This window comes from Aeromonas sp. ASNIH8, assembly GCF_002919855.1.
GTDB classification, from domain to species: domain Bacteria; phylum Pseudomonadota; class Gammaproteobacteria; order Enterobacterales; family Aeromonadaceae; genus Aeromonas; species Aeromonas caviae.
Window position 1 is genome coordinate 1 of the sequence record NZ_PQLN01000015.1, and the last position, 55,778, is coordinate 55,778.

Below are 55,778 nucleotides of genomic sequence, written 5' to 3' on the forward strand. Positions count from 1 at the left end.
GGGGGGTGTGGTCGGCGCAGTTTCTGTGTGGACCTTGGGGGGGTGGATGTGTGTATGTCCTTGTACTGGTGTGAAGCAATGATGGGTGGCGCGTGGGTGACGACCCCGCGCAGGTCAAGCAGTTGCGGCTCACGGAGCGCGTGTTACTTGGAGGCCGTGATCACCATCAGGTGGGGGGCATCGGGCAGGGGGGCCAGGGCATCCTGCAGGGTGATGGCGTGGGGATCCAGCCCGTTTTCCGCCAGATTGGCCAGGGTGGCCCGCTCGCTGATGTGGGAGTCGGTCACGCAGACGGGGGCGTGGGCATGCAGATAGCCTGCCAGGGCGCCGAAGCCGTCGTTCATGATGATGACGGGGCCGTCAGGTGCCTGCTGCGATTCGGCAAGGTGGCTTATCAGGTACTCGTCCGCCGCATCCCAGGCCTGCAGGGGATCCTGGCTCTGCCGCGGGTAACGATACAGGGTCAGGCGGCAGTGGGCCGTGTCGAGCAGGGTTTGCATAGGCAAGAGTCCAACGTGTGATTGATGAATGGCGACCGTCTGCCCCGTGTTGCCCGGCAGCGGTGAAAGTGGCGCTATTCTAGCGGCGGCGGAGAAATTCACCAGTCCGGTGCGGCGAGAGCGAGCGGATCCTTCGTACCTGATGCATCGGGCGCACAACCCTGGCTACAATGGCCGGATATTCAACGAGGAGTCCTTACCGTGAGCATGCAACAACAGATAGAGGCCAAGCTGGCCGCCGCGCTCTCCCCGAGCCACCTGGAAGTGATCAATGAAAGCTACATGCACAGGGTGGCACCGGGCTCCGAAAGCCACTTCAAGGTAGTCGTGGTGAGCCAGGCGTTTGAGGGACAGCGTTTGCTGGGGCGCCATCGTCAGGTGAACGGGGTGCTGGCCGACGAGTTGGCGGGAGCCATTCATGCATTGGCGTTGCATACCTATACCGAATCCGAGTGGCAGGCCAGGGAGCAGGCGCCAAAGACGCCGGGTTGCGTCAGCAAATCCCCCTTTGCATGAGCCGTTGGACCTTCTGATGGCGCCTTCCTCGGGCCATTAACAGCGCTATCACGAATGGTGTGCCGCCAGGGATGAGGGGGAGGATCATTATTTTTTCTAATCCTTTTCCTTGCGCCTGAAAAATACCCCTATATGGTTAGTTTTGCGAAAAGTCCTTTAAAACCACGGTTTGCAAGGACGTGCGCGAAATATTCAGTGAAGGTTAATTTTGTGATAGGGCGGGGATTTTCCCCATTTGGCGTGGCGGCTAACTCGCCTAAGGTGGTAAACTCAGGCGCTTTTGAATGATCCTGTATGTTGCTGATTTGTTTATTTCTTCGACAGCTTTCCGCGATGTTGACGGGCTCATTCAACAACTCGTCGTGATGTATTTCTCGGCGCTAACCAACCTGTCTTCCCTTAACGGTAGTGCAAGTGAGTATGATTACAATTAAAAGAGGACTGGACATCCCCGTGCTGGGTGCTCCGGAGCAAGTAATCTACGATGGCCCGGCCATCACCCGTGTTGCTACACTCGGCGAAGAGTTCGTGGGGATGCGTCCTACTATGTTTGTCAAAGTAGGTGATCGCGTCATTAAAGGTCAGGAGCTCTTCGAAGATAAGAAGAATCCCGGCGTTAAATTCACGGCCCCTGCCACCGGTGTGGTTTCTGAGATCAACCGTGGTGCCAAGCGTGTTCTCCAGTCCGTCGTCATCGACATTGATGGGTCCGACGAGCAGGTGACCTTTGCGCATTTTGCCTCCGCCGAGCTGGCACAGCTCGAGCGCAGCAAGGTGCAGGAGATCCTGGTCGCATCAGGCCAATGGACCGCGCTGCGTACCCGCCCGTTCAGCAAGGTGCCGGCCGTGGGCTCCACCCCGCGCGCCATCTTCGTCACCGCCATGGACACCAACCCGCTGGCCGCCAGTGCGGAGCTGATCATCAAGGAACAGGCCCAGGCCTTCCTCGACGGTCTGGCCGTGCTGACCCGCCTGACCGATGGTACCGTCCACGTCTGCAAGGGCGAAGCCAGCCTGCCGCACTCCTCCCTGGCCCAGGTCAAGGAAGCCGTGTTCGTCGGTCCGCATCCCGCCGGTCTGCCGGGCACCCACATCCACTTCCTGGATCCGGTCGGTGCCAACAAGGTGCAGTGGCACATCAACTATCAGGACGTGATCGCTTACGGCAAGCTGTTCACCACCGGCCAGATCTTTACCGACAAGGTGATCTCCCTGGCTGGCCCGAACGTCATCAAGCCGCGTCTGCTGCGTACCCGTCTGGGTGCCAGCCTCAGCCAGCTGACCAACAACGAGCTGCGTGCGGACGAAAACCGCATCATCTCCGGTTCCCTGCTGAGCGGTGCCAAGGCCGAAGGGGTCCATGACTACCTGGGTCGCTTCCACAACCAGGTGAGCGTGCTGGGCGAAGGCCGTGAGAAAGAGTTCATGGGCTGGGTCAAACCCAGTGCCAACAAGTTCTCCATCACCCGTACCACCCTCTCTCACCTGATGAAGGGCAAACTCATCAACTTCACTACCACCACCAACGGTAGTGATCGTTCCATGGTGCCTATCGGCAACTATGAGCGTGTGATGCCGCTCGACATCCTGCCGACCCTGCTGCTGCGGGATCTGATCTCCGGTGATACCGACAGCGCGCAGGCGCTCGGCTGCCTGGAGCTGGATGAGGAAGATTTGGCGCTCTGTACCTTCGTCTGCCCCGGCAAGACAGAGTACGGCCCCGTCTTGCGTGAGTGCCTGACCAAGATCGAACTGGAAGGTTAAGCGATGAGTTTCAAGCAACTTCTTGAAAATATGGAACATCACTTCGAGCCGGGTGGCAAGTACGCAAAGTACTATGCCTTGTTCGAAGCGGCGTACACCCTGTTTTATACCCCGGGTTCCGTGACCCGCAATGCCGCCCACGTCCGTGATGCGATCGATCTGAAGCGCATGATGATCATGGTGTGGCTGGCCGTGTTCCCGGCCATGTTCTGGGGCATGTACAACGTCGGCAACCAGTCCATCGCCGCCATCGCCCACATGGGCAGCGCGGCCGGTGCCGATTCCTGGCAATACGCCCTGGCCACCCTGTTCGGTGCCTCGCTGGATCCGGCCGTCGCCGGCATCGGCAGCAAGATGCTGATCGGTGCGGCGCACTTCTTCCCGATCTACATCACCGTCTTCATCGTCGGTGGTTTTTGGGAAGTGCTGTTCGCCATGGTGCGCAAGCACGAGATCAACGAAGGCTTCTTCGTGACCTCCATCCTGTTCGCCCTGATCGTGCCGCCCGAGCTGCCCCTGTGGCAAGCTGCCCTGGGTATCACCTTCGGTGTGGTGCTGGCCAAGGAAGTGTTCGGTGGTACCGGCAAAAACTTCCTGAACCCGGCGCTGGCGGGTCGTGCCTTCCTGTTCTTCGCCTACCCGGGTCAAATCTCCGGTGATGCGGTCTGGGTTGCTGTTGACGGCTTCTCCGGCGCAACCGCACTGAGCCAGTGGGCCCAGGGCGGCCAGATGGCGCTGATCAACGGTGCCACCGGTGAAGCCATCAGCTGGATGGATGCCTTCCTTGGCAACCTGCCCGGTTCCATCGGTGAAGTTTCCACCCTGATGATCCTCATCGGCGCAGCCATGATCGTCTACATGCGCATCGCCTCCTGGCGCATCATCGCCGGCGTCATGGTCGGCATGGTTGCGACCTCCCTGCTGTTCAACGTCATCGGTTCCGATACCAATCCCATGTTCAGCATGCCGTGGCACTGGCACCTGGTGCTGGGTGGCTTCGCGTTCGGCATGGCCTTCATGGCGACCGACCCCGTTTCCGCTGCCTTCACCAACAAGGGCAAGTGGTGGTATGGCGCCCTGATCGGCGTGATGGTGGTGCTGATCCGGGTGGTGAACCCCGCCTTCCCGGAAGGCATGATGCTGGCCATTCTGTTCGCCAACCTGTTTGCCCCCTTGTTTGACCATTTCGTGGCACAGGCGAACATCAAGCGGAGGATCGCACGTGGCGTTTAATAAAGACTCTACTACCGGCACCCTCGCCGTAGTGACCGGTCTGTGTCTGGTCTGCTCCATCGTGGTCTCCGTGGCTGCCGTGGGTCTGCGTCCGGCCCAGCTGGAAAACAAGGCACTGGACAAGCAAAGCAACATCCTGTCCGTCGCCGGCGTCGACATCAGCGCCGTGGCCAAGCGTGACCTGGCCCAGCTCTATGGCGACAAGATTGAAGCGCGTCTGGTGGATCTGACCAGCGGTGAGTTCGTTGACGGCGATGCCGACAACTTCGACACCAAGGTTGCCGCCAAGGACCCGGCCAAGAGCATCCGTCTGGCCCCGGCCGACGACAAGGCCGGCCTGCGTCAGATCTCCAAGCTGGTTCCCGTGTTCTTCGCCAAAGATGCCGAAGGCAAGGTCGACAACATCATCCTGCCGATCTACGGCCAGGGTCTGTGGTCCACCATGTACGCCTTCGTAGCGGTCGCGGCCGATGGCCAGACCATCAAGGGCATCACCTACTATGACCACGGTGAAACCCCGGGTCTGGGTGGCGAGATCGAGAACCCGGCCTGGCGCGAGCTGTTCGTCGGCAAGAAGCTGTTCGACCAGAACGGTCAGCCTGCGCTGCGGGTGATCAAGGGCCATGCTCCGGCTGGTTCCGAGCATGAAATCGACGGCCTGTCTGGTGCAACCCTGACCGGTAATGGTGTACAGCACACCTTCGACTTCTGGATGGGCCCCAAGGGCTTCGGTCCCTTCCTGGCCAAGGTACGTGCAGGAGAAATCAACAATGGCTGACAAGAGCGAAATGAAAAAGTTGCTGTTGACGCCTGTGCTCGGCAACAACCCCATCGCACTGCAGGTGCTGGGTGTCTGTTCCGCGCTGGCCGTTACCAGCCAGATGAAGACGGCGTTCGTGATGACGCTGGCCGTTACCGCGGTCACCGCCTTCTCCAACCTGTTCATCTCCCTGATCCGCAACCAGATCCCGAACAGCGTGCGGATCATCGCCCAGATGGCGGTGATTGCCTCGCTGGTTATCGTGGTTGACCAGGTGCTCAAGGCGTATGCCTATGACATCTCCAAGCAACTGTCGGTGTTCGTCGGCCTCATCATCACCAACTGTATCGTGATGGGTCGTGCCGAAGCCTACGCCATGAAGAGTGCCCCGCTGCCCTCCTTCCTGGACGGTATCGGCAACGGTCTGGGTTATGGCGCCGTGCTGCTGACCGTGGCCACCGTGCGCGAGATCCTGGGTTCCGGCACCTGGTTCGGCATCGAGCTGCTGCCGCTGGTGAACAATGGTGGCTGGTATGTGCCCAACGGCCTGCTGCTGCTGCCGCCGAGTGCGTTCTTCATCATTGGCCTGATCATCTGGGGCGTGCGCACCAAGGATCCCAAGCAGGTGGAGGCGAAGGATTAAGGTATGGAACACTATATCAGTCTGTTGATTCGCTCGATCTTCATCGAGAACCTGGCGCTCTCCTTCTTCCTGGGGATGTGTACCTTCCTGGCGGTGTCCAAGAAGGTCAAGACCGCCATGGGTCTGGGGATTGCCGTTATCGTGGTTCAGACCGTGGCCGTCCCGGCCAACAACCTGATCTACAACTACGTGCTCAAAGACGGTGCCCTGGTATCCGGTCTGGATCTGAGCTTCCTGAGCTTCATCACCTTCATCGGGGTGATCGCGGCCCTGGTACAGATCCTGGAGATGGCGCTGGACAAGTACTTCCCGGCCCTCTACAACGCCCTCGGTATCTTCCTGCCGCTCATCACCGTGAACTGCGCCATCTTCGGCGGCGTCTCCTTCATGGTGCAGCGTGACTACAACTTCGTTGAGTCCGTGGTCTATGGCGTGGGTTCGGGTGCAGGCTGGATGCTGGCCATCGTCGCGATGGCAGGGATCCGCGAGAAGATGAAATATTCCGATGTTCCGGAAGGCCTGCGCGGCCTCGGCATCACCTTCATCACCGCGGGTCTGATGGCGCTGGGCTTCATGTCCTTCTCTGGTATTTCCCTGTAATCGGAAAGGAAATATAGATGGAAATTATTCTGGGTGTGGTCATGTTCACCGTGATCCTGCTGGCCTTGGTGGCAGTCATTCTGTTCGCCAAGTCCAAGCTGGTGACCGCCGGTGACGTGACAATCAGCATCAACGGCGACCCGGCCAAGGCTGTGACCAGCCCGGCGGGTGGCAAGCTGCTTGGCGTGCTCGCCGGCAGTGGTATCTTCGTCTCCTCCGCCTGTGGTGGCGGTGGCTCCTGTGGTCAGTGCAAGGTGCGTGTGAAATCCGGCGGCGGCGACATCCTGCCGACCGAGCTGGATCACATCAGCAAGGGCGAAGCCCGTCATGGCGAGCGTCTGGCCTGCCAGGTCACCGTCCGTTCCGACATGGACATCGAGCTGCCGGAAGAGATCTTCGGCGTGAAGAAGTGGGACTGTACCGTCATCTCCAATGACAACAAGGCCACCTTCATCAAGGAGCTCAAGCTGCAGATCCCCGATGGTGAGAGCGTGCCGTTCCGCGCCGGTGGTTATATCCAGATCGAAGCGCCTGCCCACCACGTGCAGTACAAGAACTTCGATATTCCCGAGGAGTATCGTGGCGACTGGGATCGCTTCAAGATCTTCGAGCTGGAGTCCAAGGTCAACGAGCCGATCATCCGTGCCTACTCCATGGCGAACTATCCGGAAGAGTTCGGCATCATCATGCTGAACGTGCGGATCGCAACTCCGCCGCCCAGCAACTGGACTGCTCCTCCCGGCCAGATGTCTTCCTACATCTTCAGCCTGAAGGCCGGTGACAAGGTGACCATCTCCGGTCCGTTCGGCGAGTTCTTCGCCAAGGACACCGACGCCGAAATGGTGTTCGTCGGTGGTGGTGCGGGTATGGCGCCGATGCGCTCCCACATCTTCGACCAGCTGCGCCGTCTGAAGACCAAGCGCAAGATGAGCTTCTGGTACGGTGCCCGTTCCAAGCGCGAGATGTTCTATGTAGAAGACTTCGACATGCTGCAGGCCGAGAACGACAACTTCCAGTGGCACGTCGCCCTGTCCGATCCGCAACCGGAAGACAACTGGGATGGCTACACCGGCTTCATCCACAACGTGTTGTTCGAGAACTACCTCAAGAACCACGAGGCGCCTGAGGATTGCGAGTTCTACATGTGCGGGCCTCCCGTGATGAACGCCGCCGTCATCAACATGCTGAAAAACCTCGGTGTTGAAGACGAGAACATCCTGCTGGATGACTTCGGTGGTTAATCCATGCACAGCGTTGTAAAGACCTGGCTAGCCTTCGGGCTAGCCTTTTTCTTGACTGGGTGCGGTCAGGAAAAGGTCCAATCGAAGCCGGAGATCCACATCACCGGCAGCACCATGGGTACCTACTACTCCATCAAGGTGGCAGATAGCGCTGTTCAGGATGCCGCCAGGCTGCAAGCCGAGGTCGACGTCTTGCTGGAGCGGGTCAACGATCAGATGTCGACCTATCGCCCGGATTCCGAGCTGTCACGCTTCAACCAGCACAAGAGCAATACCCCTGTGGTGGTTTCCCGCGATACCGCGCGGGTGGTGACCGAGGCCATTCACATTGGCCGCGAGAGCCGTGGGGCGCTGGACGTCACCGTCGGTCCTCTGGTCAATCTGTGGGGCTTTGGGCCGGATGCCAGACCGAGCAAGGTGCCGTCCGACGAGCTGATCGCCCAGACCCGGCAGAAGACGGGCCTTGGCAATCTGCATGTGATAACCTCTGCCGATGCCGATACCCTGCAAAAGGACATCCCGGACCTCTACGTGGATCTCTCCGCCATTGCCAAGGGGTTTGGCGTAGACAAGGTGGCCGAGTACCTGGAGTCCCAGGGGGCACGCAACTATCTGGTGGAGATCGGCGGCGAGCTGCGCATCAACGGCGTCAACGGCAAGGGGCATCCCTGGCGTGTCGCCATCGAGAAGCCGACCGTCAATGCCGGTTCCGTACAGGAGGTGATCCTGCCCGGTGACAACGGGGTGGCCACCTCGGGCGAGTACCGCAACTATTACGAGCTGGACGGCAAGCGCTTCTCCCACACCATGGATCCGCTGACGGGCAAGCCCATCCAGCACCGCCTGGTGTCGGTGACCGTCATCCACCCCTCCTGCATGACTGCAGACGGGTTGGCGACCGTGTTCATGGTCATGGGGCCGGAGAAGAGCCTGGCCTATGCCAAGGAACGGGGGCTGGCCATCTTCACCATCACCAAGACGGATGACGGGTTCGAAGAGGCCTATTCGGATGCCTTCAAACCATATCTGGTCAAGAAGTAAGGGGTAACTTACATGCAGATCTTTCTGATCACCTTCGGGGTGTTTCTGATGGTCGTGGTGGCCATGGCCATCGGCTACATTTTCCAGCGCAAGTCCATCTCCGGCTCCTGTGGCGGCCTGGGTTCCATCGGGATCGAGAAGGAGTGCGACTGCCCCGAGCCTTGTGACAACCGTAAGAAGAAGATGGCCAAGGAAGAGGCCCGTCGCAAGATGCTGGTGGACAACCGCATCATCTAACGGCGGATATCGCTCTGAAGGCAGCCTTGCAACGAAACGAGCCGACCCCTGGGTCGGCTCGTTCTTTATGTGGCATGGGGTCAGTAGTCATATTGGCTGCATGCCTTTTCCTTGAACTCTTTCTTTCGCTTTGCCAGCTCCTCCCTGGTGCCCAGTTCATCCCCCTGCCTGATGGCGGTTTCCAGTATCTCGATGCGCTTGTACAGCCAGCTGCATTCGGCCGTCGGGTGATCCTTGGCCATGGTCGCTAGCGGCAACAGCAGCAGGCAGAGCCCCGCCCGGATGATGCTCATGCTTCTCCTCCTTGAGTCTCGTGTGGATGTGGCCTTGAGAGTCTATGCCGCCGCGCCCGCGCGCAGACTGGCAGAAATGACAGGCTTGGGGTAGCATGGAACGTTCAACTGGTTATTCATACAGTATTTTTGTCGTTCGACACGCCTCCTCGCCGGATGCCCAGGGTCTATCCCTATGATCTGTTCGGGAGGCTGTCGACACAGCAACAGACACGGCCATGCGCAAGATCATTCACATCGACATGGACTGCTTCTTCGCCGCGGTGGAGATGCGGGACAACCCGGCCCTCAGGGAGGTGCCGCTCGCCATCGGTGGCGCCGCCGACCGACGCGGGGTCATCTCCACCTGCAACTACGTGGCGCGCCGCTTCGGGGTGCGCTCTGCCATGCCGAGCGCCCTGGCCAGAAAGCTCTGTCCGCCATTGGTGCTGATCCCCGGGCGGATGGCCGTCTACAAAGAAACTTCGCGCCAGTTGCGCGCCATCTTCCTGCGCTACACCGAGCAGGTGGAGCCGCTCTCCCTCGATGAAGCCTATCTCGACGTGACCCAGAGTCCCCGCTGCGGTGGCAGCGCCACCCTGATGGCGGCGGAGATCCGTGCCGCCATCAGCGCCGAGCTTGGGCTGACTGCCTCGGCCGGTGTGGCGCCGAACAAGTTTCTGGCCAAGCTCGCCTCGGAGCAGCGCAAGCCTGACGGCCTGTTCGTCATTCGCCCCCAGGAGGTGGACGAGTTCGTGCGCCAGCTCCCTCTTGGCAAGCTGCCCGGCATCGGCCGCAAGACGGCAGAGCGGCTGGAGTCCCTCGGGCTGTATTCGTGCGAAGATGCCCGCCAGCTCGGCAACGAGGAGCTGATTGCCCGTTTCGGCAAGCTCGGGGAGATGCTGGCCGGCCGCATCTGGGGGCATGACGATCAGCCGGTGCAGGCCCGGCGGGTGCGCAAGAGCATCGGTGTGGAGACGACGCTCGCCAGCGACGTGCTGGACGAGGACGCCTGCTGGCAGGTGCTCAGCCGGCTCATTCCCGAGCTGGAGCAGCGTTTTGCCAAGGCCTGCCCTGCGGAGATGCTGATGGGGCAGGGGATCAAGCTGAAGTTTGCCGATTTTCACCAGACCACCGTTTATCGCAAGGGGAGTTATCAGGCGGCACGTTTCCACGATCTGCTGCACGAGGGACTGCAACGGGCTCAAGGAAAGCCCATTCGCCTGCTCGGTCTGGTCGTTGGTTTGCCCGGAGCGGGTGAAATCAATCAATTAAGCCTGGATTTCTGCTGATTTAGTTAAGTTTTTGTATCCAAAACCGATACAGTGTTCACATCTGTAGACGTTAGGAAATAGTGGCATGAGTTCTCTTTCTGTTCAGGGACGGATCACCCTGATCGCCGGTTGCTGTCTGCTGGCCAGTGCCGTCGCGCTGGTGGCTTCTTCTCTTTTCAACGCGGCCCGCATGCAGGAGCAGGTGCTCACCTCCACCACCCTGGAGGGGCAGCACGCGGCAGAAAACTGGATGCAGGCCATGGGGGCGACCCAGGCAGCCCGGGTGACCAGCTACCTCGATGAGGCTTACTTCAGGGCGACCCTGCTTGCCGAGGGTATCTTGTTCCAGCGCAAGAACGCGGCCGACAACTTCGTTCACTCCGAGGCGCTGCGCAATGCCGTCAACCAGCAGTTGCAGGATGCGGCGGAGTCGTCAGCGAACCTGCTCGGTGTCTATGCGGTATTCGAACCCAACCAGCTCGACGGGGAGGATGACAACTATCAGGGGTCGACGGCGCTCGGGGCCAACGACAAGGGGCGTTTCTCCAGCTATTGGGCCAGGGTCGATGGCAAGGTGACCCTGGAGGTGATGGACGAGGCGATACTGGCCAACGACAAGCCCTCCGGACACGGCGGCCTTGAGAACGACTGGTACAGTTGCAGCATCCGCAGCAAGGCGCTCTGTCTGCTCGAACCCTATGTGGACGAGGTGGGGACCCAGCAGGTGTTGATGACCTCGGTAACCGTGCCGCTGCTGGACCAGGGCTCCCTGCTTGGCATGGTGGGGGTCGACATCTCCCTGGGGACCCTGCAGAGCCTGGTGGAAGAGATGGGCCGGACCCTCTACAAGGGGCAGGGCAAGGTGCTTCTGCTCAGCAGTGAAGGGCGGGTGGCCGGCGTGGAAGGGTTCCCCGTCGCCCTTGGCAATCTGCTGGAGCAGCAAGGGCTGGCGCAGGATCTCAAGGGGTGGCTGACCAAGGGAGATGTGGTGACGCGCTGGAGCCCGGATGGCGCACTGTTGCAGACCTTCGTGCCGGTCAGCATGCGCGGTACGGATCGCAAGTGGGGCACCTATATCGAGCTGCCCCGCGCCGTGGTGCTCGCCTCGGCCCTGCAACTGCAAGGGGAGCTTGAGGATCAGGCCCAGCGCATCGTGGCCACCCAGCTCACGATAGGTGGCGGGATTTCGGCGCTCGCCCTGCTCTGCATCTGGCTGATGGCCCAGCGCATCGTGGCGCCCATCCGTGCCGTGGTGGCACGCCTCAAGGACATCGCCAGCGGGGAGGGGGATCTCACCCAGCGCATCGATCTGCGCAGGGATGACGAGATAGGCGAGCTGGCCAAGTGGTTCAACAACTTCCTGGACAAACTGCAATCCACCATCAGCCAGGTGATCGACACTGTTGCGGGCACTCGGGCCAGTGCGGCCCTGGCGGCGCAAGGGGCAGCCCGTACCAGCGCCGGCATGCAGTCCCAGTATCAGGAGGTGGATCTGGTGGCGACCGCGTTTGAAGAGTTGAGCGCTACCGCCCTGCAGGTCGCCGGCAATGCCAATGCGGCGGTGGCGGCGGCCGATGAGGCCGACACGGCGGCTCAGGAGGGCAAGTCCGTGGTGGCGCAGACCCAGGAGGCCATGTCCAGACTGATGACGGTGATAAGCGACGCCAAACCAGTGGTGGAACACCTCTCCGCCAACAGCGACAACATCAACGACATCCTGGTGGTGATCCAGGGGATTGCCGAGCAGACCAACCTGCTTGCCCTGAACGCGGCCATCGAGGCGGCCCGAGCCGGTGAGCAGGGGCGCGGTTTTGCGGTGGTCGCCGACGAGGTGCGCAACCTGGCGGGCCGAACCCAGAACGCCATCGTCGAGATCCAGAACCTCATCGGCCAGTTGCAGTCGGGGACGGAGGCGGTGGTGAAGGCGATCCTGACCGGTCATCACCAGGCGGATCTGACCCTCACCAAGGTGGAGCAGTCGGTCAGCGTGCTGGAGCAGATCATCCAGGCTGTCGGCACCATCCACCAGATGAACGAGCAGATCGCGAGGGCCGCGCAGGAGCAGAGCGGAGTGGCGGACGAGATCAATCGCAACGTCAGCAACATTCGCGATGTGAGCCATACCATTCGGGCGGAAGCGGCGACCTCCGCTGACAACGGGCGCGAGCTGTCGCAACTGGCGGACAAGCAGCAGCAACTGGTGGGCCAGTTCCGGGTGTAGGGGAGGATAAGAAAAAAGGCGCCATCCAACCGGAGGCGCCAAACACATTCAGATGACAGACTGGGTTAAATCGACCTGATTTAGCCCTTCTTCCCGCAGAGGAAGAAACACAACACCACAATCACTGTCGACTCACTCACAAAAACCACATGTAAACCAACATGGAAGAGAAGGTGTGAGCCATATGACAACGAATTGCGTGGCGAATTATGTTTATTCACTGGTCGACCCGCAACCGACAATTTATAATGCGCCCCATTAGAAAAATTCATCGTCGGCCGATTCCATGTCTCGTCGTTTACCTCCGCTCAATGCACTGAAAGCGTTTGAAGCCGCGGCTCGTCACTTGAGCTTTACCCGCGCAGCAGAAGAGCTGTTCGTGACCCAGGCAGCCATCAGCCACCAGATCAAGGCGCTGGAGGAGTATCTCGGCATCAAGCTGTTTCGCCGCAAGAATCGCTCCCTGCTACTGACCGAGGAGGGGCAGAGCTACTTCCTCGACATCAAGGACATCTTCGCCTCCATCTCCGAGGCGACCGACAAGCTGCTGGCCCGCAGCGCCAAGGGGGCGCTCACCGTCTCCCTGCAGCCGAGCTTCGCCATCCAGTGGCTGGTGCCCCGCCTGGTCAAGTTCAGCGAACGCCACCCGGACATCGATGTGCGGATCAAGGCGGTGGACATGGACGAGGGGTCGCTGACCGACGACGTGGACGTGGCCATCTACTACGGCCGCGGCAACTGGCCGGGTCTTCGTTCGGACAAGCTGCACACCGAGTACCTGATCCCGGTCTGCTCGCCCCTGCTGCTGACCGGCCCCAAGCCCCTGCGCACCCCGGACGATCTGACCCGTCACACCCTGCTGCACGACACCTCCCGGCGCGACTGGAAGGCCTGGTTCCGCCAGCTCGACATCGATGCCCCCAATGTGAATCAGGGGCCCATCTTCAGCCACTCCACCATGGTGATCCAGGCGGCGATCCACGGTCAGGGGGTGGCGCTCGGCCACAGCGTGCTGGCCCAGCCGGAGATAGAGGCGGGTCGTCTCATCTGCCCGTTCGAACAGGTGCTGGTGAGCAAGAACGCTTTCTATCTGGTGTGTCAGGAGCAGCAGTCCGATCAGGGCAAGATAGTGGCCTTCCGTGACTGGATGCTGGAACTGGTGGAGCAGGAAGAGGCCCGCAGGAGTGCCCGCCTTGCCGATGCCTGAGGAGTTGACCTGGTGACTGACCTGACAAGAGAGGGGGCGAGTGACGCCCCCGTTCGCATTCTGCTGGCCCACGGCGCGGGGGCGGGCATGGAGCACCGCTTCCTGGCCGAGTTGTCGCGACTGTTGGCGGGGCCGGAGATCGAGGTGGTGCGCTTCAACTTCCCCTATATGACCAAACGGGCTCAGGACGGCAAACGCAGGCCGCCGGACAGACAACCCGTGCTGCTGGCTCACTGGCGCGAGATGGTGCGCCAGTTTGCCCATCCCCGGCTGTTTCTGGCGGGCAAGTCCATGGGGGGAAGGATGGCGGCCGAGCTGTTTTGCGAGGGGGGCGACGAGATGGATGCTGCAGGATTGATCGTTCTCGGGTATCCTTTCCACCCCCCGGCCAAGCCCGACGCATGGCGGGGCGAGGTGCTCAAGCTGATCACGACGCCCACGCTGCTGCTGCAGGGGGAGCGCGATACCTTCGGTTCCCGCGCCGAGCTGGCCGATTTCCCCTTCTCACCCGCCGTATCGGTCCACTGGCTGACCGACGGGGATCATGGTTTCAAACCGAGAAAGGCGAGCGGTATGAGCGAGCAGGAGAACCTGCGCCTGGCTGCGGAGCGGATCAAGGGTTTTATCGCGGCGGTGGGCCGCTCCTGACCATCTCGAGCGGGTCGAGAGAAGAAGCGTGCAAGGAGAGAAGATGCAGATCCAACGACATTGGCTGGTGCTGGCGGGCTTCTTCGGCCTGACGGCCACCATGCTCGGGGCCTACGGCGCTCACGGGCTGGCGGCGACCGGCATTGCTCCTTCGTTGCTGGCGGCGTTCAACACCGCCGTGCAATACCAGTTTTTCCACGCCCTGGCCCTGCTGGTGCTGGGGCTGTGCGGCGTGCGCGGCAAGGTGATCACCTTCGCGGGCGCCGTCTTTGTGCTGGGGATCCTGGGATTCTCCGGCAGTATTTACGCCATGGTGCTGCTTGGCAGCAAGGGGCTGGGGCTCATCACCCCGGCCGGTGGCCTCTGTTTTATGTTGGGATGGGCGGCTCTGATGTGGGCCGGCTGTCGTCTTGGAGGAAAGAATGAATAATCTGCTGCTTTATTGCCGCCCGGGTTTTGAGAAAGAGGCGGCGGCAGAGATCACCGAGCGTGCCGGCAACATGCAGTGCTACGGCTTTGCCCGGGTCAAGGACGACAGCGGCTATGTGATCTTCGAGTTGTATGACGAGGAGCAGGCCGATCTGCTGGCGCGCAAGCTGCCGTTCCGCGAGCTCATCTTCATTCGCCAGATGCTGGTGGTGACCCACGAGCTGAAAGATCTGGAAATAAGCGATCGGGTCTCTCCCATCCTGGAGGCGGCGAGCGGTTACGCCATTTGCGGTGATCTGCGGGTGGAGACGGCCGATACCAACGAGGCGAAGGAGCTCTCCGCCTTCTGCCGCAAGTTCACCGTGCCGCTTCGCCAGGCGCTGCGCAGCAACGAGATCCTGACCAAGAAGGAGACCCCGAACCGTCCCGTGTTCCACGCCTTCTTCCTGGCCAATGACCACCTGATGCTGGGGTACTCCTACTCCTTCAACAACTCTGCCTTCCACATGGGGATCCCGCGCCTGCGATTCCCGGCCGATGCCCCGAGCCGCTCCAGCCTCAAGCTGGAAGAGGCGTTCTACGTCTTCGTGCCGAAGGAAGAGTGGGACTTGCGCCTGTGCTCCGGCCTGAAGGCCGTGGATCTTGGCGCCTGCCCGGGTGGCTGGACCTATCAGCTGGTGCGTCGTGGCATGATGGTGACGGCGGTGGACAACGGCATGATGGCCCAATCCCTGATGGACACAGGCCAGGTGAAGCACATCCGTGACGATGGTTTCGTGTGGCGGCCGAGCAAGAAGAATACCTACTGGCTGGTGTGCGACATGGTGGACAAGCCGGCGCGAGTGACCCACATGGTGGCCGACTGGTTCAGGGAGAACGACTGTCAGGAAGCCATGTTCAACCTCAAGCTGCCGATGAAGAAGCGCTACGCCGAGGCGGTGCACAACATCGAGGTGCTGCGCGGACTGCTGGCCGACATCGACGGCGGTTTCATCATTCAGGCCAAACAGCTCTATCACGATCGCGAAGAGATCACGGTGCACGTCTACAACAAGTTCTGGGTCTCCAAGCTGTCCCCCAAGTCCTGAAGCTGCATCGGGAACAGGGCATGAAAAAACCGGACGGTGACGTCCGGTTTTTTTGTGTCTGGGTCATCAGAAGCGGTAGTCCAGACGCATCATGGACTCGTCGTCGGTGATCTTCAGCTCAATTTGCAGGGGAATGGTCTTGTCACTGGGGTTGAACTGCATCTTGACGCCATCCCCGCGAAGCTTGACCGAGGTGTTGATGCCGCCAGCGTTGAACTTGATCCTGGACTTTTGCTTTTCGAAGGAGAGGCTGACGCTCTTCTCTGCCGTGAGGTTCAGCTTCTGATAGGGGGTGATCTGCCGATTGCCGTTGCTGTCGGTGGTGATATCCACCCCCAGAGAGAGCGGCTTGGGCTGTTTGAGCAGATCGTTGGTATCCAGGGTGGATTGCCAGGTCTGCTTGGCTGGCGCTTCGTGCTGGGGAGGCAGCGTCAACCAGGCATTGTCGACTGGCCTGTCTAATGCCGTGGCACTGCTGCTGACGATCAGCAAGATGAAAGTAGCACGCATGGTGGATCTCCTTATCCCTCATATCAACATAGTATTCATCTGGCGAGGGAGGTAGGGAGGCGTTGGCATAAAACAAAGGGAGCCGAAGCTCCCTTTTAAAATCATATGGTTGGACTCTATTTATAGACGGTCGATGATGGCCTGGGTGAATTCGCTGGTGGACGCAGTGCCCCCCAGGTCACGGGTCACCCGAGCACCGGACTCGATGGTCGCCCGCACGGCCTCGCGAATGCGCTCCGCCTTGTCCTGCATGCCGAGATATTCCAGCATCTGGATGGAGGCGAGGATCACCGAGGTGGGGTTGGCGATGTTCTTGCCGGCGATGTCCGGCGCAGAGCCGTGTACCGCTTCGAAGATGGCGGCCCCTTCACCGATGTTGGCGCCTGGCGCCATGCCCAGCCCCCCCACCAGACCGGCACAGAGATCCGAGAGAATGTCGCCGAACAGGTTGGTGGTGACCATCACATCGAAGCGCTCCGGGTACATCACCAGGTTCATGCAGGCGGCGTCGACGATCATCTCCTCGTTCTGGATGTCCGGGTAGCGGGCCGCGACCTGACGGGCCACTTCCAGGAACAGGCCGGAGGTGGACTTGAGGATGTTGGCCTTGTGGATGATGGTGACCTTCTTGCGTCCTTCCTGGCGCGCCAGCTCGAAGGCGAAGGTGACGATGCGCTCGGCCCCTTCCCGGGTGATGATGCTCATCGCCTCGGCGCTCTGGTTGTCATCGCTGCGCTTCTGGCCGGCACCGGAGTACATGCCTTCGGTGTTCTCGCGCACCGTGATGATGTCGATGTTGTCGTAACGGCTCTTGGTGCCCTTGAAGGAGAGGACGGGGCGCACGTTGGCGTAGAGATTGAACTTCTTGCGCAGGGAGACGTTGATGGAGGTGAAGCCGCCGCCGACCGGAGTGGTGAGCGGGCCTTTCAGGCTGACCTTGTTCTTCTCGATCAGGTCGAGGGTGGCCTGGGGCAGCAGCTCGCCGTGCTTCTCCAGCGCTACCAGACCGGCGTCTGCGTATTCGTAGTCGAAGTCACAACCCGCGTGGGTCAGGATCTGGATGGCGGATTCGATGATGCTGGGGCCGATGCCGTCGCCCGGGATGACGGTAATCTTTCTTTTTGACATGAGGCGTATCCACTTCTAGGGAACAGAGGGGGAGGATTCGTCGGCTTTATACCATTTTTGCACCACATCCTCCATGTTTCTTTACATTTTACCCATTTATGTCAACAGGTACGGCCTGTCTTGGGAAATGGTGTGCTGGGGATCACGCCCCGGCATCAGGGATGGGAGGGTAGCGGATCTCCCGCAGGTTGAACCCGAGCGGGATATCGTGCTGCAGCCGGACCAGGCGTTGGGCCAGCAGGGCCTCTTCCCGGTGCTGGCGCAGCTTGAGCAGGGGTCTGGTGGCCTCCTCCCGCTCACAGGCCTCCAGCATGGCAGCCAGGTCCCCGTATTGCTGCAGCAACTGGGTGGCGGTCTTGGGGCCAATGCCGGGCACCCCCTTGATGTTGGAGCCGCTGATACCGGTCAGGGCCCAGAAGTCCACAAGCTGGGTCGGTGTAACGCCGTACTGCTGCTGGACGAAGGCGGCATCCAGCCAGCGTTTGTTGAAGTAATCCCGCACCCGGATCTGCGGGCAGATGAGCTGGCAGAACCCCTTGTCGGTGGAGATGATGGTGGCGCTGGCGCCGTGCTGGGCAATGCCGCTTGCCAGGGTGGCGATGAGATCGTCCGCCTCGTCGGTCTGGGAGAGCAGGGCATCCACACCGCACTCCCAGAAGGCGTCCTGCAGGTCGGCAAGCCCTTCTCTCAGCTCATCCGGCATGGGGGTGCGGCCCTCCTTGTAGGGGGGATAGAGCGTCTTGCGCCAGCTGTGGACCTCACCGTCAAAGACCGCGATGGCGTGGGTCGGCTTGCTGGCCGCCAGGAGCTTCTTGCAGGTGTTGATGAGGTTGGCACGGGTGGCGAGCAGGGCCTGAGCCGGGGTCAGTCCCTGCTGGCTCTGCACCGCGTGCAGTCGGCGGATGAGGTTGAGGGCATCGATGATGAGCAGGTGTGGCATGGGGCACTCCGGGCGTCGGGGATTGCCATTGTAACAATGGTGGCGTCTCCTGCTAACCCCGTAGAAGACCAGTCAATGAAAGAGGGGCCCATGGGCCCCTCCGGTGCGGTGCATTGTGATGTCCCGACTATTTGACTATCTCGTAGCAGGGAACGTACTGGCTGCCCGGCAGCTTCATGCGCTGCTGCTTGACGAAGCTTTCCAGCAATCTGTCCATCAGGTGCATCAGCTCCTTGTCGCCGTGCAGCTTGAAGGGACCCTTCTTCTCGATGGCCCTGATGCCCCCTTCCTTGACGTTGCCTGCGACGATGCCTGAGAAGGCGCGGCGCAGGTTGGCTGCCAGCAGCTGGGGTGGCTGGTTGCGATGCAGATCCAGGCTGGCCATGCTGGCGTGATCCGGCTCGAACGGCAGCTGGAACTCGGGCTCGATCCGCAGGGACCAGTTGAAGGAGTAGGCATCTCCCACCGACTTGCGGTATTCGCGGATCTTCGGCATCGCCTCCTTCATCACGCGGGCCACCTCGGGCGCATCGCCGATGATGATCCGGTAGAGACTGGTGGCGGCTTCCCCCAGGGTCGCCTTGACGAAGTCGTCGATGGCGCGGAAGTAGTCGGCGCTCTCTTTCGGGCCGGTCAGCACGATGGGGATGGGTTGGCGATCGTTGGCCGGGTGCATCATGATACCGAGCAGGTAGAGCAGCTCCTCGGCAGTGCCGACCCCGCCCGGGAAGATGATGATGCCGTGACCCAGACGCACGAAGGCTTCCAGCCGCTTCTCGATGTCCGGCAGGATCACCAGCTCGTTGACGATGGGGTTCGGCGGTTCGGCGGCGATGATGGAAGGCTCGGTGAGACCGATGTAACGGCCGTTGCGCACCCGCTGCTTGGCGTGGCCGACGGCGGCCCCCTTCATGGGGCCCTCCATGGCACCCGGACCGCAGCCGGTACAGATGTTGAGCTCGCGCAGACCCAGCTCGCTACCCACCGCCCGGGTGTACTGGTATTCCACCTCGTTGATGGAGTGGCCGCCCCAGCAGACCACCAGGTTGGGATCGGCGCCGGGCAGGATCGCCTTGGCGTTGCGCAGGATGGCGAACACCACATTGGAGATATGGGTGGAGCTGGTCAGGTTGACCAGACGATTGGACTCGAGCTGGGTCGACACATAGAGAATGTCCCGCAGCACGGAGAACAGGTGCTCCTGGATGCCGCGGATGATCTCGCCGTCGACGAAGGCGTGCTCGGGGGCGTTGAACAGCTCGAGCTTGACCCCGCGCTCGCGCCGGATCACGTGAATATCGAAGGATTTGAAACGTTCCAGTATCTCTTTGGAACTGTCGGTATGGCTGCCGGAGTTGAGGACCGCCAGCGAGCAGTTGCGAAACAGTTGATAGATATCGCTGGAGGCCGTCTGCTTGAGGCGATCCACCTCGAGCTGGGACAGCAGGTCCATGCTGCCCACGGGATTGATGTGTGTAATCATAATTTCCCCTTTCACTCGCTTGTTATCGTTGTGCTTTCCCTGGGGAGAAAACGGGATGCTTTGGCATCCCTCGGGTTCGATAGTAGAGGCAAGGGGGTGGGCAGGGGAATAGGGGGACTGTGCGTTTGCCGCTTTTTTAGCCGCCCCTCAAAGCGGATTCAGGCGAGATTGACCTGATCCCGGCCGGAGTGCTTGGAACTGTAAAGCGCCTTGTCGGCGCGCTCGAACGCATCCGTGGTATGGTCGCCGGTCCGAAACAGGGTGGCACCGATGGAGATGGTGATCTCGACCCTGGCATCGCGAAAGCGGAACGGGATGCTCTTGATGGTCTGACGCAGGTTCTCCAGCGGCTTCTGGTACTTGTCCGGATTGATGTTCGGCAGCAGGACCACGAACTCCTCACCGCCAAAGCGGGCGATGAAGTCGGTGTCGCGCAAGGCGTTCTGCAGGGCCTTGGCAACCACCTTCAATGCCTTGTCGCCGGCCATGTGGCCGTAATTGTCATTGATGTGCTTGAAGTGGTCGATGTCGATGATGGCCAGGCACAGGGGGGTGCCATAGCGTAGCCAGCGTTTGTATTCGAGCTCGAGCCGCTCGTCCAGGGCCGCCCGGTTGTGTACCTGGGTCAGGCTGTCGAGGAAGAGCTTGTGTTTCTGGATGGTGAGCCGCTTCTTGTACTCGGCGGTCTCGTCCTTCATCAACCTGAGCTTGGCTTCCATGTTGGAGAGGTGGGTGAGCAGGTGGCGCTCGCGGTTGGCCATCTCCTCCCGCTCCTGCTGCAGCCGGCGGATGGTGTCCAGATGCCCAGAAATGGCGCCCCTGAGTATCTGTGGCGAGTCATGGGCTGCCATGGCGCGATCGATGGCGGCGAGTTCCCGCTCCAGCGCCTGTCCGCTGAGATGGGCGGCATTTTGCAGCGCCCGCCCTTCATCCAGGGATTCGGTAAAGCTGTAATGGACCGAGGAGAGACTCTCGTTCAGGGTGCTGAGAAACGCCTGGGAGGCTTTGCGCTCTTCCCGGGTACCCTCGATGATGAGCTCGATGATCTGCAGGCAGACTTCGGCCAGCAGGGCAGGGGTGATGCCCCCGAGCAACTGGCGGCGGATGTCTGCGAGGCTCTCGCCCACGGCGCCGGCAAAGTCGAGCTCGGTGATGAGACGCTGCAACTCGTCTGAAATCTGGGCATGTGCCTTGATGTCAAAGGAGTCGGTAGGGGCCGGGCTGGAGAGCTCGGTGGGGATCTCCGCCGAAGGGGGGATCAGCGGCTTGCGCGGCAGCAGCTGGATCTTGATCGCCTGCTGGTAGAACTCCAGCAGCCGGATCACCTTCTTCTGGTGATCGCCGATGCCGTAACTCTCCGGGCTGGCGAGAAACTCCTTGAGGGCGCGGCGGGTATCTTCCGGAAACCCCTTGATGGTTTTGAGCTGTTTGCTGCCGAGATCGATGGCTGCCCGGGTCAGGCTGATGGACTCTTCCATGGTGTGGCTGTGCTGCTGCAACAGCTTCTCGATGGCGATCAGATCGGCATCGATGGAGGTGAGCGGAGGGTTGCCTTCAAGTTTCTGCTTGAGCTTGGCGAGCCGGTTGTCGAGCTCGCGATCGTGGCCACGACAGGCTTGCATCAACTTGCCGATGAACTGGATACTGCGGGTGCGTTCGGCATCGGAGAAGCTCGCCATGCCGTCAAGCTCCTGCTGTTTCTGCTGGAGGGATTCCCTGAGTCTTGCCAGTTGTCCTGTTACGGCAGCCATATCATTCATTCTTCAGGTCGCCCTGTTGTCATTATCGTTTTTGTTTCGTCCAGCAACAGAAAGCCAATCAAAGACCCCGTTGAGTACCTTTTTGTCACGGATTGTCCGCAACCTTCGTCCGTGAAAGCGCAAGCCAGTTAACCCATTGCTTTTCATGAGAAGAATTTACTTTTACCAGTCCCTTGTCAATTGCCATCAAGCAGCATTGCCACACATCTCCGTTAAAAAATGCGGCCTGCTGGCAATCGATGGCGGCCAGCTCAAGCCAGACGCTCTGCTGGCATTTTTCGCTGAGCTGAATGGCACCCGAGAGGGCCAGGTAGCAGAGATCGAACAGGCCGTGGTGATCGAGGGCCATGGCTGCCTTGGGCAGGAAGGGATGGCTGACGATGCCGAGGCTGATGCGCCTGTCCAGCGGGTGCTCGCAGGGGAAGGCTGCCAGGGTGTCGAGCAGGGTCTGGGCCAGCTGATGCAACTGGGCCACGTGGCGCTGGGGCACCACATAGAGCAAGTGGCCTTCGCGCAGGTCGTAGATGCGGCCATCCTGCGGGGTCAGTTCGTTGACGTAGCGGCCGAAGGCCTGCTCTATCTCGCGGCTGACCTGATAGCCGTGTTGCTCCAGGCTGTTGATCAGGAAGGGAACCCGGAACAGCAGGTAGTGCAGCTTGTCGTCAAATTCGCTGGTGGGGCGTTCGCTCAGGTACCAGCGCTCGGATTTCTGCTGGCGCTTGGCCATCTCCCGCGGCCAGCGGCTCATCAGTCGCTGCCAGTTGGCCAGGCCGCTGCGCGGCTCTACCAGCAGGGCTTCTCCCAGCTGTTTGGCATGAAGGCGCGCGACCCGCAGTTTCAGCCAGAGGGTGAAGAACAGATAGATGAAGAGTGCCAGCAGCAGCCCGGTGCTGACGCTGGTCCAGAGGTATCGCTCCTGCTGGTGCTGGCTGGCGTCGAGTTGCTGTTCCAGCTCCTTGACCTGTTGCACCCGCTCCACCTGGGCGTAGTTGTCGCGCACCGCCTCCTGCTCCAGCGCCAGCTGTTGCTGGCGAACCAGTTCGCTGCGCTGGTGGTAATTCTTGTAGCTCTCCAGGGCCTGCTGGAGGTAACCCTTCTGCTCATAGGCGACGGAGAGCAGGCGGAAGATCTCGAATTGGCGCCGGATGTCCCCAATCCGGTTGGCCAGGGTGAGAGCGTTCTCCAACTGCAGGATGGCGATGCCCGCCTCCTGCTGCTTGAGGTGCAGCTCTCCCAGCAACAGCAGGGTGTCGATGAGCGACTCCTTGTCATCCCCCAGCTCATGGGACTGGCGTGCGGCGTTCAGGTAGTTTCGCGCCAGGTTGAGATTGCCGGTCTGCAGGTAGGTCTTGCCTATCTCGAACTTGAGATGGGCGATGCGGGTACGGTTGCTGCTCTCGTCCAGCAGGTCGAGGGCATTGAAGAAATAGACCAGCGCCATGTTCATCTCGCCCTGATCCCGGTTGAGACGGGCGAGCACGATCAGGGCGTCGCTCAGCATGGAGGAATTGCCGAGGGCATGAAAATAGTTGGCCGCCTCGCTGGCGTATTGCAGCGCTTTTTGTGGCTCCTGCTCTTCCTGATAGAGGCTGACCATCTGGTTCGAGAGCAGGCCGAGGAAGAGGGGATCCTGCAGGGGCTTGGCTTGCTGTTGTGCTTCGATGTACTCCCCCAGTGCAAGCTGGGGCTGACCCAGAGCCTGATAGAGATCCCCGCCCACGGCGCTGGTCCAGGCCCTGGCCAGAGGCTGTTTGGCGTGATCCGCCCATTTGCGGGTCTCGGCCAGCTGCTGTTTGGCGAGATCGAATTGCCGTTCCTCTATGCTGGCGTTGACGCGCAGCAAGCGGCTGTAGACCTGCAACTGGCTCTCCTTGAGGTCGGGATTGGCCAGCAGTTTGTCGAGTTTGTCGAGCAGGGGGGCCGCGGCGCCATGGGTATGCTGTTGCAGGTTGCGGCTTCTAACCAGCAGATAGAGCCCATGGGCCTGCAGCTCGAACTGCTGCTCTTTCTCGGCCATGGCGATGCCCTGCTCAAAGGACTCCTGTGCCTGGGCGAACTGCCCTAGCTGCTGCAGACACTCCCCCTTGAGCAGATAGGCGCCCGTGGTCTGGGTGGCGGTACCGTAGTTCAGCATCGGCTCGCGATAGCCGTATTCCTGACGGTTGCTGATGATCTGCTTGGGATTGTTAGCCGTGCGTTCGAGGAAGGAGGTGGCAATCTGGGCACATCTGGCGGGATCGGTCAGCACCAGGGTCTGGGCCTGCTGCAGGTCGATGGACAACTGCTCCTTGGCCAGATCCAGATCAGGAGCCGACAGGGAGGACATCATCATTGCCAGAAAAAACAGTTGATTCATTGGATTAAGAACGGCACGGAGGTGCAGGCATGTTATCCAAGCCCACCCCCGCCCGTCCAGAGTTTACTGAGGTGATGCGCAGCCGGCCGCAGCCCGCAGGATGGCGGCGCCGGTGATTACTGGCGAATGAGGCGCAGGTTCGCCGGAACCGGCTCCCAGTCGCTGCGGAAGGGGTTGATGTCCAGGCCGCCGCGGCGGGTGTAACGGGCATGGACGGTCAGTTTTTCCGGGGCGCAGAAGTGCTTGAGATCGGTAAAGATGCGCTCGATGCACTGCTCGTGGAACTCGTTGTGCTGGCGGAACGAGATGAGGTAGCGCAACAGCTTCTCCCGGTCGAGACGCGGGCCGCGATAGTGGATCACCACGGATCCCCAGTCCGGCTGGCTGGTCACCAGGCAGTTGGACTTGAGCAGGTGGCTGTGCAGGGTCTCCTCCACGATCTCGCGACCGGCGGCCCCTTGCAGCAGGGTTTCGTCAAACTCGTAGCCGTCCACCTCGATATCCAGGTTGTCGATGCACTCACCGGGCAGCTGGGCTATCTGGTGGGGGGCCTGGTCGAGGGTGAAGAGGGTGACGCTCACCGGGGCACCAGCGCAGCCACTCAGATCCTGAACCAGCAGCGCTTGCACTGCCTCCAGGGAGTCGCAGCGGGTCTGGTTGAAGGAGTTCAGGTAAAGCTTGAACGACTTGGACTCGATGAGATTCGGGCTGGTAGCAGGCACAAAGACCTCCCCGATGGCAACCACGGGCTTGCCTTTGGCATTGAGCCAGGAGAGTTCATACAGGGTCCAGACGTCGCACCCCTGGAACGGCAGTTCACCTCTCAGGCCAAGATCGTCGCGGTTCAGACTGCGTGGCACGGGCTGCAGCAGACTCGGGGTGTACTGGCTGATGTAGGCGGACTGCTGCCCCAGGCTCAGGCCTTGCAGCGCACTGGCGCCGGCGTATCTCTCTTGTTTGCTCATGCTGGTTTGCTCACGCTTGTCTGATAAGGGGTTTGATGGTGCAATGGCCCGATTTTTCGATCAGGTACTTGCGGCCATCAGAGGCCGCTATTGTGGGGAATATCGATGTCGGATCAAGTCCTGTCTGCCCTGGAGCAGTTCTTTTTACGCTGGCAGCGCGATGGTGAAGGAAGGCGGGGGCTGCCCCTGTGTGACTGGGAGGCCGACTGGCGCTCTCCTTGCGAGCTGGATGAACCCAGGGAGGGGCGGGTAGCCTGGCGTCCGTTCCAGCGGGAGCAGGCAGCCGACTTCACGGCCATGGCGAACGCCCTGGAGCTGACCCTGCATCCCAGCGCCATCGCCCTGTTTGGCCACTGGTTCAGCCGCCCTCTGCCCTGCTCTTTCAAGGGGCTGCGCATCGAACTCATCCTGCCGTGGAACGACGCCGATCTGGATCTGCTCAAGGAGAACCTCATCGGCCACCTGCTGATGCTGCGCAAGTTGAAGCGATCCCCTTCACTCTTCATTGCCACGACCCGCAACGAGATGACGCTGGTCTCCCTCGATAACGAGAGCGGCCAGGTGTGGCTGGAGTGGCTGGACTCCGGACGGCGCCTGACGCTGGCCCCCTCGTTGCCGGCCTTTCTGGCGCGACTGGAAACCTTGCCCCAGTGATGCCCCAAAAGAGAGGGCCTTGCCACCTGGCAAGGCCCTCTCTTTTTATGGCGCCATTTTATTGCGCCATTGTGCGCGGTAGGCTCCTACTCCTTGAAGTCCCAGGAGAGGTTGGACACCAGCCTGCAAGGCTCGCACCTGAAGTCGAAGATCTCATGCAGGGGGGCGGCCAGCGCCCATGGACCACCACAGCCAGGGCAGGGGCGAGCCCGCTCTTCGGCGGCGCTCAGGCCGCCTACCCGGTAGAGATAGTAATAGGTGGGAATGCCGCTCAGGAGCTCCAGCCGTCTGGCGAGATCGCTGCCCCGACGATGAAGGCGGCTGCCCACCTCGCCGATTTCGTGCAGGGCGGAGTGCTCGGCGATGGAGCCGTTCATCTGCAACTGATCGCAGGCTTCCCAATCTTCCTGCCACTTGATGATCTGCTTGTGATCACCGTTGGCGACGGCGGGCAGCCGATAGAGCGGGATGGGGGCGAAGTGATCGCCACAGCGCAGGGGAGAGCAACTGTGCAGGAAGCTGGTGTAGAGCAGCATCCAGCTGGGACGCTCCCCCTGCTCTGCGCACGGGTCCGTACTGTCCGAGAGCAGATCCGCCCCTTGCAGGTGGAGTTTGGGGGCGAGCAGGCCCGCCTGGTGCAGACCTTGCTCGGCAAGGGCGACCAGCTCGCTCTGGTTGTCAGGGTGCAGGCTGTCCTGCTCCGGGCAGACCACCCGGCTGACGAAATAGCCTTCGTGCATGCTGGTGGGAAACTCCCGCCCCAGGATCTGACCCTGATAGCGCAGCATGTCGAGGTAGTGGACGATGGCTCGTTCGGCCTCCCCGAGGGAGGTATCGCGGTAGCACTCAAAGGTGAGTTCGAGGATATACATGGCGATGGGTCAATCCGGCTTCTGGTTGAGCAGCAGGTCGGTGAGGCGATCGACCTTCTGCTCCAGCCGGGCGAGCTGCTCGCTCAGCTGCTGAAGAGTGACGCTTTCCGTGGCCAAAGGGGGCGCCTCGGGGGCACTGGCGGGGGCGGGCGCTGTCGCCGCGGGCTGGGGTTGTTGCTTCCACTGGCTCAACACCTTGAGCAGCTCGGCCATGGGCACGGGATGGCTGAGGCGGGCCTTGACCATGGCGGTAGAGGGGGTGATCCCCCTGGCACTGAGTTCGTTGGCTATCTGGATGATCTCTTGGGCTGACATCTTGGCTCCTGCACGGCCGTCTTGCTGCGGGTGGATAGTGGCACAGAGCTTAATCAAAGCCTGCCCATCAGGAAAGCGGAGCGAAGGGCGTGGGTGGCGAGAGGGAGGGGATTGGCGGCTCCGCGTCTACCCAACGCTGGCCGCCGGGAGTGCGGGGATCAGGTCCCCTGGCGCAGCATCACGTCCAGTTGGTCGATGGCTTCCGCCCAGTCGGCGTCGTGGCTGAGGGCATCGCGCAGAAAGCCTGCCTGGGAAGGAGTCCAGAACGGCGCGTCGGGCAACTGGGTATGGCGATCGATGGGATGGTCGCGGATAAAACGCTGCTGGCTGATGTCGTCACTGGCCAGCCCCAGCTGGGCAAACAGGGCGGCCATGTCATGGGTGAGCAATTCCATGTCGGTACTCCTTGGAAGGGGGCTGTGGAAGAGTATAGCCAGCCCCCGTGCTCTCAAATCTAGGAGGGGAGACGATGGGGTGGCAGTTCGACACCGGCGACATGCAGCCCCTGCATGCAGAGCTGCCCCTGATAATGGCTCTCTCCGTCGCTGGAGAACTCGAACTGGTAGTAGGTGAGCAGGCGCAGGGGCTTGTGCCCCAGGGCACGGTGTGTCCGCGCCAGCGACAGCAGTTGCAGGTCGTGGTGCTGGCAGTAGCGGCGCATGTATTGCCAGGCCAGCTCCGCCTGGCGGCGCTGTTGCCAGAAGGCCCAGCCAACGAGGCCGAGCAGCAAGATCCCAAGCATTTCTCCCATCAGCGGGTTCCTTCTGTGATGTGTGTGGGGCCCTGTTCACCTCAGGCAACAGGGCCGTTGTGTCGGGCCTAGGTGGAAGCGAACAGGCGACCGATGGCCAGACCCAGGGCCTCGCTGCGTTCGGGGTCACGCAGTTTTGCCAGCATATCATTGCGCAAGGCCGGTAGCGTGACGAGCTCGGCAAATACCTGGTTGAAGAACTGGGTGGGTTGCAGGGCGAGCTGCTCCAGAAACAGGCCGAGCAGTTCGGGGTGTTTCAGATCGGGCCAGAGGCGGCCAGCGATGGCGAGGAGCAGGGAGGGGCTTGGCCGGGTTTGCAGCAGGGTCAGCAGCTTGTTGGTGCGCAGTCCGTTGCCCGGGCAGGAGGCCAGTGCCCGGCACAGATAGGCCAGGGTTTCGGGGTCAGGCTCGGCGCACTCCTGCTCCTTGCCGATGCGCTCCAGCAATGCGCCTTGCAGGGCAGGAGGCAGGGGGGCGTTCTCCAGGCTTTGGCACAGGGCGTAGAGGGGGGCCTGCGGCAGCACGGGCAAGGCCTTGCAGACCAGTGCCAGATTGCGTTCAACCTGCAGCCGCTCCGCGAGATCTGCAAACCCTTGCAGTCCCAGGGCCTGCCACCCCTCTTCCCCCGGCGCCGCCAGATAGTGGCAGAGGGCCTCGTAGTAAGCGGAAGGGGCTTGTTCCAGCTGGCGGGCCAGCTTGGCGTGCACACTGGCCATCTTGGCCTCGGCCGGACGGAAGGTGTAGGGGTTGTCCGCCAGACGCTGGGCCTTCTCTTCGTCCAGTTCACCGGTGAGCTTGTAGCCCAGAGTCTCTACCACCTGATCCATGAAATGCTTGGGGCCGCTGGAGATGAGCAGGCCGCGTTCATCAAGGGCGAACTTGAGGAACCAGAGGTAGTGCCTGGATTCGGTCGGCTGGAAGAAGTGCACGCCGAGCCAGGCGTGCTGCTGCAACGGCCAGGGGTAGGGCTCCTGCTGCTGCTCGATGCGCACGAAGAGGTCGCTGGGGAGCGGGCGCACCTGGCGGCCCAGATCGAACAGCTGGAACTGGGTATCGGCCTGGGTCAGAAACTCGGTCAGGGTGTTGATGGAAGACATGAAGAGATCCCGCTTGAAGATAATGCGGGCGATTATAAGGGGGCTGCACCAGATAGCCAGAGGCGGTGATGCAGGGGATGAAGGTGACGGTAACATGGCAGCCATTGCGGGGTCGGTGTATAGTAGCGCCCCTTTTTGATGGCCGTATTGAGTGGGGCCCCGTCGCAGACCGGGCCCGCGATGAGGAAGTGAGCGAGATGAATCAATATCTGCTGGTTGCCGGTCTGCTGGGAGAGCTGACTGCCGAGTTGCAACGTCTGGAACGCTGGCAAGCCGACCATCCGGGGAGCGAGGCGCTGGCAAGCGAGCTGCCGTTTTGTGTCGATACCCTGAGTTTCGATCAGTGGCTGCAGTTCGTGCTGATCCCGCGCATGGAGCAGCTGGTGCTGCTGCAGGCTCCGCTGCCGACCAGCGTCTCCCTCTATCCCATGGCGAGTGAGGTCTATAAAGAGGAGCTGGCGGAGGTCGAGGCCCTGCTTCGTCTGATCGCCCGTTTCGATCTGCTGCTCTCCGGCAAAGTGGTCGAACAATGATGGACGAGCAGACCCGGACAGCGGATGCCTTGCAGCCGACACTGCTTTATCAGGATGACTGGCTGGTGGCGGTGAACAAACCGTCCGGTCTCCTGGTGCACCGCAGTTGGCTCGACAAGGCCGAGACCCGTTTCGCCATGCAGATGACCCGGGATCTGATCGGGGGTCGTCATGTCTACCCCGTGCACCGACTGGACAGGCCCACTTCGGGTGTGCTGCTGTTTGCTCTCGATCCTGCCGTGGCCCGCACCCTGACCGAGGCCTTTGCTGCCCGTAAGGTCCACAAGGAGTACCTGGCACTGGTGCGGGGATGGGCCCCCGAAGAGGGGCTCATCGACTATCCGCTCAAGGAGCAGCTGGACAAGATTGCCGATGCCTTCAGCGACCCGGATCGCCCCGCCCAGGAGGCGGTGACCGCGTTTCGTCGTCTGCATCAGGTCGAGTTGCCCTTCGCCGTCTCCAAGAAGCATCCCACCAGTCGCTACAGCCTGGTCCGCCTCTTTCCCAAGACGGGGCGCAAGCACCAGCTGCGCCGCCATCTGGATCACCTGTTCCACCCCATCGTCGGTGATACCACCTACGGGGATGGCCGGCACAACCGCTTCTTTCGCGAGCATTACGGGTGCGACCGCCTACTGCTGATCGCGCACCGTCTGAGCTTCGAGCATCCGGTGCTCAAGGTGCCGATGCGGATCCAGGCGCCCCTGGGCCCCGAGGTGCTGGGTCTGTTCGCCCGTCTGGGCTGGCCTGCCAGCGAGCAAGACTACGGCGCCTGAGCCTCTTTCCATCTGTTGCCTCTGACCGGGCTGTGGCATGCTGTAGCCCAGGTACGTCAGAGGAATGACTTATGGCTCAACGAGATATCGCCTGCGCAATCGCGTGCCCCCCGCCTGTTCAGGGGGGCTCTTCCTACCCATCCCGGTCTTGCCGGGTCCAATATCTGTCCCTGAGGAGTCGCTGATGGCCGAGATCGACATCCTGGTCGGCACCGTCTACGGCTCGGCCATGCTGGTGGCCGAGACCCTCTGTGACCACCTGCAAGCCAATGGCCATGTCTGCCAGATCTTCGATGACGCGGCGCTGACCGACATCGATGCCTCCCGCTTTCTGCTCATCGTGACCGCCACCACGGGGCAGGGGGATATACCGCCCAATTTGCAGCCCTTTGCCAGTGCCCTGGCCGATCGTGCTCCTTATATGAAGGGATGGCGCTATGCCCTCATCGCCATGGGAGACAGCAGCTATGAACACTTCTGCGGAGCGGGGCGAACGCTGGATGCTCTGTTGCAGGAGCTGGCTGCCGAGCCACTGGTTGTGCGTCTGGAAATCGATGCGACGGTAGAAGATGAGCCTGAAGTGGCGGCGCTGGCCTGGTTGAAAACCTGGGAAAATAGACTGTAGCCAGACCCTTCTCCCCGAGAATAAATTCACCTCCGTGAGTGTGCTGACGGGGGTGTTTTATTTTTGGGGCGTCACGCCTCAGCCCCCAAATATATCCTCTCTTTCGTCCGGTTATTTTTCTCGCCAATCATGATAACCGGTTGGCCATATTCATCATCACCCACGACAAATTGAAAAATTAAAAGTTCCGCATTGAAAGCGATTTCAGTCATGTTTTTGCTACTGCGACACGGATTTATCACTTAACTCTCGTCGCGAATTAATATTTGAAAGCGCTTTCTTTGGTTGTTGTTTTTATTTTTTGTGCTTATCTAGGGTGGTTGGTGCCAAAAAATGAAAATTTATTGACATTTTGTTGCTGTGGCTGTCTGTGGCGTGCGATTTGTCATCGTTTTGTGAATCAGCTCATGTTTGCAGGGAATTTGGGTACCTATAATCGACCTCGGTTATCACCAAAACGTTTTTCCGGTGATAAGAACTTGAATATCAGGATCACACTCCTCTCAGCGGGAATAAGGAAAATGAAAATGAAAGCAAAGTGGCTCCCGATCGCTGCAGCAGTAACCGCAGCCCTGGCTTCCCAAGCCGCCTTCGCCGTTGATTTCCACGGCTACTTCCGTTCCGGTGTCGGTGTTTCCGGTGACGGGGACATGGTCAAATACAACGTCAACAAGGTTGGTCGTCTGGGTAACGAAAATGATACCTACGGCGAAGTCCAGCTGGGTCAGGAAGTCTTCAACAAAGATGGCAAGACTTTCTACGTAGACTCCATGTTCGCCATGGCGTCCAACGGCTCCAACGATTGGGAAGGTACCGGCACCGTCTGTAACTTCGATGCCAAGCAGTGCAACGGCGACTCCGACTTCGCCCTGCGTCAGTTCAACGTGCAAGCCAAGGGCCTGCTGGGCTTCGCGCCGGAAGCCACCCTGTGGGCCGGTAAGCGTTACTACCAACGTCACGATATCCACATCTCCGACTTCTACTACTGGAACATCTCCGGTGCTGGTGCCGGTATCGAAGGCATCCAGGCCGGTCCTGGCAAGATCTCCTTCGCCTGGGTTCGCAACGACCGCAGCGCGGCCGATGTGTTCGGTCAGTACACTAAGACCGGTGTAAATAAAAAACCTGTTTTGGATGCAAACGGCAACCCGACTGGTAACTATGTAGAAGATCCTACTTACACCAAGAACGAAGATGTTAACGTCAACACACTGGACCTGCGTTATGCCGGTATCCCGCTGTGGAGCGAAGCGTCTCTGGAACTGGGCGTAGACTACGCACTGGTTAACGAGACTGAAGCGCAGAAACCGCTGAAAAACAACAACATGAAAGACGGCGTCATGCTGACTGCCGAACTGACCCAAGGCATCCTGGGTGGCTTCAACAAGACTGTGCTGCAGTACGGTACTGAAGGTTACTCCAAGACCATGGCCTTCTACGGTGACGGCTCCTGGTACGGTGCCGAAGCCAAAGACGGTGCTGATGGTTTCCGCATCATCAACTGGGGTGTTGTTCCCATGGGCAACAACTTCGAGATGGGTCACCAGCTGGTCTACGGTGTAGGCAACGAGATGTGGGATGGCAACGACAAGGTTGAAGCCATGTCCGCCGTTGTTCGCCCCATGTACAAGTGGGATGACTTCAACAAGACCATCTTCGAAGGCGGCTACTTCAAGGACAAGACCAAGTCCACCAACGGTACCTCTGTTGATGACTCCGGTTACAAGCTGACCCTGGCTCAAGCCTGGTCTGCCGGCTCCAGCTTCTGGGCCCGTCCTGAAATCCGTGTGTTCGCCTCCTACCTGGCCAACGACGAAGATCAGAAAGTCTTCGAAAGCGGCACCTCCAAAGACACCTACCAAGTGGGTGTGCAAGCGGAAGCTTGGTGGTAAGCACTTCTTTCAGTTAAGTTAGTCACTGCCCCCGTATGGGGGCAGTTTTGTTTAGCAGGATTTGGCAACCGGGTTATGGAGATAAGAAGAATGAAACTGGTAAAGATGTCTATCGCGGCCGTGGTTACCGCGCTGTTGGCCGGTTGTTCCGGTAGCATGGTGGTGCCCGTACAGGAACACGCCTCCATCCTGAGTAATGCCGACCAGGCCAAGCAGGCGCTCTCCCAGGCCACCAGTTGCTGCGCAGGGTTCAACGAATTCAATTATGTTTCCTTGCCGGAAGGTGAGACGCTGCTGACCATCGATGGCAAGCAGCCCAGTTATCAATTTGACGAGGGGATGAGTTATTTCGCCGCCTATCGCCTGCCGGTCAATACCGGCAACCTGGCCATCACCCTGGCCTCTCAGGTGAGCAAGACGGTGCTCGTGCCCAAGGTAGTCATGCTGGATGCCCAGTTCAAGGTAACCCGTGTGCTGGGTGAATCTGTCTTCACGTATCAACCCGCCCACCTGCTCGACAATGACAGGATTGAAGGCAAGGTGTTCGTGGATCGCAGCATGCCGGGCAACCCGGCGACCGAAACTTACATGGTGGTCTACGCCCCGGCCGACGAGCTGTCTGGCAGCACCACCATACTGCATCCTGCCAAGGCGTTCGCCCGTGCCAATGGCACGGTTGAGCCGGATATCAAGGACCCCGTGATCCCCCATTCTCCTTGGGGTCTGCTACAAATAAAGGTCGTTGACATGGCCAAGGGGCAAGGCCTGGAAGCCGTGTTCAAGCCCGAATATTCGGACAAGGTGGCGATGAGTCAGGCCAAACCGGCTACGACGGCCGTGGCGGCGACGGCAGCGACCACTGCTGCGGTGGCAGCAACCCCCAGTACACCTGCCCCCGCGATGTTGAGCGAAACAGAGACCTTCTACAGCAGCCAGATCGAGAAGGCGGTCAAGGCCGGGGATATCGACAAGGCGATGCAGTTGGTGAATGAAGCCGAACGTGCAGGTTCAACCAAGGCGAAATCCGTCTTTATTGATGCGATTAAACGTTCACAAAAGAACTGAATAAGCGGATTTATTCAACGTAATATTTATTGCAGGCCTCCCTTGTTGGAGGCCTTTTTAATCGGTAGACTGGATAATATAAAGCTGCAATGAGTTACATATCGTTACAATTGGTTTCCTTGGGTATTTATTGGTTTCCTTTTGAATTATCATGAAGTGTTTTTTTTCTTTTTGCGGCAAAGCTATAACAATACGAAATAATATTCAAGATAGCCCCCTTCCTGCTTATTTATTATCTTGTGATCTCTCCTCCAAATTTATTATTCCCTTGGCCTCGATGGAGGTATTTCCGACCCTGCTGGGTTATATTCTGTAGGTCAAAATAAACACCCCGGAAAACGCATTCGATGCAGCCATGGATGAAGTACACCGTCATCAATAAACTGCACTGAGTCGTTGTCGGAAAAAAATCCATTCAGGAGCGCACACATGTTAAAAAATGCTTTCTCTAATCTGCAAAAGGTCGGTAAGGCGCTGATGCTGCCCGTATCGGTCTTGCCCGTTGCAGGTATTCTGCTGGGGGTGGGCGCCGCTCACTTCAGCTGGTTGCCGGAAATTGTCTCCCAGCTGATGGAGCAGGCCGGTGGTTCAGTGTTTGGCCAGATGGCGCTGCTGTTCGCCGTCGGCGTGGCACTCGGCTTTACCAATAACGACGGTGTATCCGGTCTGTCTGCCATCGTCGGCTACGGCATCATGGTCGCGACCCTGAAGGTCATGGCACCTGTGATGGGGGTCGAGAGCATCGATACCGGTGTGCTGGGGGGTATCCTCGCCGGTGGCGTGGCTGCCTGGGCGTTCAACCGCTTCTACAAGATCCAGCTGCCAGAGTACCTCGGCTTCTTCGCTGGCAAGCGCGCCGTGCCCATCATCACCGGTTTTGTTTCCATCGGTCTGGGTGTCGTGCTCTCCTTCATCTGGCCGCCGATTGGTGGTGCCATCGGTGCCTTCTCCGACTGGGCTGCCAACCAGAACCCGGTCCTGGCCTTCGGTATCTACGGCGTGGTTGAGCGCTCCCTGATCCCGTTCGGTCTGCACCACATCTGGAACGTCCCCTTCTTCTATCAGGCGGGTACCTGTGTCAACGCCGCTGGCGAAACCGTACACGGCATCATGACCTGCTTCCTGACTGCTGATGACGCTTCCCGTGCTGCCGGTAACGGCTTCGGTCAACTGGCCGGTGGTTACCTGTTCAAGATGTTCGGTCTGCCTGCTGCTGCGTTTGCCATCGCTCACGCTGCCAAGCCGGAAAACCGCGCAAAGATTGTTGGTATCATGGCCTCCGCTGCCCTGACCTCCTTCCTGACCGGTATCACCGAACCTATCGAATTCTCCTTCCTGTTCGTGGCGCCTGTGCTGTATGCGATTCACGCGCTGCTGGCTGGTCTGGCTTACGTCCTGACCAACATGCTGGGTGTCGTGCACGGTCACACCTTCTCCAACGGCTTCATCGACTTCGTGGTGCAATCCCCGCGTGCCGACAACATGCTGCTGCTGGTGGGTCTGGGTCTGGTCTACGCGGTCATCTACTACGTGGTCTTCACCGTGGTCATCCGTGCCATGAACCTGAAAACCCCGGGTCGTGAACACGAAGCTGCCCAAGAGTCCTCTGCCGGTCAAAGCAAGGACGAGATGTCTGCTGCACTGGTCTCCGCCTTCGGTGGCAAAGAGAACATCGCCTCTCTGGACGCCTGCATCACCCGTCTGCGTGTCGGTGTGAAGGATGTGGCCAAGGTTGACCAGGCTGGTCTGAAGAAGCTGGGCGCCGCCGGTGTGGTGGTGGCGGGTTCCGGTGTACAAGCCATCTTCGGCACCAAGTCCGACAACCTGAAAACTGAAATGGACATCTGGATGAAGAGCAACTGATTGCGCTCCGATATCCGAGTTCCGAAAAGGGAGGCGCAAGCCTCCCTTTTTGCTGGGTTGCGTTTGGTGGCGGGACATGTGCGGGGGCTTTCCTGGCGGCGCCAGCATGGTGTGACCCAATGAAAAAGGCGCCCCTGGGCGCCTTTGCTGCATCAGACCGGCTTAAAGCTTTTCGAGATCCCGTTCTATCTCGCTGATCTTGTTCTGCACCACTTTTTCCAGATGACGCAAGTCGCGCAGTATTTTCTGCTTGATGTCCGGATCGGCGGAAGGCTGGCCGCCCTGGGTCAGATTGTCCAGCTCATCCACCACGTATTTGAGGTTGGCGTTGATCTCGGTGACATCTTTGTACTCATGGGTCCCCGAGTCGACCAGCATGGTCTTGCGCTGGCGGGGGTATTTGAATTTGACGCTCTTGGCGAAGAATTCACCCTTCTGCTTCTTGAAATAGATCTTGAGGATGTCGTGGTTGGCTTCCTGGCGCAGGGTGTAGCTGTCCACCGAGGTGGGTTCCTGGATCCCCAGGCTCTTGAGATTCTCGTACATCGGGCTTCCTTGGTTTGAAACGATCCTGACCCCTCTATCTTACCCGAGTCCGGACGCCTTGCCTGTGACAGGCGCGCCAAATTCAAATTGGTGTCAAAAAGGTCTTCTTTAATCAATGAGCCAAGGGGAGGGGTGAACGCCTTGCCAGCACTGCCATAAGCGGTATCGTCTCATGGGGGTGTGCAGTGCTGGTGGGGCAGGGGAGTTGGCGTCCACCCATGAGAGCGGGCATGAAAAAGGGCACCAGAGGTGCCCTTGATGACATCGGCGTGGATTACTCGTCGATGGAGCGCAGCAGGGCGTTGATGCCGACCTTGGCGCGGGTCTTGGCATCCACCTTCTTGACGATGACGGCGGCGTAGAGGCTGTACTTGCCGCACTTGGAGGGCAGGGAGCCGGAAACGACCACGGAGCCGGCCGGGACGCGGCCGTAGTGGATTTCACCGGTTTCGCGGTCATAGATGCGGGTGGACTGGCCGATGAAGACCCCCATGGAGATGACGGAGCCCTCCTCGACGATCACCCCTTCAACCACCTCGGAACGGGCACCGATGAAGCAGTTGTCTTCGATGATGGTCGGGTTGGCCTGCAGTGGCTCCAGTACGCCGCCGATGCCGACGCCGCCGGAGAGGTGCACGTTCTTGCCGATCTGGGCGCAGGAGCCCACGGTGGCCCAGGTGTCGACCATGGTGCCTTCATCGACGAAGGCGCCGATGTTGACGTAGGAGGGCATCAGCACGGTGTTCGGGGCGATGAAGGAGCCTTTGCGCGCGGTCGCGGGCGGCACGACGCGTACACCGGCAGCCTTGAACTGCTCTTCGGTGTAGTTGGAGAACTTCAGGGGAACCTTGTCGTAGTACTGGGCATCGTCGCCCTTGATGATGCCGTTGTCGTTGATGCGGAAGGAGAGCAGCACGGCCTTCTTCAGCCACTGGTGGACGACCCACTCGCCGGCAATCTTCTCGGCAACCCGGGCTTTGCCGGAGTCCAGCAGGTCGATGGCTTCCAGAATGGCGGCCTTGGTGGCGGCATCGACGGAGCCGGGGGTGATGGAGTCACGGCGCTCGAAGGCCGCTTCGATGGTCTGTTGCAACTGGGTCATGACAGGTTTCCTTTATAAAATTCTGTTTGTTGTATCACACTTTTCCAATCGTTTTTAAGGGCTCTCGCCGATTTCTTCAGAATCAGGGCGATTTATTGTACTTGAGTGGTCCAACCATTTGTTCTGATTGAGGAATCAATACGTCAAAAAGCCTCTTTCGAGGCTTCATCCGAGCGTGTCAGGCACTCTCGCCAACCGGTTCCTGGGGGTTGAGCTGATTGACCAGCCTCTCCTCGAGGGCCTGTTGCTCCTCCGGGTTCAGCGGCTCTCCGGCCAGGGTGGTGAGGCTGAAGAAGTCCTCCACCCGCTCACCGATGGTGGTGATCTTGGCGGCATGGAGGGAGAGGCCGCACTGCTGGAACACGGCACCGATACGGGCCAATAGGCCCGGAGTGTCTAGGGCCGTCAGCTCCAGCAGGGTGTGGCGGTTTTCCCCCTTGTGGGGCAGGAAGACCACCCTGGTCGGCACGCTGAACTGGCGGTGGCGTCTAGACAGGGGCTTGCTGCGCAGGACCAGCTTGCCCGGCTCCTGAAGGGCTTTCTCCAGCGCCTTCTTGATGGTGGCGGTACGGTTGGGGCTGATGGGCTCGCCGTTCGGTTCCAGCACGATGAAGGTGTCGAGCACATAGTCGTTGCGCGAATTCATGATCTGGGCGTCGTGGATGCTGAGGTTCTTCTGATCCAGTGCCGAAGCCACGGTGGCAAAGAGGTTGGGGGTATCGCGGCAATAGATGAACACCTCGCTACCGCCCCGTATGGGATGCTTGCCGATGAGCACCAGGGGGGCCGGGTTGTCACCGTGGGCGATGATCTTGCGGCAGTGCCAGGCGATCTGCTCCGGGCTGTGGCGCAGGAAGTAATCGGCCTTGAAGTCGTTCCAGAGGGCGGTGACCGCCTCCTGTGGCACCTCGCGCTGGGTCAGGATCTGCCTGGCCTGGCGCTGGTTTTCACGGATCTTTAGGCGCATGTCCGGCGGGTTTTCCAACCCCTGGCGCAGGGCCTTTTGGGTGGCGAAGTAGAGTTCGCGCAGCAGGGTGCCCTTCCAGTCGTTCCACAGACTGTCGTTGGTGGCACAGATGTCGGCCACGGTCAGGCAATAGAGCAGGTCGAGGTGCAATTCATCCCGCACCTTCTGGGCGAAGTCGGTGACCACGTCCGGGTCGTAGATGTCGCGGCGCTGGGCGGTGACCGACATCAGCAGATGGTGGCGCACCAGCCAGGCGACCAGTCGGCTCTCGTAGCGATCCAGCCCGTGCAACTGGCAAAATTCCAGCGCATCCACGGCCCCGAGTTCGGAATGATCGCCACGCCTGCCCTTGGCGATGTCGTGGAAGAGGGCGGCGATGCTGAGCAGCTCGGGCTTGCGCAACTGGGTGAACACCTCGTGGCAGAGCGGGTGAGTCTGGCGGTTGGCTGGATTCGGGAAGCGATGGATGTTCTGCAGCAGCCGATGGGTGTGCTCGTCCACCGTGTAGGCGTGGAACATGTCGAACTGCATCTGGCCGACGATGAGGTTCCACTGGGGCAGGTAGGCCGCGAGGATCCCGTACTTGTGCATCAGGGTGAGCGGCTGGCCGATGCCGTTGGGGTGGCGCAGGAGCGCCATGAAGAGACGGCGGCACTCGGGTAGATCTTGCAGCCAGCAGTTGAGGGTGCGTCTGGCCTCGCGCAACTGGCGCAAGGTGGCGGAGTGGATGCCGGCAATCTCCGGGTGCTGGGCTATCTGGTAGAAGAGTCGCAGGATGGCGGCAGGATCCCGGCCGAACAGCTCGGAGTCCACCGCATCGATGAGGCGGCCGCGCAGCTGGAATTCGTCGCTGATGCGGCGCACGTCCATGGCGGTGTTGCCGAGAATGGCCTCGTCAAAGAGTTGCAGCAGCATCTCGTTGAGTTCGGCCACCCGTCGCACAGTCTGGTAGAAGCGCTTCATCATCTGCTCGACCGGGCCGTTGCCCTCGCCCTCGAACCCCAGCATCTGGGCCACGGTGCGCTGGCGGTCGAACAAGAGACGGTTGTCCCCCTTGTTGATGGCCATGTGCAGGGCGAAGCGCACCTTCCACAGGAAATTCTGACAGTCGAGCAATTCCCGGTACTCGGCCCGGTTGAGAAAACCGTGGCTGGTCATCTCGAACAGGGTGGTGGCGCCGAAGTGGCGGCGGGCGACCCAGGCCAGGGTCTGGATGTCGCGAAGGCCCCCGGGATTGTTCTTGAGATCCGGCTCCAGCTTGTAGGCGGTACCGAGAAACTGCTGGTGGCGCAGGGCCTGCTCTTCGCGTTTGGCACGAAAGAAGGCTTCGCTCGGCCAGAAGTGCTGGGGCTGGGTGGCCGCCTGCAACTGCTCGAATCCCGCCAGGCGACCCGTGATGTAACGGGCCTCGATGAGGTTGGTGGCAACCGTGATGTCGTTGCGACCCTGCTCGATGCACTCGGCCACGTTGCGCACCGACTGCCCCACTTCCAGCTTGAGATCCCACAAGAGGGTGATGAACTCGCCGATGCGCAGCCCCAGCACCTCGTCCAGCTCGTCCCCTTCATAGAGGATAAGCAGATCGATGTCGGAGTGGGGGTGCAGCTCGCCGCGGCCATAGCCCCCCACCGCGATCAGGGTGAGCTCGGTCCTGTCGAAGCCGAACTTGTGCCAGAGCCTGGTCAGCAGCGCGTCCATGTATTCGGAGCGGGTGGCCACCAGTTCGATGATGTTGTCACCGGCGTCGAAGCGCTCGTGCAGCCAGGCGAGAAAGCGGCTCAGGTACTCCTTGCAGTTGTCACGGGTGAGCTGATCGTCTGGGAGCAGATGGGGAGAAAGCAGGCTGGCATCCATGGCATGTCACACTCTCGGTCGGGCCGGGTAAAGAGCAACCCCGGCGCGCGGCCGGGGTTGAATGTCAAACGTGGCGGATAAAACGCTCGATAGTGTCGTCGGGGCGCAGGGTCAGGACCTCGCAGCCATCCTCGGTCACCAGCAGGGTGTGCTCCCACTGGGCGGAGTCGCCGCCGTCTTTGGTGGTCACGGTCCAGCCATCCTTCGGATTGACCTTGCAGTGGTACTTCTTGCTGTTGACCATGGGCTCGATGGTGAAGCACATGCCCGCTTTCAGCTCCAGCTTGCCGCCGTTGCGGTAGTGCAGGATCTGCGGCTCTTCGTGGAACTCGGCACCGATGCCATGGCCGCAGTAGTCGCGTACCACGGAGAAGCCGGCCTGCTCGACGATGGGCTGGATGACGGCGCCGATCTCGGTGATGCACATGCCCGGGCGCACCCGTTTGATGGCGGCATAGAGGCTATCCTGGGCCACCTTGCAGAGCTGGCGGCGCAGGGGGGTGGTCTGGCCCACGATGAACATGGCGGAGGTATCGCCGTGATAACCATCCTTGATGACGGTGATATCCAGATTGATGATGTCCCCTTCCCGCAGCTTCTTGTGGTTCGGGATGCCATGGCAGATGACATCGTTCACCGAGGTGCAGATGGACTTGGGGAAGCCGTGGTAATTGAGCGGCGCGGGGATGGCCTGCTGCACGTCGACGATGTAGTCGTGGCAGAGGGTATTCAGTTCGTCTGTGGTGACGCCCGCCTTGACGTGGGGGGCGATCATGACCAGCACGTCGGCGGCCAGCTGGCCGGCGACACGCATTTTTTCAATCTCTTCCGGTGTCTTGATTTTAATGGACATGGGATCTCTCTTGGGGCCTGATTGCGCATCCTGCCGATGCCCAACAACCAGGTAATGAAAAATAGATGCGTTTGCAATCAGGGCGAAATTTTATCCCCAACCCCCGTTTACTTCCAGTGTGATCGTCATCGCAACGTCATCAGGCGGTCGCACCATGGTCCGGGATCCATTTTTAGCACCCGGGCTGGTGGTGTCATGACCAAAGTTATGGTATAAAGCGCGCCGGAATGGGGAACTCGTGTCCTCATGCCATCACCCTTACTCAACAACACACACACATCGACACATATGCCGGGGTGCCTTAACGGGTCGGTTATATGGGATGTGTGGAGGCCTAACCCCAATACAGAGGTATAAAATGGCTAAAGTTTCTATGCGCGACATGCTGCAAGCCGGCGTTCACTTCGGTCACCAGACTCGTTACTGGAACCCGAAAATGAAGTCCTACATCTTCGGCGCCCGCAGCAAAGTTCACATCATCAACCTGGAAAAAACCGTTCCGATGTTTGACGATGCCATGAACTTCATCAGCTCCGTAGCTGCCAAGAAAGGCAAGGTGCTGTTCGTAGGTACCAAGCGTGCCGCGTCTGAAGCCGTCAAAGAAGCCGCTGAGCGTTGCGACCAGTTCTATGTAAACCACCGCTGGCTGGGCGGCATGCTGACCAACTGGAAAACCGTTCGTCAGTCCATCAAGCGCCTGAAAGATCTGGAAACCCAGAGCGAAGACGGTACCTTCGACAAGCTGACCAAGAAAGAGGCGCTGATGCGTACTCGCGAAATGGAAAAGCTGGAGAAGAGCCTGGGTGGTATCAAGAACATGGGCGGCCTGCCTGACGTTCTGTTCGTTGTCGATGCCGACCACGAGCACATCGCTATCAAAGAAGCCAACAACCTGGGTATCCCGGTAGTTTCCATCGTTGATACCAACTCCAACCCGGACGGCGTTGACTATGTCATCCCGGGTAACGACGACGCTATCCGTGCCGTACAGCTGTACCTGAACGCTGCTGCTGACACCGTTCTGGAAGCCCGTGAGCAGGACATCGTTGTTCAAGCCGAACAAGATGGCTTCGTTGAAGCTGAGTAATTGATAAGGACTGAAAAGCCCTTATTAACCAAGCTGATGTAATTGGTTAGCAGGGGCCCTTGTGGCCCCTGTTTCTTGTCAATTCAAGACCGAGGATACTGGACATGGCAAACATTTCTGCCGCCCTGGTAAAAGAACTGCGCGAGCGCACCGCCGCTGGCATGATGGATTGCAAAAAAGCGCTGGAAGAAGCCAACGGTGATATCGAGCTGGCTATCGAGAACATGCGTAAATCCGGTCAGGCCAAGGCCGCCAAGAAAGCTGGCCGTATCGCCGCTGAAGGTGTGATCTTCGCCCGTACCGAAGGCAACGTTGCCGTCATGATCGAGCTGAACTGCGAGACTGACTTCGTTTCCAAGGATGCCGGTTTCCTGGCCATGGGTCAGAAGATCGTCGAGATCGCTGCTACCCAGAAAATCGCTGACGTTGACGCGCTGAAAGCCGCCGACTTCGGCAACGGCGAGTCCGTCGAGCTGACCATCACCAACCTGATCGCTAAGATCGGTGAGAACATGAACCTGCGTCGCGTGATGCTGGTTGAAGGTGACAACCTGGGCACCTACGTTCACGGCTCCCGCATCGGTGTTATCACCAAGCTGGTTGGCGGTACCGACGAGCTGGCCAAAGATCTGGCCATGCACGTTGCTGCCAACAGCCCGCAATTCGTCAAACCGGAAGACGTGTCTGCCGAAGTCGTTGCCAAAGAGCGCGAAATCCAGATCGACATCGCCATCAACTCCGGCAAGCCGAAAGAGATCGCCGAGAAGATGGTTGAAGGCCGCATGAAGAAGTTCACCGGTGAGGTTTCCCTGACTGGTCAACCGTTCGTGAAAGATCCTTCCATGACCGTTGCCGAGCTGCTGAAGAAAGAAGGCGCTGACGTTGTTTCCTTCACCCGTTTCGAAGTGGGCGAAGGCATCGAGAAGCAAGAGACCGACTTCGCTGCTGAAGTAGCAGCCCAGATCGCGGCCGCTCAGAAGGCCTAATCGAACCGGTTTTTCCGTTTCCCCAGACCGCGACTTATGTCGCGGTCTTTATATGACCAGGAATCAGTGACATGAGTACCAATCCCAAGCCTGCATACAGACGTGTTCTTCTGAAGTTGAGTGGTGAAGCCCTGCAAGGATCCGAGGGTTTCGGCATTGATCCGGCGGTGCTGGAACGGATGGCCCAAGAGATCAAAGAGCTGGTTGAGCTGGGTGTTCAGGTCGGTCTGGTCATCGGTGGCGGCAACCTGTTCCGTGGTGCCGGCCTTGCCAAGGCAGGCATGAATCGCGTGGTGGGTGACCACATGGGCATGCTGGCGACCGTCATGAACGGCCTGGCCATGCGTGATGCCCTGCATCGTGCTTATGTGAATGCCCGCCTGATGTCGGCCATCTCCCTGCAAGGGGTCTGCGACTCCTACAGCTGGGCCGAAGCCATCAGCCAGCTGCGCGCCGGCAAGGTGGTGATCTTCTCTGCCGGTACCGGTAACCCCTTCTTTACCACCGACTCGGCAGCCTGCCTGCGCGGTATCGAGATCGAAGCCGACGTCGTGCTGAAAGCCACCAAGGTCGATGGCGTGTTCACCGATGACCCGGTCAAGAACCCGGATGCCGTGCTCTATCAGGAACTGAGTTATGATGAAGTTCTTGAAAAAGAACTCAAAGTGATGGATCTTGCTGCTTTTACCCTGGCCCGCGACCACGATCTGCCGATCCGGGTGTTCAACATGAACAAACCGGGCGCGCTGCGCCGCGTGATCATGGGTGAGCCGGAAGGTACCCTGATCCACCAGGCCAGCAAGTAAGGCAAGTGTGAGCCCCAGGCTCGCTTGTCCATTACGCCAGTCAACAAGATAGATACGAGCCGCCCGTCGGCTCGTTCGCCAAAAGGAAAACCACTGTGATCAACGAGATTAAAAACGACGCCAAGGACCGCATGGGCAAAAGCGTAGAGTCGCTGAAGACCCAGATGTCCAAGATCCGTACCGGCCGTGCTCACCCGAGCCTGCTCGACGGCATCCAGGTGGAGTATTACGGTGCTGCCACTCCTCTGAAGCAGTTGGCCAACGTGGTGGCAGAAGATGCCCGTACTCTCTCCATCTCCATCTTCGATCGCTCCATGATCCAGGCGGTGGAAAAAGCCATCCTGACCTCCGATCTGGGCCTGAACCCGTCCAGCAACGGCCAGACTCTGCGCGTGCCGCTGCCGCCGCTGACCGAAGAGCGTCGCCGTGATCTGACCAAGATCGTCCGTGCCGAAGCCGAAGGTGCCCGGGTTGCCATTCGCAACATCCGTCGCGATGCCAACGCCGACCTGAAAGCCCTGCTGAAAGAGAAAGAGATCTCCGAAGACGACGACCGTCGCGCCCAGGAAGAGATCCAGAAGCTGACCGATACCTTCATCAAGCTGGTGGATGACGCCCTGGTTGTGAAGGAAAAGGAGCTAATGGAAATCTAAGCCTCCGACAGGTATATTACGAGCGCCGTGTAGTGCCCCTGCACGGCGCTTTTGTCTTTGTGGGAGAAATGAATGTCGCTTTTGGCAGCGCTAGGCGATAGCGCCAGCTCGTCCTTGCCCCGTCACGTCGCCATCATCATGGATGGCAATGGTCGCTGGGCCCAGAACCGCGGCAAGATGCGGGTTTCCGGGCACAAGGCGGGCGTGAAATCCGTGCGTGAGGCCGTGGCCTTTGCCGCCCGTGCCAAGATGGAGGCGCTGACCCTGTTTGCGTTTTCCAGCGAGAACTGGCGCCGTCCGGAAGGGGAAGTCAACGCCCTGATGGAATTGTTCATGACGGTGCTGGGTCGCGAGGTGAGCAAGTTGCACAGCAACGGCATTCGCCTTCGGGTGATTGGCGACACTGCCCGCTTCAGCGAGCGGCTGCAGGCCAAAATCGCCAAGGCCGAGGCCCTGACCGCCAACAATCAGGGATTGACCCTCAATATCGCCGCCAACTATGGCGGTCAGTGGGACATCGCCCAGGCGGCCCGGACCCTTGCACGGGCCGTGGCTGCGGGTGAACTCGATGCCGAGGCGGTCGATGAGGCGGCATTGGGTCGTCATGTCTGCATGGCTGATCTGCCCCCCGTGGATCTGTTGATCCGCACTGGCGGGGATCATCGCATCAGCAACTTTGTCCTGTGGCAGCTCGCCTATGCCGAACTCTATTTTACCCCGGTCCTGTGGCCCGATTTTGACGAGGCCGAGTTCAGTGGGGCAGTTGCCTCCTTCGTTGCTCGCGAGCGTCGCTTCGGGTGTACGGGTGAACAGATCCGGGAATTGATCGCCGCGCAACAGACCGGCTAAACCCCGCTCCCAAGAGAGAGGTTTCTTTTGCTAAAACAACGAATTATTACCGCATTACTGTTAGTACCCCTGGTGTTGGGGGCGCTGTTTTTTCTGCCGTTGAAATTCTTTGCCCTGCTCGCCGCCCTGGTCTTTCTGCTGGCCAGCCGTGAGTGGAGTGCCTTCGTCACTGCCCAGCCGCAACAGTGGTTGCCGCTGGTGTTCTGTCTGCTGCTGGGGGCCAGCCTGTTTTGGGTGCCCGTGGAGCAACTCTGGATCCCCCAACTGCATCCGCTGGTGATGGGCGTGCTCTGGACCGCTGTCAGCTGGTGGCTGCTGGGGCTGCTGCTGGTGCTGCGCTACCCGCAAAGCGCCAGGCTGTGGCGTGAATCCATCTGGCTCAAATCCCTGTTCGGTCTGGTGACCCTGGTTCCCTTCTTCTGGTCCCTGGTGGCCATTCGCGGTTACAACTTCTACCACGACCCCATGATGGGAGCCTGGATCCTGCTGTTCGTGATGGGACTGGTCTGGGCGGCAGATTCTGGCGCGTATTTTTTCGGCAAGGCGTTCGGCAAACACAAGCTGGCACCGGCCGTGAGCCCGGGTAAAACCATCGAAGGCATGCTGGGTGGGCTGTTTACCGCCAGCCTGCTGGCCATCGGCGTGACCTGGTTCATGGGCTTCGTGCCTGCCAAGATGGGCACCGTGCTGCTCTGTTCTCTGCTGGCGGTGCTGGCCTCCGTGCTCGGCGATCTGGCCGAGAGCATGTTCAAGCGGGAAGCCGGCATCAAGGATTCCGGCACCCTGTTGCCGGGCCATGGGGGCATTCTCGATCGCATCGACAGCCTGACGGCGGCGCTGCCCGTCTTCCTGCTCAGCTACCTGTTGCTCGGCCCGGAGTTTTGATGTTTCGCGCACTGATGATCCCGGGAGCGTCCCGCTCCATCAGTCTGTTACCCAATCAGGAGTCTTGATGCAAAACCTGGTGATCCTGGGAGCGTCAGGCTCCATCGGTCAGAGCACCCTCAAGGTACTGCGCCACAACCCCGGGCGCTGGCAGGTGCTGGCGCTGACCGCTGCCCGCAGCGTGGACGCCATGCTGCGCGACTGTCTCGAATTCTCCCCCCGGTTTGCCGTCATGGTGGACGAAGGCGCCGCCAGCGAGCTGGCGGGTCGGCTCAAGGCCCACGGCAGCACCACCCGGGTGTTGTCCGGTCAGGCAGCCCTGTGCGACGTGGCTGCTCACCCCGATGCCCACAGCGTGATGGCGGCCATTGTCGGTGCGGCGGGTCTGGCACCCACCATGGCTGCCGTGCGCGCCGGCAAGCGCATTCTGCTGGCCAACAAGGAGGCGTTGGTGATGTCAGGAGCCTTCTTCATGGAGGCGGTGCGCGAGCATGGCGCCGAGCTGCTGCCCATCGACAGCGAACACAACGCCATCTTCCAGTGCCTGCCGGTCGACGTGCAGCGCCAGCCCGGTTTCTGCGATCTGGCCGGGGCGGGGATCAGCAAGATCCTGCTGACCGGCTCCGGCGGACCTTTCCGCTATGCCGATGTGGGTGAACTGCACCATGTCACCCCGGCGCAAGCCATTGCCCATCCCAACTGGTCCATGGGGGCCAAGATCTCGGTGGACTCCGCCACCATGATGAACAAGGGGCTGGAGTACATCGAGGCGCGCTGGCTGTTCAATGCGGCCCCCGAGCAGATCCAGGTGGTGATTCACCCCCAGTCCGTCATTCACTCCATGGTGCAGTACAAGGATGGCTCCGTGCTGGCCCAGCTCGGCAACCCGGACATGTGCACCCCCATTGCCCACGCTCTGGCCTATCCGGAACGGATCGAGTCCGGTGTGGAACCTTTGGATTTCTTCAGTGTCGGAGAGTTCAGCTTTATCCGGCCCGACTATGAGCGCTATCCCTGTCTGGCGCTGGCCATGAGCGCGTGCCAGCAGGGGCAGGGGGCGACCACCTCCCTCAATGCCGCCAACGAGGAGGCCGTCGCGGCTTTTCTTGCAGAGCGGATCGGATTTATGGATATTGCCAGAGTCAACGAATCCGTCATGGCCGAGCTGGGCAGCAGTGCTGCCGGCTCTCTGGCGGATCTCATCGCCCTGGACGGTACGGCCCGAGCCCGTGCCCAGCAACTGATAAAGGAGCTTGCCGTATGAACGGACTGTGGTGGCAGCCAGCCCCTCTCCATGCTCTCGAGCGCAGGACTGGACATGACCGCGGGGTACGCGGCTGATGGGCGGGGTTCTGTGGAATATCGGCGCCTTCATCGTGGCCCTCGGGCTGCTGGTGGCGGTGCATGAATTTGGCCACTTCTGGGTGGCTCGTCGTTGCGGCGTCAAGGTGGAGCGCTTCTCCATCGGCTTTGGCAAGGCCATCTGGCGTCGCCTTGGCAAGGATGGCACCGAATACGTGCTGGCCCTGATCCCCCTTGGCGGTTACGTCAAGATGCTGGATGGCCGGGTCGACGCACTCAAACCTGGGGAGGAGGTGCAGGCCTTCAACCACAAGAGCGTCTGGGCCCGGATGGCCATCGTCGCGGCCGGCCCCATGGCGAACTTCGTGTTCGCCCTGTTCGCCTTCTGGCTGATGTTCATGATAGGGGTGCCGAGCGTCAAACCCGTGGTGGGCGAGGTGCGTCCCGCCTCCATCGTGGCAGAGGCCGGCATCCTGCCAGGCATGGAGATCGTCGGCGTCGGCGGCGAGGAGACCGGTGACTGGGAGAGCGTCACCTACGCCCTCATCAGCCACCTTGGCGATGACTCGGTCCAGCTCAAGCTCAAGGCGGCCAACACCAGCTATGCAGTGGACAAGACCCTGCAGCTGGCAGGTTGGAAATTCGATCCGGACAAAGAGTCACCCATCGGGAGCCTCGGGATAGTGCCCCTCGGTGGCAAGGTGCTGCCCGTGGTGGAGGCCGTGGTACCGTCGAGCGCCAGCGAGAAGGCCGGCCTTCAGATAGGGGATCGCATCAAGGGGGTCGATGGAGAGGCCATCACCGAATGGGCCCAGTTTGTCGAGCGTGTCCAGCAGTCACCGGCGCAGCCGCTGCAGGTGACGGTGGAGCGCGGGGGAAGCGAGATGACCCTGACCCTGACCCCGGATGGGAAGAAAGTGAAGGGCCAGCTGGTCGGTTTTGTGGGCTTGTCGCCGCAACTGGTTCCATTACCGGATGAGTATCGAACTCTGTTACAGTATGGGCCTTTGCAAGCCCTGTGGCATGGGGTCCAGAAGACCTGGAGCCTGATCACCCTGACCTTCGACATGATAGGCAAGCTGATCGGTGGCATTGTCTCTTTGGACAACCTGAGCGGCCCCATCTCCATCGCCAAGGGGGCCGGCAGCAGCGCCGATTACGGGTTGGTCTATTTCCTCGGATTCCTGGCGCTCATCAGCGTCAACCTGGGGATCATCAACCTGTTCCCCCTGCCGGTGCTCGATGGTGGCCATCTGGTCTATTTCCTCATCGAGGCGATCACCGGCAAGCCGGTATCGGAAAAAATTCAGGAAGTTGGGTTCAGGATAGGCGCCGCCATTCTGATGTTACTGATGGGCATTGCGCTGTTTAATGATTTCGCTCGCCTCTGAGGCCAGAGCATCAACAAGGACACATAAGAACAAAATGGCTGTTAAAAAAGCATTGGTGTTGAGTTGCCTGCTGGGGGCCAGCTTCCTGGCTCAGGCTGCCCCGGCCTCTTTTGTGGTGCAAGACATTCAGGTCGAGGGCCTGCAGCGGGTGACCCTGGGTGCCGCCCTGTTGAATCTGCCGGTGCGGGTCGGTGATTCCGTCGACTCCGTGTCCCTGGCGAACGCCATCAAGAAGCTCTATGCCTCCGGCAACTTCGAGGACGTCAAGGTCTATCGCGACGGTCAGGTGCTGCAAGTGGTAGTCAAGGAGCGCCCGACCATCTCCAGCATCGAGTTCTCCGGCAACAAGGATATCAAGGAAGAGCAACTGACCCAGAGCCTGGAATCCTCCGGGATCCGCGTGGGTGATCCGCTGGATCGCACCGTGCTGAGCTCCCTCGAGAAAGGGCTGGAAGATTTCTACTACGGCGTGGGCAAGTACTCCGCCAAGGTCAAGGCCATCGTCACCCCGCTGCCGCGCAACCGGGTCGACCTCAAGTTCACCTTCGTGGAAGGGGAAGCGGCCAAGATCCAGCAGATCAACATCGTCGGCAACAACGTCTTCCCGGAAGAGAAGCTGCTGGCCCAGCTCTCCCTCAAGGACGACGTGCCCTGGTGGAACTTCACCGGCGATCAGCGCTACCAGAAGCAGAAGCTGGCCGGTGACATCGAAGTGCTGCGCTCCTACTACATGGACCGCGGCTACATCCGCTTCACCCAGGAGTCCACCCAGGTCTCCATGACCCCGGACAAGAAGGGGGTCTATGTCACCCTCAACGTCAAGGAAGGGGAGCAGTACAAGGTTTCCGGCATCCAGCTCAAGGGCGACCTCATCGACCGCGGCGGCGAGATGAAGGGCCTCATCCCCATCGAGGCGGGCAGCGTCTACTCCGCCAGTCAGGTGACCCATACCGAAGAGGTGCTCTCCAAGTTCCTCGGCCGTTACGGCTACGCCTATCCGAAAGTGGTCACCTTCCCCCAGATCAACGACCAGACCAAGGAAGTGGAGCTCATCGTCAACGTGGAGCCGGGTCCCCGGGTCTATGTGCGCAACATCAACTTCAGCGGCAACGTCACCACCAAGGACGAAGTGCTGCGTCGCGAGATGCGCCAGATGGAGGGCACCTGGCTCTCCTCCGACAACGTCGAGCAGTCCAAGACCCGTCTCAACCGCCTCGGCTTCTTCGAGACCGCGGAGGTTGACACCAAGCGGGTGCCGGGCAGCGATGACCAGGTCGATCTGGACTTCAAGGTCAAGGAGCAGCCGGCGGGGTCCATCAACGCCGGTATCGGCTACGGCACCGAGTCGGGTCTGAGCCTGCAGGCGGGTCTGCAGCAGGACAACTTCATGGGGACCGGCAAGAAGATCGGCATCAACGCCAGCACCAACGACTACTCCAAGAGCGTCGACCTGAGCTATAACGACCCCTACTTCACCGTGGACGGGGTGAGCCTGGGCGGCCGTCTCTACTACAACAAGTTCAGTGCGGCCGACGCCAACATCGTGGACTACGAGAACACCACCGTCGGTTTCCGTCTCTCCAGCGGCTTCCCGGTCAACGAGAACAACCGTCTCGACTTCAGCCTGGGCTACGAAAACAACAAACTGTCCCAGCCCAACCCCTATGTACAGGTGGACGAGTTCTGGAAGGTCTACAACGGCAATCTGGATGGCGACAACCGCATGGTGTTCAACACCGTGGACGTCACCGCCGGCTGGACCCGCTCCACCCTCAACAAGGGTCAGTTCCCGACCTCCGGTGACCGCCAGCGGGTGAACGCCAAGGTGACGGTGCCCGGCATGGATCTGCAGTACTTCAAGCTCAACGCAGAAGATGCCCACTACTTCCCGTTTGATGCCGATCACAAATGGGTCATGCTGGCCAAGGCCCGTGCCTCCTACGGCGATGGCTACGGCACCAATGGCGATTACGAGCACGTTCTGCCGTTCTTCGAGAACTACTACGCCGGTGGCTTCGACACCCTGCGTGGTTTCAAGAGCAACACAGTCGGTCCGAAGGCGCTCTACTACTACAACTTGAGTGGTAACGACGTCATCCAGGGCACTGACAGCTCGGTCGGGGGCAACGCCCTGGCGGTGGCCTCGCTGGAAATGATCGTGCCGACGCCCTTTGCCTCCGAGACCTATCAGCCCCAGTTGCGGACCAGCTTCTTCATCGACGCCGGTTCCGTGTGGGATACCCACTTCGACTACAGCCAGTATCAGAACCGTTGCTTCAGTGGTTGCAACTATCTGATGGACTACTCCGACCCGAGCAACATCCGGATGTCGACCGGCCTGTCGCTGCAGTGGCTCTCTCCCATGGGCCCGCTGGTGTTCGTGCTGGCAAGACCAATCAAGAAATACGAAGGGGACGACACCGAAGTCTTCTCCTTCAACATCGGCCGTACCTTCTAAGGGGAGCGGACGCCCCCCCGCCATGGCGGGGGAAGCATGATGGGTCGCGCGTTTGCGTGCCTCACCAGGTAACAAGACGATCTCGTGGATCGCTTGCACAATCAGGTAAATCAGGTAGCCCTCGACCGAGGGACCAAGGAGTAAGTGTGAATAAAGCGTTGAAAGTAGCTGGTTTGAGCTTTGCACTGATGGCTGCCGGCATGGGTTCTGCCTTCGCTGAGACCAAGATTGCCGTGGTCGACATGGGCGAAGTCTTCCAAAAGCTGCCCCAGCGTGAAGCCGTTGCCAAGAAGCTGAAGGGCGAGTTCGAGCCGCGCATGCGTGAACTGCAGAAGCTGGAGTCTGACGGTCAGGCACTGGTCGAGAAGTTCAAGAAGGACGAAGCCTTCATGAGCGCCGAACAGAAGAAGCAGAGCCAGGAGAAGCTGGCCAAGCTGCAGATGGAATTCAACCAGAAGCGTCAGGCGTTTGAACAGGACAACGGTCGCCGTCAGTCCGAAGAGCGCAACAAGATCCTGACCAAGGTGCAGGCTGCCATTGACGCCATCGCCAAGAGCAATGGCTACGATCTGGTGCTGGAGCGCAACGCCGCCCCTTATGCAGCCAGCAAGCTGGACATCTCCGGCCAGGTTATTTCTCAGGTTAGCAAGAGCAACTAATTGATGGCATTCACTCTCGCACAGCTGGCCCAGCAACTGGGGGCCGAGGTCCATGGGGATGGGACCCGGGAAATTCGCAAGGTCGCGACACTGGAAAAAGCCGGGGAGGGGGAGATAGCCTTCCTGTCCAACAAGAAGTACCGGCATTTTCTGGAGCAGAGCAAGGCCACTGCCGTGCTCATCACCGAGGCAGACCTGCCGTTTTGCCCCACCAACGCCCTGGTGCTCAAGGACCCCTACGTGGGCTTTGCACGGGTTGCCCAACTGCTGGACACCACCCCGCAGCCGGCCATGGATATCCATCCGAGCGCCGTCATCGCGGCTGACGTGCAACTGGGCGAGAGAGTGGCCATCGGTGCCAATGCGGTGATCGAATCCGGCGTCGTGCTGGGTGACGATGTGCGCATCGGCCCGGGCTGTTTCGTTGGCAAGGATACCCGACTGGGAGCGCGCTCCCGGTTGTGGGCCAACGTCACCCTCTATCACAACGTGACCCTGGGCACGGACTGTCTGGTACAGGCCGGCACCGTGATCGGGGCAGACGGTTTCGGTTATGCCAACGAGCGCGGCGAGTGGATCAAGATCCCCCAGCTTGGTGGCGTGACCATCGGCAACCGGGTCGAGATCGGTGCCTGCACCACCATCGACCGCGGTGCGCTGGAAGATACCCGCATCGCTGACAACGTCATCATCGACAACCAGTGCCAGATCGCCCACAACGTCGAGATCGGCTACGGCACTGCCGTGGCGGGCTCCACCGTGATGGCCGGTAGTCTCAAGGTCGGCAAATACTGTATCATTGGTGGTGCCTCCGTCTTTAACGGGCACATGGAGATCTGCGACCAGGCCACCGTCACCGGCATGGCCATGGTGATGCGTCCCATCACCGAGCCCGGTATCTACTCTTCCGGCATCCCCCTGCAAACCAATAAAGAGTGGCGCAAGACCGCCGCCCGGGTGATGCGTATCGAAGAGATGCACAAGCGGTTGAGCAAGCTTGAGAAAAAGCTGGATCAAGAATAATCACGATTGGTATAGGGTACTGTTTTGACTACTGAAAAGAAGAGCCTGGGCATCCAGGAAATCATGGATCTGCTGCCCCACCGTTATCCGTTCCTGATGGTGGACAAGGTGGAAAACTACGAGATCAGCGATGAGCGCAAGACCCTGCGCGCCATCAAGAACGTCTCGTTCAACGAGCCGATCTTCCAGGGCCACTTCCCGGCCAAGCCGGTCTTCCCCGGCGTGCTGATCCTGGAAGCCATGGCCCAGGCCACCGGTATCCTGGCCTTCACCATGGTGGGCAAGCCGTCCCCCAACGAGCTCTATTACTTTGCCTCCATCGACAATGCCCGCTTCAAGCGCCCGGTGGGTCCCGGCGATCAGCTGGTGCTGGATGTGGAGTTCCTGAAGGAGCGTCGCGGCATCGCCAAGTTCACCGGTGTCGCCACCGTCGACGGTGAAGTGGTCTGTACTGCCGAACTGATGTGCGCCAAGCGCGAGGTATAACCGTGATCGATCAGACTGCCATCATCCACGACACCGCCATCGTCCATGAGTCTGCCGTCATCGGCAAAGGGGTTGAAATCGGCCCCTTCACCGTCATCGGCGCCGAGGTGGAAATCGGTGACAACACCTGGGTGAGCTCCCACGTGGTGATCAAGGGCCCGACCAAGATCGGTCGCGGCAACAAGATCTTCCAGCACACCTCCATCGGTGAGGATTGCCAGGACAAGAAGTACGCCGGCGAGCGCACCTTCCTCGAGATCGGCGACAACAACGTGTTTCGCGAGAACTGCACCGTGCACCGCGGCACCACCCAGGACCAGAGCCTGACCAAGGTGGGTAGCGGCAACCTGTTCATGGTCAACGTTCACGTGGCCCACGACTGCATCATCGGTGACAACTGCATCTTCGCCAACAACGCCACCCTGGCGGGCCATGTGCACATCGGTGACTTCGTGATCTTCGGCGGTCTGTCTGCCATTCACCAGTTCGGCCGCGTCGGCTCCCACGCCTTCGTCGGCGGCTGCGCTGCCCTGAACAAGGACGTGCCGCCCTACGTGATGGCCGCCGGCAACTACGCCAAGCCTTTCGGGGTCAACTCCGAAGGCCTGCGTCGTCGTGGCTTCAGCGCCGAGGCGATCTCTGCCGTCAAGCGCGCCTACAAGGAGATCTTCCGCTCCGGCAAGACCATTGAAGAGGTGTTGCCCGTGCTGAGCGAGATGGCCCAGAGCGAACCTGCCATCCAGCTCTATGTGGATTTCCTCAAGGACAACGAGCGCGGGATCATCCGTGCCTGATCCCATTCGCATCGGCATCGTCGCCGGAGAGACCTCCGGCGACATCCTGGCCGCAGGGCTGGTGCGCGAACTGCAAGCCCGCTACCCGGATGCGCAGTTCGAAGGGATCGCCGGGCCGCGGATGCAGGCTCTCGGCGTAAAGGCGCTGTTCGAGATGGAGGAGCTCTCCGTCATGGGCATCACCGAGGTGCTGGGCCGTCTGCCCCGCATCCTCCAGGTACGCCGCGAACTGCTGCGCCACTTCATCGCCAATCCCCCCGACATCTTCGTCGGTGTGGATGCACCGGATTTCAATATCGGGGTGGAGCTGAAACTGCGCCGCGCCGGTATCAAGACGGTCCACTATGTCAGTCCCTCCGTCTGGGCCTGGCGTCAGGGCCGCATTCACAAGATCAAGGCCGCCACCGACATGGTGCTCGCCTTCCTGCCGTTCGAGAAAGCCTTCTACGACCGTTTCGATGCCCCCTGTCGCTTCGTCGGCCACACCATGGCGGACGACATTCCGCTGGTGCCGGATCAAGGGGCGGTGCGCGAGGCCCTCGGCATCGATCCCGCCCGTCGCTGGCTGGCGGTGCTGCCGGGGAGCCGCACGGCGGAAGTGGGCTTCATGGCGCCGGTCTTCCTCGAGGCGTGCAAGCACCTGACGGTGCACAACCCGGATCTCGGTTTCATCGTGCCTCTGGTCAACCAGAAACGGCGCGAGCAGTTCCTCGCCATCAAGGCCGAGGTGGCCCCGGAGCTCGACATGGTGCTGCTGGACGGCCAGGGCCGCGAGGCCATGATTGCCGCCGATGTGGTGATGCTCGCCTCCGGCACCGCGGCCCTCGAGGCCATGCTGGTGAAAAAGCCCATGGTGGTGGGTTACAAACTCAAACCCTTCAGCTACTTGCTGGCCCAGTGGCTGGTGAAGACGGATTATGTCTCCCTGCCGAACCTGCTGGCGGACAAGATGCTGGTGCCCGAGCTCATCCAGCACGAGTGCACCCCGGCCAACCTGGTGGAAGAGGTGAGCAAGCTGCTGGACCATGACAACAGCGAGCTCATCGCCACCTTCACCCGGTTGCACGAGAAGATCCGCTGCAATGCGGATGTGCAGGCAGCGGAAGCGGTTGCCGCGCTGCTGGAACGCTAGTGGGCTCTGCCTGTGTGTCAGGCGTGATGTTGTGCTGATACTGGCCCTGCGGGGCCGGTTTTGATTCAAGGCTATGAGATGACGATCGATATTCCCGAAGACAAGCTGATTGCCGGGGTGGACGAAGTGGGTCGCGGCCCCCTGGTGGGTGACGTGGTCACCGCCGCGGTGATCCTGGATCCTGCCAATCCCATCCTTGGCCTCGCCGACTCCAAGAAGCTCTCCGAGAAGAAGCGGCTCGCCCTGTTTGGCGAGATCAAAGAGAAGGCGCTGGCCTATGCCATCGGCCGCGCCAGCCCGGCGGAAATCGACGAGCTCAACATCCTGCACGCCACCATGCTGGCGATGCAGCGCGCCGTGGCGGGGCTCAAGGTGACGCCCGAGCTGGTCTTCATCGACGGCAACCGCTGCCCCAGATTGCCGATGGAGGCCCGCGCCGTGGTCAAGGGGGACAGCCTGGTGGCCGCCATCAGCGCCGCCTCCATCCTCGCCAAGGTGACCCGGGACGCCGAGATGACCGAGCTGGACAGCCGCCATCCCGAGTACGGTTTCGCCCGCCACAAGGGCTACCCGACGGCGGAGCACCTCGCCATTCTGGCCGAACGGGGCCCGCTGCCCGAATACCGGCAGAGCTTCAAGCCGGTGCGCCGCGCTCTGGGGATCGAATAACCGATGCCGATCTGTCT

55 protein-coding genes and 1 pseudogene are annotated in these 55,778 nt (G+C 60.4%); 37 read left to right on the plus strand and 19 right to left on the minus strand.

The genetic code is table 11. The features are described from left to right. Positions 1-500: pseudogene (locus C3418_RS05900) on the minus strand (23S rRNA (guanine(1835)-N(2))-methyltransferase); the annotation flags it as partial. A gap of 207 nt (positions 501-707) precedes the next feature. On the opposite strand from C3418_RS05900, the gene C3418_RS05905 reads away from it, so the two are divergent. From C3418_RS05905 to nqrM, 9 genes are all read left to right on the plus strand, one after another. Further along, on the plus strand, positions 708-1,016 hold the full coding sequence (locus C3418_RS05905; RefSeq protein WP_010673364.1) for a BolA family transcriptional regulator: 309 nt from the start codon (positions 708-710) through the stop codon (positions 1,014-1,016). Positions 1,017-1,436: 420 nt separating this feature from the next. Then, positions 1,437-2,780 carry a Na(+)-translocating NADH-quinone reductase subunit A gene (locus C3418_RS05910; protein WP_069785570.1) on the plus strand — a complete coding sequence of 448 codons (1,344 nt, stop codon included), beginning with the start codon at positions 1,437-1,439 and terminating at the stop codon, positions 2,778-2,780. 3 nt (positions 2,781-2,783) lie between these two features. After that, positions 2,784-4,013: an NADH:ubiquinone reductase (Na(+)-transporting) subunit B gene (locus tag C3418_RS05915; RefSeq protein ID WP_010673367.1), complete on the plus strand. Its 1,230-nt coding sequence runs from the start codon at positions 2,784-2,786 to the stop codon at positions 4,011-4,013. Next, positions 4,003-4,791, plus strand: coding sequence for a Na(+)-translocating NADH-quinone reductase subunit C (locus tag C3418_RS05920; protein ID WP_029313922.1), 789 nt, complete (start codon positions 4,003-4,005; stop codon positions 4,789-4,791). Before C3418_RS05915 ends, C3418_RS05920 begins: the two co-directional genes overlap by 11 nt. After that, positions 4,784-5,416 carry an NADH:ubiquinone reductase (Na(+)-transporting) subunit D gene (locus C3418_RS05925; protein ID WP_005303545.1) on the plus strand — a complete coding sequence of 211 codons (633 nt, stop codon included), beginning with the start codon at positions 4,784-4,786 and terminating at the stop codon, positions 5,414-5,416. Before C3418_RS05920 ends, C3418_RS05925 begins: the two co-directional genes overlap by 8 nt. A gap of 3 nt (positions 5,417-5,419) precedes the next feature. Beyond that, a complete protein-coding gene (gene nqrE, locus C3418_RS05930; protein WP_005303538.1) occupies positions 5,420-6,016 on the plus strand; it encodes an NADH:ubiquinone reductase (Na(+)-transporting) subunit E in 597 nt (198 codons plus the stop codon). Positions 6,017-6,033: 17 nt separating this feature from the next. Then, on the plus strand, positions 6,034-7,257 hold the full coding sequence (nqrF, locus tag C3418_RS05935) for an NADH:ubiquinone reductase (Na(+)-transporting) subunit F (RefSeq protein ID WP_010673369.1): 1,224 nt from the start codon (positions 6,034-6,036) through the stop codon (positions 7,255-7,257). Positions 7,258-7,260: 3 nt separating this feature from the next. Further along, positions 7,261-8,298, plus strand: a complete 1,038-nt coding sequence (locus tag C3418_RS05940) for an FAD:protein FMN transferase (protein WP_103858144.1) — start codon at positions 7,261-7,263, stop codon at positions 8,296-8,298. 12 nt (positions 8,299-8,310) lie between these two features. After that, on the plus strand, positions 8,311-8,535 hold the full coding sequence (gene nqrM, locus C3418_RS05945) for a (Na+)-NQR maturation NqrM (protein ID WP_010673371.1): 225 nt from the start codon (positions 8,311-8,313) through the stop codon (positions 8,533-8,535). Between the two features lie 80 nt (positions 8,536-8,615). On the opposite strand, the gene C3418_RS05950 is transcribed toward nqrM, so the two are convergent. Then, a complete protein-coding gene (locus C3418_RS05950) occupies positions 8,616-8,828 on the minus strand; it encodes a hypothetical protein (protein ID WP_041214674.1) in 213 nt (70 codons plus the stop codon). Between the two features lie 218 nt (positions 8,829-9,046). Here C3418_RS05950 and dinB point away from each other — a divergent pair, with 218 nt between their 5' ends. The 6 genes from dinB to rlmM all read left to right on the plus strand — a co-directional run bounded on the left by dinB (position 9,047) and on the right by rlmM (position 15,674). Then, positions 9,047-10,099 carry a DNA polymerase IV gene (gene dinB / locus C3418_RS05955; RefSeq protein ID WP_103858145.1) on the plus strand — a complete coding sequence of 351 codons (1,053 nt, stop codon included), beginning with the start codon at positions 9,047-9,049 and terminating at the stop codon, positions 10,097-10,099. Positions 10,100-10,166: 67 nt separating this feature from the next. Next, entirely contained in the window at positions 10,167-12,302 is a 2,136-nt protein-coding gene (locus C3418_RS05960) for a methyl-accepting chemotaxis protein (protein ID WP_103858146.1), read from the plus strand. 286 nt (positions 12,303-12,588) lie between these two features. Further along, on the plus strand, positions 12,589-13,509 hold the full coding sequence (locus tag C3418_RS05965) for a transcriptional regulator GcvA (RefSeq protein WP_103858147.1): 921 nt from the start codon (positions 12,589-12,591) through the stop codon (positions 13,507-13,509). Positions 13,510-13,521: 12 nt separating this feature from the next. Further along, positions 13,522-14,157, plus strand: a complete 636-nt coding sequence (locus C3418_RS05970; RefSeq protein ID WP_103858148.1) for an alpha/beta fold hydrolase — start codon at positions 13,522-13,524, stop codon at positions 14,155-14,157. A gap of 43 nt (positions 14,158-14,200) precedes the next feature. Then, on the plus strand, positions 14,201-14,587 hold the full coding sequence (locus C3418_RS05975) for a DUF423 domain-containing protein (protein ID WP_010673377.1): 387 nt from the start codon (positions 14,201-14,203) through the stop codon (positions 14,585-14,587). Further along, entirely contained in the window at positions 14,580-15,674 is a 1,095-nt protein-coding gene (gene rlmM, locus C3418_RS05980) for a 23S rRNA (cytidine(2498)-2'-O)-methyltransferase RlmM (protein ID WP_041214679.1), read from the plus strand. Before C3418_RS05975 ends, rlmM begins: the two co-directional genes overlap by 8 nt. Positions 15,675-15,740: 66 nt before the next feature. Here rlmM and C3418_RS05985 read toward each other — a convergent pair whose 3' ends face one another. From C3418_RS05985 to queF, 7 genes are all read right to left on the minus strand, one after another. Next, positions 15,741-16,184, minus strand: a complete 444-nt coding sequence (locus tag C3418_RS05985) for a hypothetical protein (RefSeq protein ID WP_103858149.1) — start codon at positions 16,182-16,184, stop codon at positions 15,741-15,743. A 120-nt stretch (positions 16,185-16,304) separates the two neighbouring features. Next, complete coding sequence (locus tag C3418_RS05990) at positions 16,305-17,312, minus strand: isocitrate dehydrogenase (RefSeq protein ID WP_103858150.1); 1,008 nt, start codon at positions 17,310-17,312, stop codon at positions 16,305-16,307. Positions 17,313-17,454: 142 nt separating this feature from the next. Next, complete coding sequence (gene xni, locus C3418_RS05995; RefSeq protein WP_103858151.1) at positions 17,455-18,252, minus strand: flap endonuclease Xni; 798 nt, start codon at positions 18,250-18,252, stop codon at positions 17,455-17,457. Between the two features lie 127 nt (positions 18,253-18,379). Continuing rightward, positions 18,380-19,735, minus strand: coding sequence for a nucleotide 5'-monophosphate nucleosidase PpnN (gene ppnN, locus C3418_RS06000; protein WP_010673382.1), 1,356 nt, complete (start codon positions 19,733-19,735; stop codon positions 18,380-18,382). A gap of 158 nt (positions 19,736-19,893) precedes the next feature. Further along, the gene (locus C3418_RS06005; RefSeq protein WP_029313929.1) at positions 19,894-21,495 is read right to left on the minus strand and encodes a diguanylate cyclase; all 1,602 of its coding nucleotides are present in this window, start codon (positions 21,493-21,495) and stop codon (positions 19,894-19,896) included. Positions 21,496-21,580: 85 nt separating this feature from the next. Next, on the minus strand, positions 21,581-23,851 hold the full coding sequence (locus C3418_RS06010) for a hypothetical protein (protein WP_103858152.1): 2,271 nt from the start codon (positions 23,849-23,851) through the stop codon (positions 21,581-21,583). A 116-nt stretch (positions 23,852-23,967) separates the two neighbouring features. Beyond that, positions 23,968-24,816: an NADPH-dependent 7-cyano-7-deazaguanine reductase QueF gene (gene queF, locus C3418_RS06015; protein WP_042015869.1), complete on the minus strand. Its 849-nt coding sequence runs from the start codon at positions 24,814-24,816 to the stop codon at positions 23,968-23,970. A 105-nt stretch (positions 24,817-24,921) separates the two neighbouring features. Between queF and syd the strand changes: the two genes are divergently transcribed. Beyond that, a complete protein-coding gene (gene syd, locus C3418_RS06020) occupies positions 24,922-25,470 on the plus strand; it encodes a SecY-interacting protein (protein WP_010673386.1) in 549 nt (182 codons plus the stop codon). A gap of 86 nt (positions 25,471-25,556) precedes the next feature. Here the strand turns inward: syd and C3418_RS06025 are convergent, their stop codons facing one another. The 5 genes from C3418_RS06025 to C3418_RS06045 all read right to left on the minus strand — a co-directional run bounded on the left by C3418_RS06025 (position 25,557) and on the right by C3418_RS06045 (position 28,505). Further along, positions 25,557-26,342, minus strand: coding sequence for a Zn-ribbon-containing protein (locus C3418_RS06025; RefSeq protein WP_103858153.1), 786 nt, complete (start codon positions 26,340-26,342; stop codon positions 25,557-25,559). Positions 26,343-26,351: 9 nt separating this feature from the next. Continuing rightward, positions 26,352-26,657 (minus strand): DNA-binding protein, encoded by a 306-nt coding sequence (locus C3418_RS06030; protein ID WP_069651743.1) that lies wholly within the window; start codon positions 26,655-26,657, stop codon positions 26,352-26,354. A 158-nt stretch (positions 26,658-26,815) separates the two neighbouring features. Continuing rightward, complete coding sequence (locus C3418_RS06035; protein ID WP_039039420.1) at positions 26,816-27,052, minus strand: DUF2789 domain-containing protein; 237 nt, start codon at positions 27,050-27,052, stop codon at positions 26,816-26,818. A gap of 59 nt (positions 27,053-27,111) precedes the next feature. Then, positions 27,112-27,408, minus strand: coding sequence for a DUF3301 domain-containing protein (locus C3418_RS06040; protein WP_039039421.1), 297 nt, complete (start codon positions 27,406-27,408; stop codon positions 27,112-27,114). 68 nt (positions 27,409-27,476) lie between these two features. Continuing rightward, positions 27,477-28,505: a DUF3549 family protein gene (locus C3418_RS06045; protein WP_103858154.1), complete on the minus strand. Its 1,029-nt coding sequence runs from the start codon at positions 28,503-28,505 to the stop codon at positions 27,477-27,479. 197 nt (positions 28,506-28,702) lie between these two features. Here C3418_RS06045 and C3418_RS06050 point away from each other — a divergent pair, with 197 nt between their 5' ends. The 3 genes from C3418_RS06050 to C3418_RS06060 all read left to right on the plus strand — a co-directional run bounded on the left by C3418_RS06050 (position 28,703) and on the right by C3418_RS06060 (position 30,439). After that, positions 28,703-29,038 carry a YqcC family protein gene (locus tag C3418_RS06050; RefSeq protein WP_010673392.1) on the plus strand — a complete coding sequence of 112 codons (336 nt, stop codon included), beginning with the start codon at positions 28,703-28,705 and terminating at the stop codon, positions 29,036-29,038. Then, positions 29,038-29,814: a tRNA pseudouridine(65) synthase TruC gene (gene truC, locus C3418_RS06055; RefSeq protein ID WP_373368992.1), complete on the plus strand. Its 777-nt coding sequence runs from the start codon at positions 29,038-29,040 to the stop codon at positions 29,812-29,814. The genes C3418_RS06050 and truC overlap by 1 nt, the downstream gene beginning before the upstream one ends. A 184-nt stretch (positions 29,815-29,998) precedes the next feature. Further along, positions 29,999-30,439 carry a flavodoxin gene (locus tag C3418_RS06060; protein WP_039039423.1) on the plus strand — a complete coding sequence of 147 codons (441 nt, stop codon included), beginning with the start codon at positions 29,999-30,001 and terminating at the stop codon, positions 30,437-30,439. Between the two features lie 71 nt (positions 30,440-30,510). On the opposite strand, the gene C3418_RS24345 is transcribed toward C3418_RS06060, so the two are convergent. Next, positions 30,511-30,651 (minus strand): hypothetical protein, encoded by a 141-nt coding sequence (locus C3418_RS24345; RefSeq protein ID WP_154670447.1) that lies wholly within the window; start codon positions 30,649-30,651, stop codon positions 30,511-30,513. Positions 30,652-30,966: 315 nt separating this feature from the next. Between C3418_RS24345 and C3418_RS06065 the strand changes: the two genes are divergently transcribed. The 3 genes from C3418_RS06065 to ptsG all read left to right on the plus strand — a co-directional run bounded on the left by C3418_RS06065 (position 30,967) and on the right by ptsG (position 35,259). Next, complete coding sequence (locus tag C3418_RS06065) at positions 30,967-32,331, plus strand: maltoporin (RefSeq protein ID WP_043554772.1); 1,365 nt, start codon at positions 30,967-30,969, stop codon at positions 32,329-32,331. 90 nt (positions 32,332-32,421) lie between these two features. Beyond that, on the plus strand, positions 32,422-33,396 hold the full coding sequence (locus C3418_RS06070; RefSeq protein ID WP_161470696.1) for a MalM family protein: 975 nt from the start codon (positions 32,422-32,424) through the stop codon (positions 33,394-33,396). A 429-nt stretch (positions 33,397-33,825) separates the two neighbouring features. Continuing rightward, the gene (gene ptsG / locus C3418_RS06075; protein ID WP_103858157.1) at positions 33,826-35,259 is read left to right on the plus strand and encodes a PTS glucose transporter subunit IIBC; all 1,434 of its coding nucleotides are present in this window, start codon (positions 33,826-33,828) and stop codon (positions 35,257-35,259) included. Positions 35,260-35,421: 162 nt separating this feature from the next. Here the strand turns inward: ptsG and C3418_RS06080 are convergent, their stop codons facing one another. The 4 genes from C3418_RS06080 to map form a co-directional block, all read right to left on the minus strand. Further along, the gene (locus C3418_RS06080; protein ID WP_039039426.1) at positions 35,422-35,805 is read right to left on the minus strand and encodes a DUF3461 family protein; all 384 of its coding nucleotides are present in this window, start codon (positions 35,803-35,805) and stop codon (positions 35,422-35,424) included. A 274-nt stretch (positions 35,806-36,079) separates the two neighbouring features. After that, complete coding sequence (gene dapD / locus C3418_RS06085) at positions 36,080-36,907, minus strand: 2,3,4,5-tetrahydropyridine-2,6-dicarboxylate N-succinyltransferase (protein WP_010673400.1); 828 nt, start codon at positions 36,905-36,907, stop codon at positions 36,080-36,082. A gap of 178 nt (positions 36,908-37,085) precedes the next feature. Continuing rightward, positions 37,086-39,728 (minus strand): bifunctional uridylyltransferase/uridylyl-removing protein GlnD, encoded by a 2,643-nt coding sequence (gene glnD / locus C3418_RS06090; RefSeq protein ID WP_103858158.1) that lies wholly within the window; start codon positions 39,726-39,728, stop codon positions 37,086-37,088. 64 nt (positions 39,729-39,792) lie between these two features. Further along, complete coding sequence (gene map, locus C3418_RS06095) at positions 39,793-40,581, minus strand: type I methionyl aminopeptidase (RefSeq protein WP_010673402.1); 789 nt, start codon at positions 40,579-40,581, stop codon at positions 39,793-39,795. Positions 40,582-40,939: 358 nt separating this feature from the next. Here map and rpsB point away from each other — a divergent pair, with 358 nt between their 5' ends. From rpsB to rnhB, 15 genes are all read left to right on the plus strand, one after another. Next, a complete protein-coding gene (gene rpsB / locus C3418_RS06100; protein ID WP_010673403.1) occupies positions 40,940-41,668 on the plus strand; it encodes a 30S ribosomal protein S2 in 729 nt (242 codons plus the stop codon). Between the two features lie 104 nt (positions 41,669-41,772). Continuing rightward, entirely contained in the window at positions 41,773-42,654 is an 882-nt protein-coding gene (gene tsf / locus C3418_RS06105) for a translation elongation factor Ts (protein WP_010673404.1), read from the plus strand. 71 nt (positions 42,655-42,725) lie between these two features. Beyond that, a complete protein-coding gene (pyrH, locus tag C3418_RS06110; RefSeq protein ID WP_010673405.1) occupies positions 42,726-43,460 on the plus strand; it encodes a UMP kinase in 735 nt (244 codons plus the stop codon). Between the two features lie 95 nt (positions 43,461-43,555). Next, the gene (gene frr / locus C3418_RS06115) at positions 43,556-44,113 is read left to right on the plus strand and encodes a ribosome recycling factor (protein WP_010673406.1); all 558 of its coding nucleotides are present in this window, start codon (positions 43,556-43,558) and stop codon (positions 44,111-44,113) included. Between the two features lie 72 nt (positions 44,114-44,185). Next, a complete protein-coding gene (gene uppS, locus C3418_RS06120) occupies positions 44,186-44,962 on the plus strand; it encodes a polyprenyl diphosphate synthase (RefSeq protein ID WP_039039427.1) in 777 nt (258 codons plus the stop codon). A 27-nt stretch (positions 44,963-44,989) separates the two neighbouring features. After that, the gene (locus C3418_RS06125; RefSeq protein WP_039039428.1) at positions 44,990-45,847 is read left to right on the plus strand and encodes a phosphatidate cytidylyltransferase; all 858 of its coding nucleotides are present in this window, start codon (positions 44,990-44,992) and stop codon (positions 45,845-45,847) included. Between the two features lie 67 nt (positions 45,848-45,914). Next, positions 45,915-47,111: a 1-deoxy-D-xylulose-5-phosphate reductoisomerase gene (ispC, locus tag C3418_RS06130; RefSeq protein ID WP_010673409.1), complete on the plus strand. Its 1,197-nt coding sequence runs from the start codon at positions 45,915-45,917 to the stop codon at positions 47,109-47,111. A 76-nt stretch (positions 47,112-47,187) separates the two neighbouring features. Further along, positions 47,188-48,540, plus strand: a complete 1,353-nt coding sequence (rseP, locus tag C3418_RS06135; protein ID WP_103858159.1) for a sigma E protease regulator RseP — start codon at positions 47,188-47,190, stop codon at positions 48,538-48,540. A 34-nt stretch (positions 48,541-48,574) separates the two neighbouring features. Continuing rightward, positions 48,575-50,998: an outer membrane protein assembly factor BamA gene (bamA, locus tag C3418_RS06140; protein ID WP_029313941.1), complete on the plus strand. Its 2,424-nt coding sequence runs from the start codon at positions 48,575-48,577 to the stop codon at positions 50,996-50,998. 146 nt (positions 50,999-51,144) lie between these two features. After that, positions 51,145-51,657 (plus strand): OmpH family outer membrane protein, encoded by a 513-nt coding sequence (locus tag C3418_RS06145; protein ID WP_029313943.1) that lies wholly within the window; start codon positions 51,145-51,147, stop codon positions 51,655-51,657. 3 nt (positions 51,658-51,660) lie between these two features. Then, entirely contained in the window at positions 51,661-52,680 is a 1,020-nt protein-coding gene (lpxD, locus tag C3418_RS06150; RefSeq protein ID WP_039039449.1) for a UDP-3-O-(3-hydroxymyristoyl)glucosamine N-acyltransferase, read from the plus strand. 24 nt (positions 52,681-52,704) lie between these two features. Beyond that, positions 52,705-53,166: a 3-hydroxyacyl-ACP dehydratase FabZ gene (gene fabZ / locus C3418_RS06155; RefSeq protein ID WP_010673414.1), complete on the plus strand. Its 462-nt coding sequence runs from the start codon at positions 52,705-52,707 to the stop codon at positions 53,164-53,166. A gap of 2 nt (positions 53,167-53,168) precedes the next feature. Continuing rightward, positions 53,169-53,960, plus strand: coding sequence for an acyl-ACP--UDP-N-acetylglucosamine O-acyltransferase (gene lpxA, locus C3418_RS06160; RefSeq protein ID WP_010673415.1), 792 nt, complete (start codon positions 53,169-53,171; stop codon positions 53,958-53,960). Next, the gene (lpxB, locus tag C3418_RS06165) at positions 53,953-55,092 is read left to right on the plus strand and encodes a lipid-A-disaccharide synthase (protein ID WP_039039432.1); all 1,140 of its coding nucleotides are present in this window, start codon (positions 53,953-53,955) and stop codon (positions 55,090-55,092) included. The genes lpxA and lpxB overlap by 8 nt, the downstream gene beginning before the upstream one ends. Before the next feature lie 78 nt (positions 55,093-55,170). Next, complete coding sequence (gene rnhB / locus C3418_RS06170) at positions 55,171-55,761, plus strand: ribonuclease HII (protein WP_039039433.1); 591 nt, start codon at positions 55,171-55,173, stop codon at positions 55,759-55,761. Positions 55,762-55,778: the final 17 nt, after the last annotated feature.

Bases quoted from the DNA above. Each gene is read 5' to 3' on its own strand.
- rseP (WP_103858159.1), top strand. From the start codon at position 47,188: ATGGGCGGGGTTCTGTGGAATATCGGCGCCTTCATCGTGGCCCTCGGG.
- nqrE (WP_005303538.1), top strand. From the start codon at position 5,420: ATGGAACACTATATCAGTCTGTTGATTCGCTCGATCTTCATCGAGAAC.
- C3418_RS05990 (WP_103858150.1), bottom strand. From the start codon at position 17,312: ATGTCAAAAAGAAAGATTACCGTCATCCCGGGCGACGGCATCGGCCCC.
- C3418_RS06045 (WP_103858154.1), bottom strand. From the start codon at position 28,505: ATGTCTTCCATCAACACCCTGACCGAGTTTCTGACCCAGGCCGATACC.
- ppnN (WP_010673382.1), bottom strand. From the start codon at position 19,735: ATGATTACACACATCAATCCCGTGGGCAGCATGGACCTGCTGTCCCAG.
- C3418_RS06065 (WP_043554772.1), top strand. From the start codon at position 30,967: ATGAAAGCAAAGTGGCTCCCGATCGCTGCAGCAGTAACCGCAGCCCTG.
- C3418_RS06010 (WP_103858152.1), bottom strand. From the start codon at position 23,851: ATGAATCAACTGTTTTTTCTGGCAATGATGATGTCCTCCCTGTCGGCT.
- dapD (WP_010673400.1), bottom strand. From the start codon at position 36,907: ATGACCCAGTTGCAACAGACCATCGAAGCGGCCTTCGAGCGCCGTGAC.
- ptsG (WP_103858157.1), top strand. From the start codon at position 33,826: ATGTTAAAAAATGCTTTCTCTAATCTGCAAAAGGTCGGTAAGGCGCTG.
- rnhB (WP_039039433.1), top strand. From the start codon at position 55,171: ATGACGATCGATATTCCCGAAGACAAGCTGATTGCCGGGGTGGACGAA.
- C3418_RS06060 (WP_039039423.1), top strand. From the start codon at position 29,999: ATGGCCGAGATCGACATCCTGGTCGGCACCGTCTACGGCTCGGCCATG.
- queF (WP_042015869.1), bottom strand. From the start codon at position 24,816: ATGAGCAAACAAGAGAGATACGCCGGCGCCAGTGCGCTGCAAGGCCTG.
- C3418_RS06005 (WP_029313929.1), bottom strand. From the start codon at position 21,495: ATGAATGATATGGCTGCCGTAACAGGACAACTGGCAAGACTCAGGGAA.
- tsf (WP_010673404.1), top strand. From the start codon at position 41,773: ATGGCAAACATTTCTGCCGCCCTGGTAAAAGAACTGCGCGAGCGCACC.
- C3418_RS05965 (WP_103858147.1), top strand. From the start codon at position 12,589: ATGTCTCGTCGTTTACCTCCGCTCAATGCACTGAAAGCGTTTGAAGCC.
- map (WP_010673402.1), bottom strand. From the start codon at position 40,581: ATGTCCATTAAAATCAAGACACCGGAAGAGATTGAAAAAATGCGTGTC.
- C3418_RS05905 (WP_010673364.1), top strand. From the start codon at position 708: ATGCAACAACAGATAGAGGCCAAGCTGGCCGCCGCGCTCTCCCCGAGC.
- C3418_RS06070 (WP_161470696.1), top strand. From the start codon at position 32,422: ATGAAACTGGTAAAGATGTCTATCGCGGCCGTGGTTACCGCGCTGTTG.
- truC (WP_373368992.1), top strand. From the start codon at position 29,038: ATGGACGAGCAGACCCGGACAGCGGATGCCTTGCAGCCGACACTGCTT.
- syd (WP_010673386.1), top strand. From the start codon at position 24,922: ATGTCGGATCAAGTCCTGTCTGCCCTGGAGCAGTTCTTTTTACGCTGG.
- C3418_RS24345 (WP_154670447.1), bottom strand. From the start codon at position 30,651: ATGACTGAAATCGCTTTCAATGCGGAACTTTTAATTTTTCAATTTGTC.
- C3418_RS05910 (WP_069785570.1), top strand. From the start codon at position 1,437: ATGATTACAATTAAAAGAGGACTGGACATCCCCGTGCTGGGTGCTCCG.
- C3418_RS05985 (WP_103858149.1), bottom strand. From the start codon at position 16,184: ATGCGTGCTACTTTCATCTTGCTGATCGTCAGCAGCAGTGCCACGGCA.
- nqrF (WP_010673369.1), top strand. From the start codon at position 6,034: ATGGAAATTATTCTGGGTGTGGTCATGTTCACCGTGATCCTGCTGGCC.
- xni (WP_103858151.1), bottom strand. From the start codon at position 18,252: ATGCCACACCTGCTCATCATCGATGCCCTCAACCTCATCCGCCGACTG.
- C3418_RS06025 (WP_103858153.1), bottom strand. From the start codon at position 26,342: ATGTATATCCTCGAACTCACCTTTGAGTGCTACCGCGATACCTCCCTC.
- bamA (WP_029313941.1), top strand. From the start codon at position 48,575: ATGGCTGTTAAAAAAGCATTGGTGTTGAGTTGCCTGCTGGGGGCCAGC.
- C3418_RS05915 (WP_010673367.1), top strand. From the start codon at position 2,784: ATGAGTTTCAAGCAACTTCTTGAAAATATGGAACATCACTTCGAGCCG.
- uppS (WP_039039427.1), top strand. From the start codon at position 44,186: ATGTCGCTTTTGGCAGCGCTAGGCGATAGCGCCAGCTCGTCCTTGCCC.
- C3418_RS06080 (WP_039039426.1), bottom strand. From the start codon at position 35,805: ATGTACGAGAATCTCAAGAGCCTGGGGATCCAGGAACCCACCTCGGTG.
- rpsB (WP_010673403.1), top strand. From the start codon at position 40,940: ATGGCTAAAGTTTCTATGCGCGACATGCTGCAAGCCGGCGTTCACTTC.
- glnD (WP_103858158.1), bottom strand. From the start codon at position 39,728: ATGGATGCCAGCCTGCTTTCTCCCCATCTGCTCCCAGACGATCAGCTC.
- rlmM (WP_041214679.1), top strand. From the start codon at position 14,580: ATGAATAATCTGCTGCTTTATTGCCGCCCGGGTTTTGAGAAAGAGGCG.
- C3418_RS05950 (WP_041214674.1), bottom strand. From the start codon at position 8,828: ATGAGCATCATCCGGGCGGGGCTCTGCCTGCTGCTGTTGCCGCTAGCG.
- C3418_RS06050 (WP_010673392.1), top strand. From the start codon at position 28,703: ATGAATCAATATCTGCTGGTTGCCGGTCTGCTGGGAGAGCTGACTGCC.
- nqrM (WP_010673371.1), top strand. From the start codon at position 8,311: ATGCAGATCTTTCTGATCACCTTCGGGGTGTTTCTGATGGTCGTGGTG.
- lpxD (WP_039039449.1), top strand. From the start codon at position 51,661: ATGGCATTCACTCTCGCACAGCTGGCCCAGCAACTGGGGGCCGAGGTC.
- C3418_RS06035 (WP_039039420.1), bottom strand. From the start codon at position 27,052: ATGGAATTGCTCACCCATGACATGGCCGCCCTGTTTGCCCAGCTGGGG.
- C3418_RS06030 (WP_069651743.1), bottom strand. From the start codon at position 26,657: ATGTCAGCCCAAGAGATCATCCAGATAGCCAACGAACTCAGTGCCAGG.
- pyrH (WP_010673405.1), top strand. From the start codon at position 42,726: ATGAGTACCAATCCCAAGCCTGCATACAGACGTGTTCTTCTGAAGTTG.
- C3418_RS05925 (WP_005303545.1), top strand. From the start codon at position 4,784: ATGGCTGACAAGAGCGAAATGAAAAAGTTGCTGTTGACGCCTGTGCTC.
- C3418_RS05940 (WP_103858144.1), top strand. From the start codon at position 7,261: ATGCACAGCGTTGTAAAGACCTGGCTAGCCTTCGGGCTAGCCTTTTTC.
- C3418_RS05975 (WP_010673377.1), top strand. From the start codon at position 14,201: ATGCAGATCCAACGACATTGGCTGGTGCTGGCGGGCTTCTTCGGCCTG.
- C3418_RS06040 (WP_039039421.1), bottom strand. From the start codon at position 27,408: ATGGGAGAAATGCTTGGGATCTTGCTGCTCGGCCTCGTTGGCTGGGCC.
- dinB (WP_103858145.1), top strand. From the start codon at position 9,047: ATGCGCAAGATCATTCACATCGACATGGACTGCTTCTTCGCCGCGGTG.
- C3418_RS05960 (WP_103858146.1), top strand. From the start codon at position 10,167: ATGAGTTCTCTTTCTGTTCAGGGACGGATCACCCTGATCGCCGGTTGC.
- ispC (WP_010673409.1), top strand. From the start codon at position 45,915: ATGCAAAACCTGGTGATCCTGGGAGCGTCAGGCTCCATCGGTCAGAGC.